Source organism: Pseudomonas sp. K2I15 (assembly GCF_002204795.1).
In the GTDB taxonomy this organism is placed as follows: Bacteria; Pseudomonadota; Gammaproteobacteria; order Pseudomonadales; family Pseudomonadaceae; genus Aquipseudomonas.
In genome coordinates this window covers 57672-109979 of the sequence record NZ_NIXO01000015.1, presented here as the reverse complement: position 1 = coordinate 109979, position 52308 = coordinate 57672, and the positions used below count along the sequence as shown (strand labels likewise).

At 62.0% G+C, this 52308-nt stretch carries 46 protein-coding genes (1 of these 46 cut by a window edge); 22 read left to right on the top strand and 24 right to left on the bottom strand.

Annotated features, from left to right (window positions below; genetic code table 11):
* Positions 1-91 precede the first annotated feature (91 nt).
* From CEC48_RS12060 to pedF, 12 genes are all read right to left on the bottom strand, one after another.
* Positions 92-1237 (bottom strand): HlyD family secretion protein, encoded by a 1146-nt coding sequence (locus tag CEC48_RS12060; protein WP_088423948.1) that lies wholly within the window; start codon positions 1235-1237, stop codon positions 92-94.
* Positions 1234-2892, bottom strand: coding sequence for an MFS transporter (locus CEC48_RS12055; protein WP_088423947.1), 1659 nt, complete (start codon positions 2890-2892; stop codon positions 1234-1236). The genes CEC48_RS12060 and CEC48_RS12055 overlap by 4 nt, the downstream gene beginning before the upstream one ends.
* 1131 nt (positions 2893-4023) lie before the next feature.
* Positions 4024-5502 carry a DASS family sodium-coupled anion symporter gene (locus CEC48_RS12050; protein WP_088423946.1) on the bottom strand — a complete coding sequence of 493 codons (1479 nt, stop codon included), beginning with the start codon at positions 5500-5502 and terminating at the stop codon, positions 4024-4026.
* A 79-nt stretch (positions 5503-5581) separates the two neighbouring features.
* Positions 5582-6952 carry a hybrid sensor histidine kinase/response regulator gene (locus CEC48_RS12045; RefSeq protein ID WP_088423945.1) on the bottom strand — a complete coding sequence of 457 codons (1371 nt, stop codon included), beginning with the start codon at positions 6950-6952 and terminating at the stop codon, positions 5582-5584.
* Positions 6936-8099, bottom strand: a complete 1164-nt coding sequence (gene ercA / locus CEC48_RS12040; RefSeq protein WP_088423944.1) for an alcohol dehydrogenase-like regulatory protein ErcA — start codon at positions 8097-8099, stop codon at positions 6936-6938. Before ercA ends, CEC48_RS12045 begins: the two co-directional genes overlap by 17 nt.
* Before the next feature lie 138 nt (positions 8100-8237).
* Complete coding sequence (gene pqqA / locus CEC48_RS12035) at positions 8238-8309, bottom strand: pyrroloquinoline quinone precursor peptide PqqA (protein WP_010209364.1); 72 nt, start codon at positions 8307-8309, stop codon at positions 8238-8240.
* Between the two features lie 129 nt (positions 8310-8438).
* A complete protein-coding gene (locus tag CEC48_RS12030; protein ID WP_088423943.1) occupies positions 8439-9959 on the bottom strand; it encodes an aldehyde dehydrogenase family protein in 1521 nt (506 codons plus the stop codon).
* A gap of 123 nt (positions 9960-10082) precedes the next feature.
* On the bottom strand, positions 10083-11858 hold the full coding sequence (locus tag CEC48_RS12025) for a PQQ-dependent methanol/ethanol family dehydrogenase (protein WP_088423942.1): 1776 nt from the start codon (positions 11856-11858) through the stop codon (positions 10083-10085).
* A gap of 131 nt (positions 11859-11989) precedes the next feature.
* Positions 11990-12928: a quinoprotein relay system zinc metallohydrolase 1 gene (locus CEC48_RS12020; RefSeq protein WP_088423941.1), complete on the bottom strand. Its 939-nt coding sequence runs from the start codon at positions 12926-12928 to the stop codon at positions 11990-11992.
* Positions 12929-12944: 16 nt separating this feature from the next.
* Positions 12945-13706, bottom strand: a complete 762-nt coding sequence (locus CEC48_RS12015) for a quinoprotein dehydrogenase-associated SoxYZ-like carrier (RefSeq protein ID WP_088423940.1) — start codon at positions 13704-13706, stop codon at positions 12945-12947.
* A 9-nt stretch (positions 13707-13715) separates the two neighbouring features.
* Positions 13716-14591 carry an ABC transporter substrate-binding protein gene (locus tag CEC48_RS12010; RefSeq protein WP_088423939.1) on the bottom strand — a complete coding sequence of 292 codons (876 nt, stop codon included), beginning with the start codon at positions 14589-14591 and terminating at the stop codon, positions 13716-13718.
* Between the two features lie 3 nt (positions 14592-14594).
* On the bottom strand, positions 14595-15056 hold the full coding sequence (pedF, locus tag CEC48_RS12005; RefSeq protein ID WP_088423938.1) for a cytochrome c-550 PedF: 462 nt from the start codon (positions 15054-15056) through the stop codon (positions 14595-14597).
* A gap of 365 nt (positions 15057-15421) precedes the next feature.
* Between pedF and CEC48_RS12000 the strand changes: the two genes are divergently transcribed.
* The 6 genes from CEC48_RS12000 (at position 15422) to CEC48_RS11975 (ending at position 20450) form a co-directional block, all read left to right on the top strand.
* On the top strand, positions 15422-16606 hold the full coding sequence (locus CEC48_RS12000) for an ABC transporter substrate-binding protein (protein WP_088423937.1): 1185 nt from the start codon (positions 15422-15424) through the stop codon (positions 16604-16606).
* 29 nt (positions 16607-16635) lie between these two features.
* Positions 16636-17595: a YVTN family beta-propeller repeat protein gene (locus tag CEC48_RS11995; RefSeq protein ID WP_088423936.1), complete on the top strand. Its 960-nt coding sequence runs from the start codon at positions 16636-16638 to the stop codon at positions 17593-17595.
* The gene (locus CEC48_RS11990) at positions 17592-18323 is read left to right on the top strand and encodes an ABC transporter ATP-binding protein (RefSeq protein WP_088423935.1); all 732 of its coding nucleotides are present in this window, start codon (positions 17592-17594) and stop codon (positions 18321-18323) included. The genes CEC48_RS11995 and CEC48_RS11990 overlap by 4 nt, the downstream gene beginning before the upstream one ends.
* Positions 18320-19111 carry an ABC transporter permease gene (locus tag CEC48_RS11985; protein WP_088423934.1) on the top strand — a complete coding sequence of 264 codons (792 nt, stop codon included), beginning with the start codon at positions 18320-18322 and terminating at the stop codon, positions 19109-19111. Before CEC48_RS11990 ends, CEC48_RS11985 begins: the two co-directional genes overlap by 4 nt.
* 109 nt (positions 19112-19220) lie before the next feature.
* Positions 19221-19760 (top strand): PQQ-dependent catabolism-associated CXXCW motif protein, encoded by a 540-nt coding sequence (locus tag CEC48_RS11980; RefSeq protein ID WP_088423933.1) that lies wholly within the window; start codon positions 19221-19223, stop codon positions 19758-19760.
* Between the two features lie 24 nt (positions 19761-19784).
* Positions 19785-20450: a response regulator transcription factor gene (locus CEC48_RS11975; protein ID WP_088423932.1), complete on the top strand. Its 666-nt coding sequence runs from the start codon at positions 19785-19787 to the stop codon at positions 20448-20450.
* A gap of 68 nt (positions 20451-20518) precedes the next feature.
* Here the strand turns inward: CEC48_RS11975 and CEC48_RS11970 are convergent, their stop codons facing one another.
* The 4 genes from CEC48_RS11970 to CEC48_RS11955 form a co-directional block, all read right to left on the bottom strand.
* Positions 20519-22513: a PAS domain-containing hybrid sensor histidine kinase/response regulator gene (locus CEC48_RS11970; RefSeq protein WP_177408893.1), complete on the bottom strand. Its 1995-nt coding sequence runs from the start codon at positions 22511-22513 to the stop codon at positions 20519-20521.
* Positions 22443-23600: a nitric oxide-sensing protein NosP gene (gene nosP / locus CEC48_RS11965; RefSeq protein ID WP_088423930.1), complete on the bottom strand. Its 1158-nt coding sequence runs from the start codon at positions 23598-23600 to the stop codon at positions 22443-22445. Before nosP ends, CEC48_RS11970 begins: the two co-directional genes overlap by 71 nt.
* Before the next feature lie 100 nt (positions 23601-23700).
* Complete coding sequence (locus tag CEC48_RS11960) at positions 23701-24507, bottom strand: sulfite exporter TauE/SafE family protein (protein ID WP_088423929.1); 807 nt, start codon at positions 24505-24507, stop codon at positions 23701-23703.
* Positions 24508-24516: 9 nt separating this feature from the next.
* Positions 24517-25761, bottom strand: a complete 1245-nt coding sequence (locus CEC48_RS11955; RefSeq protein WP_088423928.1) for an FAD/NAD(P)-binding oxidoreductase — start codon at positions 25759-25761, stop codon at positions 24517-24519.
* 178 nt (positions 25762-25939) lie between these two features.
* Here CEC48_RS11955 and CEC48_RS11950 point away from each other — a divergent pair, with 178 nt between their 5' ends.
* On the top strand, positions 25940-26803 hold the full coding sequence (locus tag CEC48_RS11950) for an MBL fold metallo-hydrolase (protein ID WP_088423927.1): 864 nt from the start codon (positions 25940-25942) through the stop codon (positions 26801-26803).
* A gap of 67 nt (positions 26804-26870) precedes the next feature.
* On the opposite strand, the gene CEC48_RS11945 is transcribed toward CEC48_RS11950, so the two are convergent.
* The 3 genes from CEC48_RS11945 to CEC48_RS11935 all read right to left on the bottom strand — a co-directional run bounded on the left by CEC48_RS11945 (position 26871) and on the right by CEC48_RS11935 (position 29474).
* A complete protein-coding gene (locus CEC48_RS11945; protein WP_088423926.1) occupies positions 26871-28496 on the bottom strand; it encodes a methyl-accepting chemotaxis protein in 1626 nt (541 codons plus the stop codon).
* A gap of 127 nt (positions 28497-28623) precedes the next feature.
* Positions 28624-28851, bottom strand: coding sequence for a hypothetical protein (locus tag CEC48_RS11940; protein ID WP_088423925.1), 228 nt, complete (start codon positions 28849-28851; stop codon positions 28624-28626).
* Positions 28852-28991: 140 nt separating this feature from the next.
* A complete protein-coding gene (locus CEC48_RS11935) occupies positions 28992-29474 on the bottom strand; it encodes an Lrp/AsnC family transcriptional regulator (RefSeq protein ID WP_017476898.1) in 483 nt (160 codons plus the stop codon).
* 195 nt (positions 29475-29669) lie between these two features.
* On the opposite strand from CEC48_RS11935, the gene CEC48_RS11930 reads away from it, so the two are divergent.
* The 5 genes from CEC48_RS11930 (at position 29670) to CEC48_RS11910 (ending at position 35877) form a co-directional block, all read left to right on the top strand.
* A complete protein-coding gene (locus CEC48_RS11930; protein ID WP_088423924.1) occupies positions 29670-30905 on the top strand; it encodes a 3-methyl-2-oxobutanoate dehydrogenase (2-methylpropanoyl-transferring) subunit alpha in 1236 nt (411 codons plus the stop codon).
* A gap of 1 nt (position 30906) precedes the next feature.
* Positions 30907-31959, top strand: coding sequence for an alpha-ketoacid dehydrogenase subunit beta (locus CEC48_RS11925; protein ID WP_088423923.1), 1053 nt, complete (start codon positions 30907-30909; stop codon positions 31957-31959).
* Complete coding sequence (locus CEC48_RS11920) at positions 31960-33240, top strand: dihydrolipoamide acetyltransferase family protein (RefSeq protein ID WP_088423922.1); 1281 nt, start codon at positions 31960-31962, stop codon at positions 33238-33240. It abuts the gene before it with no gap.
* Between the two features lie 3 nt (positions 33241-33243).
* Complete coding sequence (lpdA, locus tag CEC48_RS11915; protein WP_088423921.1) at positions 33244-34623, top strand: dihydrolipoyl dehydrogenase; 1380 nt, start codon at positions 33244-33246, stop codon at positions 34621-34623.
* A 234-nt stretch (positions 34624-34857) separates the two neighbouring features.
* Positions 34858-35877, top strand: coding sequence for a branched-chain amino acid aminotransferase (locus CEC48_RS11910; RefSeq protein WP_088423920.1), 1020 nt, complete (start codon positions 34858-34860; stop codon positions 35875-35877).
* Positions 35878-36029: 152 nt separating this feature from the next.
* Here CEC48_RS11910 and CEC48_RS11905 read toward each other — a convergent pair whose 3' ends face one another.
* Positions 36030-36926 (bottom strand): GNAT family acetyltransferase, encoded by an 897-nt coding sequence (locus tag CEC48_RS11905; protein WP_088423919.1) that lies wholly within the window; start codon positions 36924-36926, stop codon positions 36030-36032.
* A gap of 284 nt (positions 36927-37210) precedes the next feature.
* Between CEC48_RS11905 and ctlX the strand changes: the two genes are divergently transcribed.
* The 7 genes from ctlX (at position 37211) to CEC48_RS11870 (ending at position 43275) form a co-directional block, all read left to right on the top strand.
* Positions 37211-38137, top strand: a complete 927-nt coding sequence (gene ctlX, locus CEC48_RS11900; RefSeq protein WP_088423918.1) for a citrulline utilization hydrolase CtlX — start codon at positions 37211-37213, stop codon at positions 38135-38137.
* 11 nt (positions 38138-38148) lie between these two features.
* A complete protein-coding gene (locus CEC48_RS11895) occupies positions 38149-39195 on the top strand; it encodes an ornithine cyclodeaminase (protein WP_088423917.1) in 1047 nt (348 codons plus the stop codon).
* Positions 39196-39564: 369 nt separating this feature from the next.
* Positions 39565-40344: an ABC transporter substrate-binding protein gene (locus CEC48_RS11890; protein WP_088423916.1), complete on the top strand. Its 780-nt coding sequence runs from the start codon at positions 39565-39567 to the stop codon at positions 40342-40344.
* A gap of 160 nt (positions 40345-40504) precedes the next feature.
* Positions 40505-41206, top strand: coding sequence for an ABC transporter permease (locus CEC48_RS11885; RefSeq protein ID WP_088423915.1), 702 nt, complete (start codon positions 40505-40507; stop codon positions 41204-41206).
* The gene (locus CEC48_RS11880) at positions 41203-41916 is read left to right on the top strand and encodes an ABC transporter permease (protein ID WP_063028534.1); all 714 of its coding nucleotides are present in this window, start codon (positions 41203-41205) and stop codon (positions 41914-41916) included. Before CEC48_RS11885 ends, CEC48_RS11880 begins: the two co-directional genes overlap by 4 nt.
* Before the next feature lie 3 nt (positions 41917-41919).
* Entirely contained in the window at positions 41920-42765 is an 846-nt protein-coding gene (locus CEC48_RS11875; protein WP_256579703.1) for an ABC transporter ATP-binding protein, read from the top strand.
* Positions 42766-42777: 12 nt separating this feature from the next.
* Positions 42778-43275: an Lrp/AsnC family transcriptional regulator gene (locus CEC48_RS11870; RefSeq protein ID WP_088423914.1), complete on the top strand. Its 498-nt coding sequence runs from the start codon at positions 42778-42780 to the stop codon at positions 43273-43275.
* 119 nt (positions 43276-43394) lie between these two features.
* On the opposite strand, the gene CEC48_RS11865 is transcribed toward CEC48_RS11870, so the two are convergent.
* From CEC48_RS11865 to CEC48_RS11845, 4 genes are all read right to left on the bottom strand, one after another.
* Positions 43395-44228 carry a TIGR03915 family putative DNA repair protein gene (locus CEC48_RS11865; protein ID WP_088423913.1) on the bottom strand — a complete coding sequence of 278 codons (834 nt, stop codon included), beginning with the start codon at positions 44226-44228 and terminating at the stop codon, positions 43395-43397.
* A complete protein-coding gene (locus CEC48_RS11860; protein ID WP_088423912.1) occupies positions 44225-45445 on the bottom strand; it encodes a putative DNA modification/repair radical SAM protein in 1221 nt (406 codons plus the stop codon). Before CEC48_RS11860 ends, CEC48_RS11865 begins: the two co-directional genes overlap by 4 nt.
* Positions 45446-45628: 183 nt before the next feature.
* The gene (locus tag CEC48_RS11850) at positions 45629-46966 is read right to left on the bottom strand and encodes a lysine N(6)-hydroxylase/L-ornithine N(5)-oxygenase family protein (protein WP_088423910.1); all 1338 of its coding nucleotides are present in this window, start codon (positions 46964-46966) and stop codon (positions 45629-45631) included.
* Between the two features lie 128 nt (positions 46967-47094).
* On the bottom strand, positions 47095-47661 hold the full coding sequence (locus CEC48_RS11845; protein ID WP_371917763.1) for a sigma-70 family RNA polymerase sigma factor: 567 nt from the start codon (positions 47659-47661) through the stop codon (positions 47095-47097).
* Between the two features lie 186 nt (positions 47662-47847).
* On the opposite strand from CEC48_RS11845, the gene CEC48_RS11840 reads away from it, so the two are divergent.
* The 3 genes in view from CEC48_RS11840 to CEC48_RS11830 are tightly spaced (at most 7 nt apart) and all read left to right on the top strand, a layout consistent with a single transcriptional unit that may run on beyond the window.
* Positions 47848-49020, top strand: a complete 1173-nt coding sequence (locus tag CEC48_RS11840; RefSeq protein ID WP_088423908.1) for an efflux RND transporter periplasmic adaptor subunit — start codon at positions 47848-47850, stop codon at positions 49018-49020.
* Positions 49021-50991 carry a MacB family efflux pump subunit gene (locus tag CEC48_RS11835; RefSeq protein WP_088423907.1) on the top strand — a complete coding sequence of 657 codons (1971 nt, stop codon included), beginning with the start codon at positions 49021-49023 and terminating at the stop codon, positions 50989-50991.
* Between the two features lie 7 nt (positions 50992-50998).
* Positions 50999-52308: the 5' portion of an efflux transporter outer membrane subunit gene (locus tag CEC48_RS11830; protein ID WP_088423906.1), read on the top strand. The gene runs 97 nt beyond the window's last position; the window shows 1310 of its 1407 coding nt (coding positions 1-1310); it begins with the start codon at positions 50999-51001; the stop codon falls past the right edge of the window.

Sequence of the window (52308 nt, the reverse complement as noted above, 5' to 3'; positions counted from 1 at the left end):
GCTCGCGAATGCGGTGTATCAGAAACACATTCAGTGACTGACACCCCGCATTCGCGAGCAAGCCCGCTCCCACATTTTGATCTCCATTGTGTCAAGGAGGGGTGTTTTTCAAGCGCCCCGCCGTGTCGATACTCACCACTACCGACAACCCCGGCCGCAGCCGCTCACTTTGTTCCTGCCCCGGGTCGACGGTAATCCGCACCGGCACCCGCTGGGCGATCTTCACAAAGTTGCCAGTGGCGTTATCCGCCTGCAACAGGCTGAACTCGGACCCGGTAGCCGGCGAAATGCGCTGCACCGTGCCGTGAAACTTGCGGTGGTCCAGGGCATCGACGGTGAAGGTCACCGGCTGGCCGACCTGCACATTATCCATCTGGGTTTCTTTCATGTTGGCGATCACCCACAACTGGTTCGGCACCAACGCCATCAACTGCGCGCCGCTGTTGACGTAGGCCCCAAGGCGCACGCCAATCTGCCCCAGTTGCCCGTCACGCGGGGCGATGATCCGGGTGTTCGACAGGTCGATACGCGCAAGCTCTACCGCCGCATCTGCATTGGCCACCGCCGCCTCCAGCGAACCGCGATTGACGATCACCGTCTGCAGATCCTGCCGGGCGATTTCCAGGCTGGCCTGGGCCTGGGCCACGGCCGCGATGGTCTGCGCATTGGCGGCGCGGGTCACGTCCAGATCGCGCTTGGACACCGAGCCGTCGCGGATCAGCTCTTCGTTGCGGCGCAGGTCGGCCGTGCCTTTAAGGGCCTGGGCCTGGCTGTCGGCCAAGGCGGCCTGGCGCAGCTTGATGGTCGCCTCGGCACTGTTGCGTTGCTGCACCACGTTGGCCAACGACGCCTGCTGCACCGCCAGTTGCGCCTGCGCCTGGTCGAGGCGCTGCTTGTAGATACGGTCATCGAGGCGCACCAGTAAATCCCCAGCCTTGACGTACTGGAAGTCCGTCACCGGCACTTCATACACGTAACCGCTGAGCTGCGGCCCGATGATCGTCACCTGGCCACGCACCAGGGCGTTCTCGGTGCTTTCCACGGCGCTGCTGAAGGGCGGCAACTGCCAGGCGTAGAGCACGATCAGCACGCCGACAATCGCAATCGCGGCAAAGCCCATCGAGGAGATGATGCGCACCCGCAAGGAGCGGGGTTCGGTGGCCGGCATGCTCGGCGGTGCGGTGCCTTCCGGCGTGGAAGCGATGGCGTTGGTGGTGGTCGTCGTCGGTTCGGTCATGAAGAAAGTGCACCGCTGGGTTGAACGGGAGGCGCTGCACTGGCGGCAGCTTTAGTGGTACTCATCAGCCAGAGGCTGCGGATAAAAATCCAGATCATGGTGAGTATGGCGATGATCGCGATCAGCATGAACACATCGTTATAGGCCATCACATTTGCCTCGCGGGTGGCCGCCGTGGCCAGGCTGCGAATGCCCATCAGGTTACGCAACTCGGGGTCGGCAATCACCCCGCCATAAGCCGAGCCGCCGCTGGCCACCCGCGCGGCAACACGCGGGTCGAGCAAGGTCAGGTGTTCGACGATCATGCTGGAATGGAATTTCTCCCGCACGATCTGGAACGTGCCGAGCAAGGCCGCGCCGATGAGGCCGCCGAGGTTCTGGCAGATCCCGAACAGCACCGAGAAACTCACCAGGTTCCTGGGGTTGGTGAGCACGTTTTTCGTGCCCAGGACCATGGTCGGTCCGAGGAAAAAGGTGCCTCCGAAGCCTAGCAGGAACTGGCTGATGTACATGTTTTGCGGGCGCGTGAGGTTGCTGGAGAAACTGTCCATCACCGAGCCTGTGGCCATGAAGGCCAGGGAGATGATCAGCGGCATCAGCAAGTGCGCCGGGTTGATGGTCAGCGCGCTGATGGCCAGGCCGGCAATCGCCCCTGCCAGCATCACCCAATACAGCGTGCGCATCTGCTCGTTGCTCATGTTCAGCATCTGCATGAACCCCACGGCGCCGGTGGACTGCTCCGAGAGCACCATGCGAATCAGGATCACCGCCAGCGCCAGGCGAATCATCGTTCCGCTGCCCAGCCAGCGGGTCATCAGCAGCGGGTTGGCGCGGTTATGTTCGATGGCCAGGCCGGCCATGATCAGCACCAGTGAGCAGGCTGACGCGACGCCGATCCACGGGGCTTCGAGCCACCAGTCGATCCGGCCCAGGGACAGCACGGCGCAGAGCAAGGCGACGCCGGTGGCGAGGATGGCGAAGGTGAGGAAGTCGAGTTTTTCGAAGGTTTTGAAGCGATCGCCCGGTGGCAGCTTGAGCAGGAACACACAGCCCAGGCAGGTCAGCGCCATGCCCAGTTCGAACAGGTACAGGCCGCGCCATTCGGCGATTTGCAGCAGGTCTTCGGAGAAGAGTCGGGCCAGGGGCAACGCGAGCTGTGCGGTGCCCAGGCCGAGTACCAGGGCTTTCATCCGCCATTTTGCGGGGAAGGCCTGGATCATGTAGTACAGGCCCAGGGAGCTGAGGGCGGCGCCGACCATGCCATGGGCGGCGCGTACGGCGATGGCGGAGCTGAGGTCGTTGACGAACAGGTGGCCGAAGGTGACCAGGGCGTAGAGCACCAGGAACACTTCGGTGAACGCGCGCAGGCCGAATTGCTGGCGGAATTTGACCAGCAGCAGGTTCATCGAGACGTTGGTCATGACGTAGGCGGCCGGGAGCCAGGCCATTTCGGCGGTGGTGGCGCCTAATGCGCCTTGCAGGTACACCAGGTTGGCGATCACCAGGGAGTTGCCGAGGCCGCCGGTGATTGCCACGAGTACGCCGACCAGGGCGTAGGCCCAGCGTTTGCGGGTGGAATGCAGTGGCGTCGACGGTGAACCGGGCAGGCTCGGACGTTCGTGGGGCTGCCAGGTGTGGGGGGTGTATTTGTCCATTCGGTGGCCTTGGTGACCGGCGTTTGGGGCCGGTGGAACGGTTACTCAGGGAGTAGTAAACCTGAGTGGAGTTCAACTTGCCATCTTGGGTGGGGGTTTGGGCTGTGGGGTGTATATCCGTTGCTGCGGTAACGGCCGCTATGGGTTCCGCTCTTACAGCGGCTCACTTTTGAAAAGCGCAAAAGTAAGCAAAACGCTCTTGCCCCACCACTCGGCACCTCGCTTAGGCTCGGTGTGCCCTCAGCTCCGGTATTACTACGCGGGCCGCCGCGACGGGGCGTCCCTGCCCCGTCGCGGCTAAACCGGCGTCCTGCCGGTTTACCCGCTCAGTACTACCTGCGTTCGGCCAGCGTGGTTTAACGGGGCGCCTAAGATCAAGATCAACAACAGATCAAGAACACAGCGGCCTACCGGCCGGCTTGAGTGGTGTAGAGCAACGGCAAAAGCAAAAGCGGGCACGGTCCAAATGTGGGAGCGGGCTTGCTCGCGAAGGTCGTTAACGATGACGCGGGCATCCTGAATGAACGCGGCGTTCTCAGGTTTTTCGCGAGCAAGCCCGCTCCCACATAAAAGCAGTTCTGCTTTCGCTCTGGATCTGGCCCTTGCTTCTAACACTCAAGCCGGCTTGAGTGTGGTGAAGCAAAATCAAAAGCTAAAGCGGGCACGGTTCAAATGTGGGAGCGGGCTTGCTCGCGAAGGTCGTTAACGATGACGTTGGCATCCCGATTCAACGCAGCGCCCTCAGGTTTTTCGCGAGCAAGCCCGCTCCCACATAAAAGCAGTTCTGCTTTCGCTCTGGATCTGGCCCTTGCTTCTAACACTCAAGCCGGCCGGTAGGCCGCTGTGCTCTTGCTTTTGATCTTGATCTGACTGCCCCATTCAGCCCGAGGCCGAACGCAGGGATTGAGGAGCGGGTAAACCGGCAGGACGCCGGTTTAGCCGCGACGGGCCAGGGACGGGCCGTCGCGGCGGCCCGCTTCGCGGTACCGGAGTGAGGGCACGCCGAGCCTAAGCGAGGCGCCGACAGGCGGGGCAGAGCGTTTTGGTTACTTTGCCGCTTTTGCAAAGTGACTCGCTGTAAGAGCGAAACCATAAGCAGCCGTTACCCAAACAACGGATATGTACTCAACGTCAAATCCACCCCAGCCAGCTCCAATAGGTCGCAGCAAACACCAACATCAACCCATACCCAATCAACGTCACCAAAATCCCAACCTTGGCAAACTGCCGCGCCGTAAACGTCCCGGTCCCCAAACACACCATATTCTGCGGCGCATTAATCGGCAGGATAAACCCGTAACTCATCACAAACCCCAGCAACATCGTCATCCCCAGCCGACTGAACTCCCCGGGCAACGTCTGCAACACCGCAATCAAAATCGGCAACAACGCCGAGGTCAACGCCGTGGCACTGGCAAACCCCAAATGAATCACAATCAAAAACGCCCCCAGAATCGCAAACACCCCAAGCGGCCCCACCTGATCCAGGCCGGTATGCGCCACCACCTGCGAACCAAGCCACTGCCCGGCCTGGGTGGTCAGCAACGCCGTGCCCAGGCTGATACCCACACCAAACACAATCACCGTGCCCCACGGAATCCGCGACTGCACGTCCTTCCAGGTCATCACCCCAATCCCCGGCATCAGCAAAAACACCAACCCGGCATACGTGGTCGAGGTCGTATCAAAACTGTGCAACCGCCCCTCCGTCGCCCACGCCAGCAACAACAGCACCGACACCGTCAGCAACCGTTTCTGCGGCCCGGTCATCGGCCCGATGTCCGCCAGCGACTGCGCCACCGCCTCCTTGCCCCCGGGAATGCTGTCACTCTCCGGCGGCAGCAGCTTGAACACCAGAAACAACAACACCGCCGACATGATCAACGCCCACGGCGCCCCCGCGATCAACCAGTCGATCCACGACACCCGCTGCCCCAGCATCTTGTCCATAAAGCCAACCGTCAGCAGGTTCTGCGCCGCCGCCGTCTGGATGCCGACGTTCCAGATGCTCGTGCCCTGGGCCACGACGATCATGATCCCGGCCGCGATGTTGGAACGTTTGTCCACACCAAACGCCGCGATCACCCCCATCATGATCGGCACCACACAGGCGCTGCGGGCGGTGGCGCTGGGCACCACCAGGCTCAGCAGGATGGTCACCGCAATCGCCCCGACCAGAATGCCCCGGGTGCTAGTGCCGACCCGCGTCAACGTGACCAACGCGATGCGCCGGTCCAGGCCGGTATGGGTCATGGCCGCCGCGATAAACAGCGCGCCCGCCACCAGCGCCAATGCGGGGTTGGAAAACCCCGTCAACGCCATGCTGATCGCCAGGCTGGAACCGATCAGGTGCGCCGGGTCTTGCACCGATGGCGCAGTGCCGAGCAAAAACGCGATCAACGAGGTGATCATGATCGCGCTGGCCTCATACGAGACCGCTTCGGTGATCCACACCACCACCGCAAACGCGAGGATTGCGAGCATCCGGTGCCCGGCCACCGGCAAATCGGCCGGCAGCGGCAACAGCAGCACGCCGACCATCACCAGCACACCGACGACCAGGCCCAAGGGCAACTTGAATGAAGCAGCAGGTGTTGCGGGGGCGCTCATGGGGTTCTCCGTCGGCCTTGAAATCTGGCCGACAGCATGAGGCAACGCGTCACGGTGGGTGTTGACGGGTATCAAGGCCCTAGGCCAATAACTGGCTCAACACCGCCCGCAACTTGCCGGGCTTGACCGGTTTGTTCAGCAACGGCGCGTCCAGCCGCCGCAACGCACGGCGGCACTGGTCGGTGCGGTCGGCGGTGATGATCACTGCCGGAATCTTGCAGCCAAAATGCTCGCGCAGGTCGCGCACCACCTCACAACCCACCACGCCGTGGTCCAGGTGATAGTCCGCCAGGATCAGCTCCGGCGCCTTGCCCTGCAACGCCGCCAGCGCGCCGGCCTGGTCGGTGGCGGTGACCACCTCGCAGCCCCACTGCTCCAGCAACGCGCTCATGCTTTCGAGGATGCTGACTTCGTTGTCCAGCACCAGCAGCCGCCTGCCCGGCAACGGGTTGGCGCTACTCGGTTGCGCGACCACCACGCTGATGGGCAGCGGTATCTCCTCGCTGATGGGCACTTCGATGCTGAACATCGAACCGCGCCCGGGCCACGAACGCACCGCCACCGGGTACCCGAGGATCTCGGCGATGCGCTCGACAATCGCCAACCCCAGCCCCACGCCCTTGCGGTCGGCAGCGCGGCCCACGTCCAGTTGATTGAATTCCAGGAAGATCGAGTCGAGTCGGTCCGCCGCAATCCCACGGCCGGTGTCCCACACTTCCAGGCGCAACCGGTCGCCCCGGCGCCGGGCGCCCAGCAGGATGCAACCCTCGCTGGTGTAGCGGCAGGCGTTGCTCAGGAAGTTGCGCAGGATGCGTGTCATCAGGCGCAGGTCGGTGTTGATCGCGTAGCGGCCGGTGCGTGCCCGCAGGTTCAGCCCCGCCGCGGCCGCCACCGACTGGAACTCCGAGACCAGCGGCGCGAACAGTTCGTCGAGGCGGTACAGGGCAATGTCCGGTTTGACCGCCGCCTGGTCGAGCCGGGAAATGTCCAGCAGGTCGGTGAGTAAATCCTCGGCGCCTTCCAGGGCCTGGTGGGTGCGCTCCACCAGCACTTGCTCGACGCTGGGCAAGTTGCGCTCGCGCAAGGTGGAGATCAGCAGGCGCGCAGCATTGAGGGGTTGCAGCAGGTCATGGCTGGCGGCGGCGAGGTATTTGTCTTTGCTGCGGTTAGCTGCCTGGGCGGCGTCGCGGGCATCGCGCAGGTCCTGTTCGACCCGCTCGCGCTGGGCGATCTGCTGTTGCAGGTTGAGGTTGGCCTCTAGCAGCTCGTCGGTGCGCGCGGCAACGCGCTGCTCCAGCTCATCGTTGAGGCGGATGTAGCGGTTGCGCTCGGCTTCCAGCTCGTCGAGGCGCGCGGTCAGTTCCGGGTAGTGGCTCTTGCGCGCCGACTGATCACCCAGCCCCAACAGCCCCGCGAGCGCCCGTTGTTGATCGTCAGAGAGCTTCGCCATAGACGACCTCGACGTCACGCTGGCTGGACTCTCGCGGGTTGGTGAGGATGCACGGGTCGTGCATCGCGTGCTGCGACAAAAACGGAATATCCGCCACCCGTACCCCATGCAGGCCGAGGGTTTCATGGAAGCCGATCGCGTGCTTCAAAGCGATCAAGTGCTCCACCAGCCGGCCACGAATCTGCCGGTGATTGAGGCCCCGGCAATCGATGCCGAAGGTCTCGGCAATCACCTTGAAGCGCTCCGGCGCCGAGTTGTAGTTGAACGCCACCACATGCTCCACCAGCACCGCATTGCACAGGCCATGAGGCAGGTCTAGGAAACCGCCGAGGCTGTGGGACATGGCATGCACCGCGCCGAGAATAGCGTTGGAAAACGCCAGCCCGGCCTGCATGCTGCCGAGCATGATTTTTTCCCGCAGGGCGATGTCGGTGGGGTTGGCGATCATCTGCACCAGGTTGCCGTTGATCAGGCGCATGGCTTCCAGGGCGTGGGGGTCGGTCAGCGGGCCGTGGCCGGTGGACACGAAAGCTTCGATGGCGTGCACCAGCGCGTCGATGCCGGTACAGGCCGAGAGGAACGGGTCCATGCTGGCGGTGGTTTCCGGGTCGATCAACGACACGTCGGGCACCACCGCCTTGCTGACGATGGAAAACTTCATGCGCTCCTGCTGGTTGGAAATGATCACGAACTGCGAGACATCCGCCGAGGTGCCAGCGGTGGTCGGGATCAGGATCAACGGCGGGCTGGGCACGCGGATGGTATCGACGCCTTCAAATTCCAGGATGCTGCGCCCATGGGCGACCACGATGCCGATGGCCTTGCCGCAGTCCATTGGGCTACCGCCACCGACGGCGACGATCACGTCGCAATGGTTCTCACGGTAGACCTCGGCGCCGAGCATTACTTCTTCGACGCGAGGGTTGGGCGAGACGGCGCTGTACAGGCAGTAGTCGATGCCTTGGGCCCGCAGGCTGGCCTCGACATCGGCCACCCAGCCGACAGCGATCACGCCGGGGTCGCTGACCACCAGCACCTTGCGCGCGCCAAAGGTCTTGGCGTAGTTGCCGACGTTGTGCCGACAGCCGGCGCCAAAGATGATTTCAGGAGAAACGAATTTACGCAGGAGGCTCAGGTTCGGGCTCATTGGAAAGCCTGTTTTTATTATTTTGGAAGATGCGCCCCACACTAACCCATCCGGCGCCGAATGCAATCAGACCAATGGGTAGCCCTGGCGCCCTTCCGGCACCGACCCGGCCAGCACGGGGGCTGGCCGGGAAACACATCAGCGGCTGGCGAAATACATGGTCACTTCGAAGCCGATACGCAGGTCGGTAAACGCGGGTTTAGTCCACATGGGGTAGTCCTCTTCTTGTGCCGGGAGATTCCGGTAAGGTCATTAATGCATGGGGTGGCGAGGGAGCGAATGCTACTTTCGAAGGAGCCGGCGGGGGCATTGGTAGCCCCCACCCGCCACCTCACGGGGTTAGAAAAAGCCCAATGGATTGATGTCGTAGCTCACCAGCAGGTTTTTGGTCTGCTGATAATGATCCAGCATCATCTTGTGATTCTCCCGCCCGACGCCCGACTTCTTGTACCCGCCAAACGCGGCATGCGCCGGGTACAGGTGATAACAGTTGGTCCATACACGCCCGGCCTTGATCGCGCGGCCCATGCGGTAGGCGCGGTTGATATCGCGGGTCCACAAACCAGCCCCGAGGCCGAACTCGCTGTCATTGGCAATCGCCAGGGCTTCGGCTTCGTCCTTGAAGGTGGTCACACCCACCACCGGCCCGAAGATCTCCTCCTGGAACACGCGCATTTTGTTATGGCCCTTGAGCAGGGTCGGCTGGATGTAATAGCCGGTGGACAGGTCGCCCTCCAGACGCTCGGCCGCGCCGCCGGTGAGCAGTTCGGCGCCCTCTTCCTGGGCGATTTTCAGGTACGAGAGAATCTTGTCGTATTGCTGCTCGGACGCCTGGGCGCCGACCATGGTTTCGGTGTCCAGCGGGTTGCCGCGTTTGATCTTGACGATCTTCTTCATGACTTCGGCCATGAACGGCTCATAGATCGATTCCTGCACCAGCGCCCGCGACGGGCAGGTGCACACTTCGCCTTGGTTGAAGAACGCCAGCACCAGACCTTCGGCGGCCTTCTCGATGAACTGGGGCTCGGCCTGCATGATGTCTTCAAAGAAGATATTCGGCGACTTGCCTCCCAGCTCCACGGTGGACGGAATGATGTTCTCGGCGGCGCAATGCATGATGTGCGCGCCCACTGGCGTGGAGCCGGTGAAGGCGATCTTGGCGATGCGCTTGCTGGTGGCCAGCGCCTCCCCCGCTTCGCGACCAAACCCTTGGACGATGTTGAGTACACCGGCCGGCAGCAGGTCAGCGATCAGCTCGGCAAATATCATGATCGACAGCGGCGTTTGCTCGGCAGGCTTGAGCACCACGCAGTTACCGGCGGCCAGGGCCGGGGCGAGTTTCCAGGCGGCCATCAGCAACGGGAAGTTCCACGGGATGATCTGCCCGACCACGCCCAACGGTTCGTGGAAGTGGTAAGCGGTGGTCAGTTCATTGATCTCGGCCGCGCCGCCTTCCTGGGCGCGGATGCAACCGGCGAAGTAACGGAAATGGTCAGCCGCCAGGGGCACGTCGGCGTTCAGGGTCTCGCGTACGGCCTTGCCGTTGTCCCAGCTTTCGGTGACCGCCAGCACTTCAAGGTGCTGTTCGATACGGTCGGCGATTTTCAGCAGCACCAGGGAACGGTCCTGGGCCGAGGTCTTGCCCCAGGCATCCGCCGCCGCGTGGGCTGCGTCCAGGGCCTTGTCGATATCGGCGGCGCTGGAGCGGGGAAATTCGGCGATCACTTCACCGGTCACCGGCGAGGTATTGGTGAAGTATTCGCCGTTGACCGGCGCGACGAATTCGCCGCCGATGAAATTGCCATAGCGCGGCTTGAAGCTGACGATCGCGCCGGGGGTGCCAGGTTGTGCATAGATCATGGTGAGGCCTCTGTCTGGGTCCAGGCCTGTCGGTCAACAGGCGATACCCGATAGTAAAGAGCCCCCGTTGCCCGGCGAATGCGCCGTTGGCAGGGGGGCGCTGGTCATTTGGTAGTAGTAGGTTTAGTGCTTGGCGACCAATTCCTTGGGCAGCTTGAAGGTCCAGAGCATCCCACCCTGGTTGAAATCCTTGATCCGCTTGGCCACTTCGCCGCCCCACAACGGCACCGCCCCGCCCCAGCCGGAAAGCACCGAGACGTACTGTTCGCCGTCCATTTCCCAGGTGACCGGCGAGCCGAGTACCCCGGAGCCGGTCTGGAACTCCCAGACTTTCTCACCGGTCTTGGCATTGAACGCCTGCAGGAAGCCTTCGGGCGTACCGGTGAACACCAGGTTGCCCTTGGTGGTCAGCACGCCGCCCCACAGGGGCGCGTAGTTCTTGTGGCGCCAGACTTCCTTGCCGGTGATCGGGTCGATGGCCCGCAATACGCCGATGTAGTCTTCATTCAACGGTTTGATGGTGAAGCCTGCGCCGAGGAACGCCGCGCCTTTCTTGTAGGCGATGCCTTCGTTCCAGATGTCCATGCCCCACTCGTTCGACGGCACATAGAACAGCCCGGTGTCGCGGTTATAGGCCATTGGCATCCAGTTTTTTGCGCCAAGGAATGCCGGGGCCACAAATACCGATGTGCCCTTGGTTTCACTGCCCGGAGCGCCGGGGCGGCTGGCTTCGTTGTAGATCGGCCGGCCGTCTTTATCCAGGCCGGTGGCCCAGGTGATCTTGTCAACGAACGGGAAACCCCGGATGAACTTGCCGTTGGTGCGGTCCAGTACGTAGAAGAAACCGTTGCGGTCCGCCGTGGCCGCCGCTTTGATCTCCTTGCCGCCTTCGGTGTAGTTGAACGAGATCAGCTCGTTCACCCCGTCGTAGTCCCAGCCGTCGTGGGGCGTGCTCTGGAAGTGCCACTTGATACTGCCATCGTCCGGGTTCAACGCCAGGCGCGAGGACGAATAGAGGTTGTCGCCAGGGCGCAGGTGGGAGTTCCACGGCGCCGGGTTGCCGGTGCCGAACAGCAGCAGGTTGGTTTCCGGGTCGTAGTAGCCACCGAGCCATGGGGCCGCGCCGCCGGTTTTCCAAAGGTCACCCGGCCAGGTCTTGCCCGCCTCGCCACCGGAGATGCCGTTTTCCACCGCCTTGCCGTCCTTGTAAACGTAGCCCATATGGCCTTCCACGGTCGGCCGGGTCCACAGCAGGTTGCCGTTTTTCGGGTCATAGGCTTCGATCTTGCCCACCACGCCGAACTCGCCGCCAGCCACCCCGGTAATCAGCTTGCCGTTGATCACCAGGGGCGCGGCACTGATGGAGTAACCTTCCTTGTGGTCGGCCACCTGCTTGCTCCACACCACTTTGCCGGTGTCCTTGTTCAGGGCGACCAGCTTGGCGTCGAGGGTGCCGAAGAACACCAGGTCACCGTAAAGCGCCACACCCCGGTTGATCACATCGCAGCACGGGCGGATGTCGTCCGGCAGGCGCGCATCGTATTGCCAAAGCTTCTTGCCAGTGCGTGCATCCACCGCGAACACCCGTGAGTAGGACCCGGTGAGGTACATCACGCCGTCCTTGATCATCGGCTGCGCCTGTTGCCCGCGTTGTTTCTCGCCGCCAAAGGAGAAGGCCCAGACCGGGCGCAGTTCCTTGACGTTATCGACGTTGAGGGTATCGAGCGGGCTGTAGCGCTGACCCTGGACACCCAGGCCGTTGGTGACGATCTGCCCGGGGTTTTGCGGGTCCTGGAGAATGTCCTGGTCGGTGACAGCGGCGAAGGCCTGGCCAGACAGCAGGATGGCACTGAGCAGCACACTCAAGGCGAAGGGTTGGCGACGTGCGGGTTGGGTCATGACGGCTACCTCTGCGGTTTCTTGTTATACCCGGGAAATTTTCCCGGTCTGGTGCAGATTCTTGGACGCCGGGGCCCTCACCACAATTGACCGCAGTATCGAGTTTGCTAGTTCCTTAGTACCGGGTGGGCTCAAGGTTGCGCGGCAGAATCCACACGCTTCATCTGCCCGCGTTCGTACCCCGGGTACAGGTGGCTGACGCTGCGGATCAACTCGTAGCGGCTCAAGCTGATGGCAGCGAACCGCTCGGGAATGGGGCTGCGGATCATCTCGCTCATGTCACTGCCATTGGCTGCGCCGTCACGCAGCAGTTGGTCGAGCCAGGTCAGGTAGTCGCGCATCTGCGCAAAGGGCGCGCCATCGTTGGCCACGGGGCCGTGGCCGGGCACGATCAAGGTCCAGGGCAAGCCTTGCAGGGTATTGATGTCTGCCAGCCACACGGCCAGGCCGGGGCTGTTGGGGGTGGTCAGGGCGCGCTGGTAAAACACCAGGTCGCCGGCAAACAGCACGCCGGTTTTCTGGTCGAGAATCGCAAGGTCGGCGCCGGTATGACCCGCCAGCGCCAGCAGACGCAAGTCGTGGCTGCCTACGGTCAATATGCCGGGTTCCAGCACCTGGGTGGGCAATACCACTTCGGTGCCGCGCATCCAGTCGCCGACCATGCGGTACAGGTTCTCGGCCATGCTGTCGCCTTGCTCATGGAGCAAACGGGTGGTGCCGGCCAGGGCGCCGATGGGCACGTCGCGAAATGCCTGGTTGCCCAGCGCGTGGTCCGGGTGATGGTGGGTCAGCAGCACCTGCACCACCGGTTTGGCAGTGACGCCGGCGATGGCCTGGCGCATGGCCTCGCCATAGCGCTTCGACGGCCCGGTGTCGATCACCACCACCCCGGCTTCGGTGACGATAAACCCGGTGTTGACGATATTGCCGCCGTTGGCCTTGGCGAAGTTGTCGGTGCTGCCCTCCAGCAGCCAGGTGTCTTCGGCGATCAACCGGGGCTTGAGGGCGTAGTCCAGCTCGGCCAGCGCGGGCAGGCTCACACTGAGGCATAACAGCAGTATCCAGCGCATGCCGCGCTCCTTCTGGTCAGGGAATGGCCGCATCAAACTCATTGCCGCTGTTGTCCCGCAGCACCAGCCGGGTTTGCCCTGCGCCTTCGATATCAAATGCCAGGTTGGGGTTTTCGCTGACCGCCGGGAACAGTTCAAGGTCGGCCAGCACCTGCCCGGCCTGATCCTGCAATTGGGCGTGGTTGATAAAGAATTCAGGGATGCCGCTGACCATGCCGTTGTCCATTGGGTGTGCCACCTGCACCCGCAGCCGGCTGAACTCACCACGGGGATAACGCCCGCCCAGCACTTCACCGATGTGCTCCTCCCAGCCCGGCTGCGTGCGCACCACGCTGGGAGCCGTGCAACCGCCGCCCGCCGCATCGATCAGCGTCGAGCCGACGTGCCACAACCCGTCATCCGTCAGCACCGCCGCGCGCAACGGCGTGGCTTGTTCAATGCGAATACGGATCGACAGCCACGGCAGCACCCGGGCCTTGGGTTGAAAATCGACGATTTTCGGCAGCGGATTGAGTTCTGCCCAGGCCACGATTTTCACCACCCGGCCCTTGAACGCCCGGGCGTCGATCTCCAGGGGTACCTGCCGGGCATCTTCGGCAAACGGCGGCGCCAGCAGTTTGACCCGCTGATCGAACACAAACGGCGCATCGCCCAGCATCTGCTTGTGGTAGAAGTCCCACATCACTGACGGCACCGGGTCCTTGCCGGGGTCGACGTCTACCCCGTAGGCCGCCAGCGGCAACCAACAGGCCAATACGCAACACGCTCGCCAGTTCATCGCCTGCTCCTATTGGTACATCTCGGGCACTTCGTAGCGCAGGCCGTAATGGCTGTAGATCGACTGCAGCGTGCCGTCGCGGATCAGGCTTTCCAGCGCCTCCTCCACGGCATAGGCCAGCTGCCGGTTGCTTTCATGCACCGCCATGCCGATCTCCCAGCGTTGCTTGCCCATGTTCGGGTAAGCATTTTCCGCGAGTGCCAGTTGCGGGTCGCCGGCCTCGTGTACCTGCCAGTCGATTTCCCCGCGCATGCCCATCACCGCATCGACTTCCCCGGCCTTCATCGCCGCAAACGCCTGGGGCACGCCCGGGTAGTGGCGGGTGTTGCCGGCGAGCATGCCGTTGAATACCGATGTCAGGTAGAACGAGGGCACGCTGTCGACTTCAACCCCGATGGGGTGCTGCTCGAACACCGCCACACTGCCCACGCTGTCCAGGCGGCGGCGGTCATACGCCACTTGCCATTGTTCGTTCTGGTAGGGCCCGAACATCACCACATGGCCGTTTTCCAACTCGCCCTGGTCGTTACGCTTTTGCGCGTAATCGTGGTCGTAGGGTGCGCGCATCATCAGGTCGGCCAGTTGCTGATTGTGCAACTGGCTGCCGCGCCAGATGTAGTCGCGCAGGTCGTCGTCGAGTTTCTCGCCGGCGGGTGCCCAGATCAGCGTCAGACGTACACCCAGGGCCTTGGCCAGGGCCTGGGCGAGTTCCACATCGACCCCGCGAGGCGTGCCGCCGTCTTCAAAACTGTAGGGCGCAAAGTCCTTGTAGACCGCCACTTTCAGCTCCCCGCCGGCGATCATCTGGTCATAGCTGCGCACCTGTGCCTGAGCGACCTGGCAGCACAGCATCAGCACGCTGAGTACGGCAGCGAACAGGCGCATCACCTACTCCTCGACGTGCACGGTGTCCAGGTAGGTCCGCACTGCCCACAAGGCTTCCTGGCTCAGGTAGTCAGCCATCTTCGGCATATACACTCGGCCGTCCCGCACCGCGCCGTGGCGCACCCGTTCGACGAACCACTCATCACCGGCGTCGCCCACGTCGAGCAAGCGCAAATCGGGGGCGATGCCACCGGACTTGGCTTCCAGCCCATGGCACGCCGCACAGTTCTGGTTGTAGGCCGAGGAGCCGATTTCCAGCGCTTTGTCGTGCTCCGAGGAGGTGCGATAGGGGTTCACGGCGGCCCATCCATCAGCATCCACCGGTACACCGGCGTCCTTGACCGACGTCAGGCCCTTGGTTTCCACCGCCTGCGGCACCACGTTGCCGTGGGCCCACAGGTTACCGGCACTGATCACGCCGGCCAGCAGACCGGCCACGAGCAAGGCATTACGTATTGTTGTCATTATTTTTGCCCTCAGGAATGCACGCAAAACCTCTATGCAGAGGCTATGGCACCCATCTTAGAAACCCCTGGGGGCACGCCGTATGCTGCTTTGGTGGCCGCCCTCTCCTCCCTTGGTAGTAGGGCTTGTGGGGGGCGTGGAGCTTATCGACGCCGATCAGGCTCACAACCAGCAGGAACGGCAAGAGCAGTGCCTTGAGGATTCGCATGATCGTTCAACTGCTGGGTGAGGGCTGTGGCTGTCCGTGCTAAAACCGCACCGCGGCGGGCGAGCTACTACCTTGGTACTGCCTCAGCGGTACTTTCTGCATATTTGCAGGCGGCTTGCGGGTTCCTATGCTGGCGCTACCTGTCATGGAGTGCCTTATGCGCCAGCTCGCCCCGTACGCCTTGCTCTACCTGCTGGCGATCGCTTGCGCCGCCGGGTTGGCGACTGGCAGCCAGGCTGCCGAGGCGCCCTTGCAGGTGCAAATCGGCTACCTGGGCTATCGCCCCGACCCGGGCCCGCTGCTGTCCAACGTCATTCCCGAACCCACCGATGCCGGGATGCGCGGCGCCGAACTGGCGATTACCGACAGCAACAGCACCGGGGCATTTCTCAATCAGCGCTACAGCCTGACCAGCGCCACGGTCGACAGCCCGGATGCGCTGCTCCAGGCCGCCAAAACCCAGCACGACCAGGGCCTGCGACTGTTCGTGGTCAATGCACCGGCGGCCAGCCTGCGCCAACTCAGCGCCGCCCTGCCCGACAGCCTGTTGTTCAACGCCGGCAGCCCCGACGACAGCCTGCGCAGCACCGACTGCCTGGGCAACGTGCTGCACACCTTGCCCAGCCGCGCCATGCTGGCCGATGCCCTGGCGCAATTTCTGGTGGTGCGCAAATGGCAGCGAGCGCTGCTGATCGTTGGCCCCACTGACGACGATCAAGCGTACGCCGCCGCCCTGCGTCGCGCCGCCAAGCGCTTCGGCGTGCAGCTGGTGGCGGAAAAAGCCTGGCGTTTCGACAATGATCAGCGCCGCAGCGCCCAGGCGGACATGCCGCTCTTCACCCAGACCGCCGAGTACGACGTGGTGCTGGTGGCCGACGAACGCGGTGACTTCGGCGAGTACGTGCCCTATCAAACCTGGTACCCGCGCCCCGTGGCCGGCACCCAGGGCCTGACGCCCACCGGCTGGCACAAAACCGTGGAAACCTACGGCGCTGCCCAGTTGCAAAAACGCTTCGAAGCCCTGGCCGGACGCTGGATGAACGACCGCGATTTCGCCGCGTGGATGGCGGTGCGCAGCGTCGCCAGCGCGGTGAGCAAGCTGCGCCAGGCGGATCCCATGACGATCCGCCAACTGGAAATCAGCGACCAACTGCCCCTCGACGGGTTCAAGGGCCGCAAGCTCAGCTATCGCCCCTGGAACGGCCAACTGCGCCAACCGATTCCCATCGTGCAACCCCGCGCGCTGGTCAGCACCTCGCCCCAGGACGGTTTCCTGCACCCCTTCAACGAAATGGACAGCCTGGGCTACGACAAACCTGAAGTGACCTGCCGCTTTCCCTGAACGCACCCCACAATAATAAGGAATCCGCCATGCGCCGCACCCTGCTCTCATGCGCCCTGCTGCTTGCCGCCGGGCATGCCGTGGCCAGCACCGCCTGGGTCTCCAACGAGAAAGACAACAGCCTGAGCCTGATCGACATGCAGACCCTGCAAGTCACCGACACCCTCAAGGTCGGCCAGCGCCCCCGGGGCCTGTTGCTGTCCCATGACAACAAGCTGCTGTACATCTGCGCCAGCGATTCGGACCGGGTCCAGGTGATGGATGTGGCCACTCGCACGATCATCAAGGAACTGCCGTCGGGCAAGGACCCCGAACAATTTGCCCTGCACCCCAATAACCGCTGGCTGTATGTCTCCAACGAAGACGATGCACTGGTGACGGTGATCGACACCGAGACTTCCAAAGTGCTGGCCCAGATCAACGTCGGCGTGGAGCCCGAAGGCATGGCCGTCAGCCCCGACGGCAAATGGGCGGTGAACACCAGCGAAACCACCAACATGCTGCACTGGATCGACACCAGCACCCAGACCCTGGCCGACAGCACCCTGGTGGACCAGCGGCCACGGTTTGTCGAGTTCAACCACGACGGCTCGCAGCTGTGGGCCTCGGCGGAAATCGGCGGCACCGTGACCATTCTCGACGTGGCCAGCCGCGCGATCCTCAAGACCCTGAGCTTCCAGATCAAGGGCGTGCACCCAGACAAAGTGCAGCCGGTGGGGATCAAGCTCAGCGCCGACGGCAAATACGGGTTTGTCGCCCTGGGCCCGGCCAACCATGTGGCGGTGATCGACGCCAAGACCTTTGAAATTCTCGATTACCTGCTGGTGGGCCGTCGCGTCTGGCAGATGGCATTTACCCCGGACCAAAAGCAGTTGCTCGCCACCAACGGCGTGAGCGGTGACGTGTCGGTGATTGATGTGGACAGCCTCAAGGTTCTCAAGTCGATCAAGGTCGGACGCTATCCATGGGGCGTGGTGGTCACCCCATGAATGCCCTGGACGTCAGCGACCTGAGCTTTGCCTACGGGGCGAGGCAGGCCCTGCGCGAGGTGAGTTTCAGCCTCGCACCGGGGCGCTTTGCCGCGCTGCTGGGCCCCAACGGCGCCGGCAAGTCGACCTTGATCGCCCTGCTCACCCGGCTTTATGACCTGCAAACGGGAGACATCCGGGTTGGCGGTCACTCCTTGCGCGATGCACCCCGCCCGGCCCTCAAGCAGCTCGGGGTGGTGTTCCAGCAAAGCACCCTGGACCTGGACCTGAACGTGGAGCAAAACCTGCGCTATCACGCCGCGCTCCATGGTTTGTCCCGTCGCCAGACCGCCTTGCGGGTCGACGCCGAACTGGCCCGCCAGGGGCTGACCGAACGCCGCCGCGAACGAGTGCGCGAACTCAACGGCGGCCACCGCCGCCGCGTGGAAATCGCCCGGGCGCTGCTGCATGAACCGCGCTTGCTGTTGCTTGATGAGGCCAGTGTGGGCCTCGACCCGGCCAGCCGCCTGGCCCTGAACCAGCACCTGCGCAGCCTGTGCCGCGAACAGGGGATCACGGTGCTGTGGACCACCCACCTGCTGGACGAAGTGCAGCCCGATGATGCCCTGATGATCCTGCACCAGGGCCGCCTGGTGGCCTGCGGGCAAACCGACGCCTTGAGCCTGGAACACGGCGGTGACCTGAGCGCCGCCTTCGCCCGCCTGACCCCTTCGGGAGCCGTGCAATGAACGCCTATTGGCAGTGCTTGCGCGGCATCGTGCTGCGCGAATGGTTGCGCTTTGTGTTGCAGCGCACGCGGTTTCTCAGCGCCCTGGTACGCCCGCTGCTGTGGTTGTTGGTGTTTGCCGCAGGCTTCAGGGCCGCCCTGGGTATCTCGGTGATCGAACCGTACGACACCTACATCCCCTACGAGGTGTACATCATCCCGGGGCTGGCCTGCATGATTCTGTTGTTCAACGGCATGCAGGGCTCGCTGTCGATGGTGTACGACCGGGAGATGGGCAGCATGCGTGTGCTGTTGACCAGCCCCCTGCCCCGCACCTTTCTGTTGTGCAGCAAGTTGTTGGCCACCTCGTTGATTTCGCTGCTGCAGGTCTACGGGTTCCTCGGGATTGCCTGGGTATACGGCGTGCAACCGCCGGCCATGGGCTTGTTGATCGCCTTGCCGGCGTTGCTGCTGGTGGCCTTGATGCTCAGTGCCCTGGGCTTGCTGCTGTCCAACGCGATCCGCCAATTGGAGAACTTTGCCGGGGTCATGAACTTCGTGATCTTCCCGCTGTTTTTCCTGTCTTCGGCGCTGTACCCGTTGTGGAAGATGCGCGACTCCAGCGAATGGCTGTACTGGTTGTGCGCCATCAACCCGTTCACCCATGCGGTGGAGCTGGTGCGCTTTGCCCTGTATGAACGTTTCACCGGCCTGGCGCTGGCGGTGTGCCTGGGCCTGACCCTGCTGTTCACACTGCTGGCGGTGCTGACCTTCAACCCACAACACGCCGCGTTGCGTAAAAAAGGCTGAGAACGTCAAAAACCAGTACTTTGGTACTGGTTTACCTGTCTATCGTCGCATTCCCAAGGCATCGAGTTCGGCCTGTAATGGGCGCATAACGATAAGGATTGGATCCGCCATGCTGCCCGCTCGATTTTCTCTGTTCGCGCTGCTGTGCCTGCTATGGGCCAATGCCCATGCCGACACCGCGCTGTTTTCCAATGATGGCTACCGCATCAACCTGTACCGCAGCCCCACGCCCGAGCAACTGCCGGGTGCGACCATCGTCGACACCCCTGCCCTGCAAACACTGCTGCGCCAAACGCCGGCACCGGTATTGGTCGACGTGTACCGCCGCCAATGGCTGCAAGGGCGCTTCATCGAAGACCAGCCCCACGCCAACCTGCCCGGCAGCCATTGGCTGGCCAATACCGGCGACGGCGACCTGACGCCGGAATGGCAGGGCTATTTTGCCCGGCACCTGTATAAGCTGACGGCCGGGAGCCTGGCGCAACCGCTGGTGTTCTATTGCCGCTCCGATTGCTGGCTGAGTTGGAACGCGGTAAAACGGGCGGCCAGCCTGGGCTATACCTCTGTGTACTGGTACCGCGATGGTCTGGATGCATGGGAAGCGGCAAAGCTGCCCGTTGCGCCCGCGCAACCCGAGCCTTTTCAATAATCAACAATAATAAGGTGAACGGCCATGTACAAAATTCTGATTGCCGACGATCACCCGCTGTTTCGCGAAGCGATCCACAACGTCATCAGCGATGGTTTCCCGGGCAGCGAAGTGATGGAAACCGCCGACCTGGAAAGCGCCCTGGCACTGACCCTGGAGCACGATGACCTGGACCTGATCCTGCTGGACCTGAACATGCCCGGCATGCACGGGCTCAATGGCCTGATCAACCTGCGCAACGAGTCGCCGACGATTCCGGTGGTGATCGTGTCTGCCGAACAAGACAAGCAAATCGTGCTGCAAGCCATCACCTATGGCGCAGTGGGGTTTATCACCAAGTCGTCGCCCAGGCTGCAAATGACCGAGGCGATCCAGCAGATACTCAACGGCAATGTGTACTTGCCGCCGGACATTATTCGCAGCCAGAAAACCGGCACCCACCGGCGGATGAACGAGAACCCGGGGTTTGCGCCGGAACTGCTGCAAGCCCTGACGCGCAAGCAGTTACTGGTGCTGGAGCGAATGACCAAGGGCGAGTCGAACAAGCAGATTGCCTATACGCTGGAGATTGCCGAGACCACAGTGAAGGCCCATGTGTCGGCGATTTTGCGCAAGTTGAATGTGCATAACCGGGTGCAGGCGATTTTGAGTGCGGGTGATATCGACTTCGGCTCGTACCTCAGGCGCTGAGAGCTCTTTGTAGGAGCGAGCTTGCTCGCGAAAAACTCAAGGGCCCCCGGGGAACCTGATGCCGCGCGTTATCGTTGGCGATTTTCGCGAGCAAGCTCGCTCCTACAGAGCAGGTGACTCATCGCCGTCTTGAGCTTCATCGGTTTGACCGGCTTGTGCATCAACATATGCCCCAGCTCCCGAATCTGCTGCTTGAGCTCATTGCTGTAGTTGGCCGTAATCATCATCGCCGGGATCGCACTGGCTCGCCGCGCGTTGATGCGGGCCACCGCGTCCACACCGTTCTGCTCATTATCCAGGTGATAGTCGGCAATCAGCAGGTCGGCCTCGGCATGGTAGTTATCCACCTGCCGCGCCAGATCCTGTTCCGACAAGGCCGTTACCACGCGGCATCCCCAGCCTTCCAGCAACGTGCGCATGCCCGCGCAAATTGCCGCGTCGTTATCCAGCACCCACACTCGCGCGCCCTGCAAACGTTCCAGCATCGGCTCGCTCATCAGCGGAGCCGGCAAGGCCTTGGGCGCCGTGGCGCTCAGCGGCACTTCCACACCAAACATCGAGCCCTTGCCCGGCCATGACCGCACGGTGATCCGGTGCCCCAGGATCCCGGCGATCTTCTCGACGATGGCCAGGCCCAATCCCAGCCCGCGATCCTGGTCCGGCCGCTGCACGTCCCCGCGCTTGAACTCCTGGAAAATTTCCTCCAGCCGCTCCTCGGCGATGCCCATGCCGCTGTCCCAGACCTGGATCGACAACCGCTGGTGATGCCGACGGCAACCCAGCACCAGCCGGCCGCTGTAGGTGTAGCGAATGGCGTTGCTCAGCAGGTTGCGCAGGATCCGCGCCAGCAACTGGATGTCACTGCGCACCAGCGCCGAACACCCGATGAAGTGCAACTCCAGCCCTTCGCTGCGGGCCAGTTCGGTGTACTCGGCGGCCAGGTTCTCCAGCAATTCACTCAGGGCGAATGGCGCGATATCGGCTTTGATCACCCCGGCGTCCAGCTTGGAAATATCCACCAGGGTGCTCAGCAGGTTTTCCACATCTTCCAGGGAATTGCTGACATTGCGCACCAGGGTTTCGTTGGCTACCGGGTCGCGTCGCTCCAGTAAGGCGCTGGTGAACAGCCGTGCGGCGTTGAGCGGTTGCAGCAGGTCATGGCTGACGGCGGCGAGGAATTTGGTTTTCGACAGGTTGGCCTGCTCAGCCTCAAGTTTGGCTTCCCGCAGGCGCGACTCCACGCGGCGGCGTTCGTCGATTTCGCGCAGCAGTTGGTCATTGAGGGACGTCAGCTCCACCGTGCGCTCGCGCACCCGAACTTCCAGGTTTTGATAGGCCTGATGCAAGGCTTCGGCGGTGCGGCGGCGTTCGGTGATATCGCGGATCAGCACGAAGATCCCCACTACTTCGCCGCTGGCCAGGCGATTGGGCACGTAGGAGCGCAGCATGTAGCGCTCCTGATTGTTGAGGTTGGTTTCAGAAAACTCGAAGGTCACGCTCTCCCCGGCCAGGGCTCGGGCGACGTAGGCTTCAAGCCGCTGGTAATGCTGCTGGCTGTGCACCTCCAACAGGCTGCGCCCGAGCATCGCGCCCCGCGGCCAGCAGTACCATTCCTCATACACCTTGTTGGTGAACTCGTAGACCAGCTCGGCGTTGAGGTAGGCGATCAGCGCCGGCACATGGTCGGTGATCAGGCGAATCCAGCGCTCGCTTTCCTGCGCCTTTTGCGCCGCCGCCTGTTCCCGGCGCAAGGTTTCGGCGCGCAGTTGGGCGTCGATCAGCAAGTGGTTGCTGGCCCTGAGTTCGGCCATCGCCTGGTTCAGCGCGTCGGTACGCTCGCGCACTTGTTCGGCCAGCACCACCGAATGCTGGAAGGTGGTGTAAGGGTCATTACCCTGGGCCACGCCAGACTCGATGCGCTCGATCAGCGCCGCGTTGATCCGTGCCAGCTTGTGGTTGTCCACACGCAGCTGCGCCACTTCGGCCAACAGTTCATCGCGGTCCAGGGGCGCGACCTCGGGCAATGGCAACCCCGGTGAAGGTTTGGTTGATGTGCATGCCATTGAACTGTTCTCCGTAGGTGTTGAAACCCATCACCCGGTGGTCCTGTAAAAATCCACCGATCTGTTCCAGGGCGCCGCTGTCTTCCAGCTCCAGGCGCCTGAGGAAGCAGTCGCAGCCGAGGGTCAGCAGCAGTTCGCCGAGGCGCGCTTGCAGGCCGTCGAACAGGTTTTGCAGGTTCGGCAAAATCTCACCCGGTGTCATCACCGTCAGCACGATGCCGTTCTCCACGGCGCAGTAGAAACTCAGGCTCAAGTCCTCATGCACCTGCTGGATCGCGCGCACGTAGTACTGGTGATTGATGCGCACCGCCAAGGGATGGGCGGCGAACACCCGGTGATCAAGGTCGGCGACGGCCACGCCGATATGCCGGGCGTACTCTTCGGCAGCCGGCTCGGCGTTGAGCTCGAAGACCCGGCGTGAGGCACTGTCGGCGCCGGTCACCACCAGTTTTTCTTCCCGAGGCAAGATGTGATGGGTGGTGAAGACCTCGAAGTCGAGCCAGGTGTTGACCAGCACCACCACCGCCGCGCCGCTGCGGAATTCGCCGCCGAAGTACACGTGGGTGTGGGTCAGGTGGTTGTCATCGCCTGCCGAGCCGCCGAAGTGCGGGATATCGCCCAGGGCGGCACTCAAGGCTGCGAGGACTATTTCCTCGCGGCTGGCCAGGCCGTCGAGCAAGGTCAGGGCGAAGCTGTTGCCCTTGATCGGCGCCAGGCTGTTGCTGCGACAGCCGCCCACCAGCCGTTCGACCATTTGCTGGGCGTCGATCAGGCTGAAGTGCTCCACCTGGTCGATCAGTTCCGTGGCGATGGAGAAGTGCGAGTAGGCAAAGCCGACGGCGGTGATGCAGTTGCGGCCGTAGCCTTGCGGGGTGATTTCGCCGGCGCTGGTACAACCCACCAGGCGGATGCTGCCGAAGCGCTGTTGCAGGGCCTGGCCGAGGGCCTGCAGGTCGTAGGAGGCAGAGCAAAAGAACAACACAAAACCCAGGTGCGGATGCAGCAGTTGGCGCGCCAGTTCGTCGGCCGCCTGCCAGGCATCGCTGGCCTCGGACATGGCACTGACTACGCCTTCACTCTGATGCATCGCCGACTCCCCGTATGAGGCATGAGTGTACGAAGGCTGGGGAGCGGGACCTATGCTACTTGGGTAGTGGGTGGGGGATTCGATGGGATGAGGTTGGAGCTCAGAATGAAGCTTTGATCAACATACCCACCGCCACCAGCACACACAGCGTCGCAAAACCCACCTGCAACGTGCGCGCCTTGATCACCGAGCACAGGCGCCGGCCCGCCAACATGCCGACAATGCTCGAACCGATAAATACCCAGCCCATCGGCTCGATACTGACCCCGGCATGAAACGCCCCGACCACGCCGACCAACGAGATCAGGCTGATCACCATCAACGAGGTGGCGACGATGCCGCGCATCTGTACATCAGTCAGTTGCTTGAACGCCGGCACGATCAGAAAGCCGCCGCCCACGCCGAGCAAGCCCGACACCGCACCGGTTACCGCACCGAGGGCCGCCAGGGTGGCCGTGCACTTGGCGGTCCAGGAAAAGCGCCCGGTCTGTTGGTCGAGCATGCAGTTCTTCTGGCCCCAGGACGCAGTGCCGTGGTCACTCGGCCCGGCCTCAAGCTTCTCGCGCTGCAGCATGCGCCAAGCCACTAGCACCATCAGCGCACTGAACAGGCCCATCAGGACGTTCTCCGACATCTGATGGGCGAAGAACACCCCCAGCGGCGAAAACAACGCGCCAAGCAGCGCAATCAGCAGCGCGGCGCGGTAGCGCACCAGGCCATGGCGCAAGCCATCGACAGCCCCCACGGCAGCAGCCGCGCCCACCGCGAACAACGACACGGGCGCGGCCTGGGTCATGGTCAACCCCAGCCCCAGCACCAACGCCGGGACGCCAAGAATGCCGCCTCCGGCACCGGTCAAGCCCATGACCAACCCCATCAACACGCCCAGAAAACTTGCCAGCAGCATAGGGTTGCCTCAATCCACCTTGGCCAGACGGGTCAGCCATTCGCGGCCCTTGAGCATGCCGTTCCAGTAGAACCACGGCAGGAAGCTCGCCTTGAGGAACCACGCCGAACGCCGCGCCACCGTCGGGTCGAGGGGGAAAGTCGGCAGCAGCTTGCCGCCATAGCCGAACTCGGCCAGTACCACCTTGCCCTTCTCCACCGTCAGCGGGCACGAACCGTAGCCGTCGTACTTGAGGGGCAGCGGCGCCTGTTTGCGCAGGGCCAGCAGGTTTTGCGCAACCACCACGATTTGCTTGCGCGCGGCGGCTGCAGTTTTGGCGTTGGTGGTGGAGCACACGTCGCCCAGGCCGAAGATGTGCGGGTAGCGCAGGTGTTGCAGGCTTTGGGGATTTACTTCGCACCAGCCGGCGGCATCGGCCAGGGGGCTTTGGCGGATGAAGTCCGGGGAGACTTGCGGCGGGACGACGTGCAGCAGGTCGAAGGTTTTCTCTTCGACGCGCACATTGCCTTCAGCGTCCTTGATTTCGAACCAGGCCCTGCGCGCCGGGCCGTCGACCTTGACCAGGTTGGAGTTGAACGCGAGTTGCGCGGAATACTTTTCAACGTACTTCATCAGCGGCGGAACGAAGGTCGCTACGCCAAACAAGGCAGCGCCGGCCAGGTTGAATTCGACGTTGATGTTTTTCAGGTCACCCTGCTTGAGCCAGTGATCGCACGACAGGTACATGGCCTTTTGCGGGGCGCCGGCGCATTTGATCGGCATGGCCGGCTGGGTGAAGAGCGCTTTGCCATTTTTCAGTTGCTGCACAAGTTGCCAGGTATAGGCGGCGTGTTCGTAGCTGTAGTTGGAGGTCACGCCATTCTGGCCGAGGGTCTCTGGCAGGCCTTCGATCTTTTCCCAGGCGAGGCGCAGGCCCGGGCACACGATGAGGTTTTCCCAGGTGACGCGCTGGCCGCTGTCGAGTACCAGGGTGTGCTCGTCGGGCAGTAATTCACTGACGGCCGCCTGGATCCAGGTGACGCCGTTGGGCAGCACGTCAGCCATGGGGCGCACGGTCTTTTTCACGTCATAGGCGCCGCCGCCCACCAACGTCCACGCAGGCTGGTAGTAGTGGTGGTCGCTCGGTTCGATCAGGATGATATTCAGGTGCGGGTCGCGCTTGAGCAGGCTGGCCAGCAGGCCGATGCCTGCCGAGCCGCCACCGATGACAACGATATCGCCACTGATGGTAGGTCCCCAGTGTTGGTCGTTCATGAGTTATGGCCTTTTTATGGTCAATGCACACAAGGGTCGCTGCCGTACGGCGTCACGCCCAGCTTTTGCCACCACGATGCCATCCTTTGCCTCGGGTCGTTCAATTCACTTAAGCTCGCAAGGTTATGTGGAAACCTCACTGAATGTAAGTCGCCATTAGCCACCTGGGAAACCCGTCATGTCAGCGTTGATTCAATCCTTTCTGGACGAGGCGTCGTCGACCTACACCTACGTCGTCTATGAAACGGACGGTGGCCCCTGCGCCATCGTTGATTCGGTGCTCAATTACGACCCGGCCTCCGGCCGCACCGGCACCGGCCAGGCGGACAAGGTGGTCGCGTTTGTGCGCGAGCATGGCTTGCAGGTGCAGTGGTTGCTGGAAACCCATGCCCATGCGGACCACTTGTCGGCGGCGCCGTATTTGCGTCGGCAGTTGGGCGGCAAGATCGCGATTGGCGAGTCCATCAGCAAGGTGCAGGGTGTATTCAAGAACCTGTTCAACCTGGAGCCGGAGTTTCGGGTGGACGGGTCGCAGTTCGACCATTTGTTTGCGCCGGATGAGGTTTTTCACATCGGTAAGCTGAAGGCCCAGGCGCTGCATGTGCCTGGGCATACGCCGGCAGACATGGCTTACCTGATTGAAGATCAGTTGATTCTGGTGGGCGACACCTTGTTCATGCCGGATGTGGGCACGGCGCGCTGTGACTTCCCCGGTGGTGATGCGCACCAGCTGTATGCGTCGATGCGCAAGTTGTTGGCCTTCGCGCCGCAAACCCGGCTGTACGTGTGCCATGACTACCCGCCCGAAGGCCGCGCCGCCAAGTGCATGACCACGGTGGCTGAACAACGGGCAGGCAATATTCATGTGCATGACGGGGTGGATGAAGCCGAGTTTGTCGAGATGCGCACCACACGGGATGCCGGGTTGGGCATGCCGACGTTGTTGCTGCCGGCGATTCAGGTGAATGTGCGGGCCGGGGTGATGCCGCCGGCGGAGGACAATGGGGTGGTTTACCTGAAGATTCCGCTCAACCAACTTTGAGCGGGCACTTCAGGCATGGCGAAAATGTACTGCCGGCCAGGCGAAGCCCTGCAACATAGGCCCTCGATCAACCCACGGAAAACTTCGACACGATCTGCTTAAGGTCCACCGCCAGCTTGGACAGTTCATGACTGGCGATAGACGTTTGCCCCGCAGCCGACGAACTCTGGATGGACAGGTCGCGGATACTGATCAGGTTCTGGTCAACGGAACGCGCCACGTGTGCCTGCTCCTCCGAAGCCGTGGCAATCAGCAGGTTTTTTTCATTGATGTCGGAAATGGCTTCGGTGATCTGGGTAATCGCCAGACCCGCTTCATGGGCAATTTTCAACGAGTCCACCGCTTCGCTGCGGTTCAGCGCCATGGACGACACCGCCTCGCTGGAACAGGTCTGGATTTTCGCAATCATCTGCTCGATTTCTTGAGTAGAGGTCTGTGTGCGATGGGCCAGCGCCCTTACTTCGTCCGCCACCACCGCAAAGCCACGCCCTTGCTCACCGGCCCTCGCAGCTTCAATGGCGGCGTTCAACGCGAGCAGGTTGGTTTGCTCGGCAATGGAGCGGATGACCTCGACCACCTTTGCAATATCCTGCGCCTGCTTGGCTAACCCTTCGACCTCAAGCCCCGTCTGCTGCACCGTGGCGCTCAGCTTTTCAATCGAGGCGATGGTTTGAGTAACACGTTCCTGGCCGACTTTGGCGGAGCGTTGGGAGTCCTGGGTGGATTGGGAGGCCGAGACGGCATTTCTGGCCACTTCCTCTACAGCGGCTGTCATCTCATTGACGGCCGTGGCCGCCTGATCAGTCTCCATGCTTTGGCGCTCAATACCCGCCGTAGACTCCCGGGTAATCGAGCTCATTTCTTCTGCTGCCGAGGCCAACTGGCCGGAGGCTTCGGATATGTGCTGCAAGGTGCTCTTCAGGTTCATTTGCATGGCAGCGGTCGATTGCTGCAGCGCGGTCAATTCGTCCTTGCCACTGATCGCAATGGCCACTCGCAAATCACCCTCGGCAATCTTGGTGGTCGACACCAACAATTCACGCACCGGGGTAATGATGCTTTGGGTAAACAGGCGAGCAACCACCACGGTCAACAACACGGCACCCACCATCAATCCCCACGTAAACAAGCGAGTCATATGAAACTCATCGGATGCCATTTGCACCGCCCGTTTCGACCCTTCCTCATTAATCGCGATCAAACCGGCGATCGAATCCTGCACCTTGAGTGCGACGGGGCCGTTGACGTCACGCAAATAGGCCGCAAACTCATCGATTGACAGCGTGCCGGCGCGCGCGATCAAGTCATCCATATTTCGGTTGTAATTCTGTATACCGTTTAATACTTCAGTATATTTAGACTGTTCTTCAGGACTTGATACAAAAGGTGCATAGCTCTCAGCAAGCTTGATCGTATCCGAACTAACACTCTTCAACTTCTGGACTGACCCGGACTCCTGACGAGCACTGTCCATGGCAAAACGACGCAACTCCAGACGAAGTTTGTAAAAACTCGAATCTATACTTCCGCCCAAACGAATGCTGGGCAGCCAGTTAGTTTGAATGTCCACGGTAGACGAGTAAACATTGTCAATTTTTACCAGCGTCATTCCTCCCTGAATCAACAACAAAACACAAACCACACCAAAACAAAGCGTGGTGCGAAAGTTTAACTTCAAGGATCTCATGGACATTCGGCTCACCCTTTTATCTTGGCCACATAGCGCAAAATCTCATGGGGTTCACTGTGTTTAACGCAGTGTGAAAAATACGTGACTTAAAAAGTAATTTTTCATTAAAACTCAATGACAAACTTGAAAATCAATCAGACGTTGCCTTCACATTAACCAGTGAATACATCGAATCACAGGAACGGTCGCAATTACGCCCGACAGTCTCCAGATGGCGCTTCAAGGAGTCAACAACTTCTGGCGACAGGTAGGCTACTTTCTCTACCAGCGCGGCCATGTCCTCAAGCGCTGCGACGATGGACAGCTGAGTTAGATTAAAGTCGTAGAGCGCACGGTAAACCAGTTCCTGACTTTGCATGACGTCGCCCCTCAAAATTGGAGCTTAGCACCTGCCTCATCATGCGCTGCAAAAAACACAACTTATCATATGGGTATCTGCACTACTGAGTGACTAACACTGCAAACTTATATCTGAATGGATAGCCGACGGGTCATTGATCAAACCATCAAGCCACCTGGCGGCAGCGGCAACGCAGTTTTGTAGCGCACCTGCTTGAGGGCAAAGCTGGAGCGGATGTTGGCGACGCCCGGGACTTTGGTCAAAAAGTCCATCATGAAGCGCTCCAAAGACTGGATGGTCGGCACCAGCACCCGAATCAAATAGTCGGGGTCGCCGGCCATCAGGTAGCACTCCATCACTTCGGGGCGGTCGGAGATGGCCCCTTCAAATTGCTGCAACGCCAACTCGTTCTGTTTTTCCAGGCTGACGTGGATGAACACATTGACGTGCAGCCCCAGCAGGTCGGCGTCCAGCAGCGTCACCTGATCGCGAATCAGCCCCAGTTCTTCCATGGCCTTGACCCGGTTGAAACACGGTGTGGGCGACAGGTTGACCGAGCGGGCCAGGTCGGCGTTGGTGATGCGGGCGTTCTCCTGAAGGGCGTTCAGAATGCCGATATCGATACGGTCCAATTTGCGCATGAGACAAAACCACCTGTTTATTATGTTTATGCAGTTTTTTTATCCCCAAATGATCTCCAACGCAACGAAACAGAGATAAATATTCTCCTGTGCCGAGCCTATGATTGTTGTAGGACAAGATTTCTTCTACCCGAAGACGGACTGTCAGCTACCGCGCCCACTACAAGAAATTCACAAGATAGAGCGTAGAAAGCCATGACTCAGCAGTATGAACCACTGCGCCTGCACGTCCCTGAACCCTCAGGCCGCCCAGGCTGCAAGACCGACTTTACCTACCTGCGCCTCACTGACGCAGGCACGGTGCGCAAACCCCCAATTGACGTAGAACCCGCCGACACCGCCGACCTGGCCAAAGGCCTGATTCGCGTGCTCGACGATCAGGGCCAGGCCCTCGGCCCGTGGGCCGAAGGCGTGCCGGTAGAGATCCTGCGCAAAGGCATGCGCGCCATGCTCAAGACGCGGATCTTCGACAACCGCATGGTGGTCGCCCAGCGTCAGAAAAAGATGTCGTTCTACATGCAAAGCCTTGGCGAGGAAGCCATCGGCAGCGCCCAGGCCCTGGCCTTGAACATCGACGACATGTGCTTCCCCACCTACCGTCAGCAAAGCATCCTGATGGCTCGCGAAGTGCCGCTGGTAGACCTGATCTGCCAACTGCTGTCCAACGAGCGCGACCCTCTCAAGGGCCGCCAGTTGCCGATCATGTACTCGGTAAAAGACTTCGGTTTCTTCACGATTTCCGGCAACCTCGCCACCCAGTTCGTACAGGGCGTGGGCTGGGGCATGGCCTCGGCGATCAAGGGCGATACCAAGATTGCCTCGGCCTGGATCGGCGACGGCGCCACCGCTGAATCCGACTTCCACACCGCCCTCACCTTCGCCCACGTGTACCGGGCGCCGGTAATCCTTAACGTCGTGAACAACCAGTGGGCGATCTCCACCTTCCAGGCCATCGCCGGCGGTGAAGCCACGACCTTTGCCGGACGCGGCGTGGGTTGCGGCATCGCCTCCCTGCGTGTGGACGGCAACGACTTTGTCGCGGTGTACGCCGCCTCTGCCTGGGCCGCCGAGCGTGCCCGCCGCAACCTGGGGCCCACCCTGATCGAGTGGGTGACCTACCGTGCCGGCCCGCACTCCACCTCCGATGACCCGTCCAAATACCGTCCCGCCGACGACTGGAGCCACTTCCCGCTGGGCGATCCGATTGCCCGCCTCAAGCAGCACCTGATCCGCATCAACCAGTGGTCCGAAGAGGAACATGCGGCGGTCAGCGCCGAGCTGGAAGCAGAAGTAATCAAGGCCCAGAAAGAAGCCGAACAGTACGGCACCCTGGCCGGTGGCCAGATTCCAAGCGCCGCGACCATGTTCGAAGACGTTTATAAAGAGATGCCGGAGCACTTGAAGCGCCAGCGTCAAGAGCTGGGGATCTGACATGAACGATCACAACAACAATATCCAGCCGGAAACCGCCATGACCACCACGACCATGATCCAGGCCTTGCGCTCGGCCATGGATGTGATGCTTGAGCGCGACGACAACGTGGTGGTGTTCGGCCAGGACGTCGGTTACTTCGGCGGCGTGTTCCGTTGCACCGAAGGCCTGCAGAACAAGTACGGCACCTCCCGGGTGTTCGACGCACCGATCTCCGAAAGCGGGATCGTCGGCGTCGCAGTCGGGATGGGCGCCTATGGCCTGCGCCCGGTAGCCGAGATTCAGTTCGCCGACTACGTGTACCCCGCCACCGACCAGATCATTTCCGAAGCCGCCCGCCTGCGTTATCGCTCGGCCGGCCAGTTCACTGCACCGCTGACCATGCGCATGCCATGCGGCGGCGGTATCTACGGCGGCCAGACCCACAGCCAAAGTATTGAAGCGGTGTTCACCCAGGTCTGCGGCCTGCGCACGGTGATGCCGTCCAACCCTTACGACGCCAAGGGCCTGCTGATCGCCTCCATCGAAAACGATGACCCGGTGATCTTCCTCGAACCCAAGCGCCTGTATAACGGCCCGTTCGACGGCCACCACGACCGCCCGGTAACCCCGTGGTCGAAGCACCCGCAAGCGCAAGTGCCGGACGGTTACTACACCGTGCCGCTGGATGTGGCCGCCATTGCCCGCCCAGGCAAGGACGTAACCATCCTCACCTACGGCACCACGGTGTATGTGTCGCAAGTCGCCGCTGAAGAAACCGGCATCGATGCTGAAGTCATCGACCTGCGCAGCCTGTGGCCGCTGGACCTGGAAACCATTGTCAACTCCGTGAAGAAAACCCGCCGCTGCGTGATCGTTCACGAAGCCACCCGTACCTGCGGGTTCGGCGCCGAGCTGGTGGCGCTGGTGCAGGAGCATTGCTTCCATTACCTGGAAGCGCCGATCGAGCGCGTCACCGGTTGGGACACCCCCTACCCGCACGCGCAAGAGTGGGCGTATTTCCCTGGCCCGACCCGAGTGGGCGCGGCTTTGCATCGGGTTATGGAGGTCTGAATGGGCACGCACGTTATCAAGATGCCGGACATTGGCGAAGGCATCGCAGAAGTTGAACTGTCGGTGTGGCACGTCAAGGTCGGCGACCTGGTGGTAGAAGACCAGGTGCTGGCGGATGTGATGACCGACAAGGCCATGGTGGACATTCCTTCGCCGGTGCACGGCAAGGTGATTTCCCTCGGCGGCGAGCCGGGCGAAGTCATGGCGGTGGGCAGTATTTTGATCAGTATCGAAGTGGAAGGCGCCGGCAACACCAAGGAGTCGGCGTTGTCGGCGGTGGTTGAAGACGTCGCGCCTGCACCGGCTCCTGCACCGAAAGCTGAAGCCAGGCCCGCGCCAGTGGCTGAACCCAAACCGGCCGCCAAGCCTGCGGTGGCGGCCCAAGCCCCTGTGGCCCGCGAGGTCGATGACCGCCCGCTGGCCTCCCCGGCCGTGCGCAAACATGCGCTGGATGCTGGCATCCAGCTACGACTGGTACAGGGTTCCGGCCCGGCTGGCCGGATTCTGCATGAAGATTTGGACGCTTACTTGCTCCAGGGTCCGGCGAAAAATTCCGGTGCCTCCAACCCTTACGCAGAGCGCAACGACGAACAGCAAATCCCGGTGATCGGCATGCGCCGCAAGATCGCCCAGCGCATGCAGGACGCCACCCGCCGTGCCGCGCATTTCAGCTACGTGGAAGAGATCGACGTCACCGCCCTCGACGAGTTGCGCGTGCACCTCAACGAGAAACACGGCGCCACGCGCGGCAAGCTGACCCTGTTGCCGTTCCTGGTACGGGCCATGGTCGTGGCGCTGCGGGACTTCCCGCAGATCAACGCGCGTTATGACGACGAAGCCCAGGTCATCACCCGCCTCGGCGCGGTGCATGTCGGCGTCGCCACCCAAAGCGATGTCGGCCTGATGGTGCCGGTGGTGCGCCACGCCGAAGCCCGCAACCTGTGGGGCACGGCGCAAGAAATCAATCGGTTGGCCAACGCTGCGCGCAATGGCAAGGCCAGTCGCGACGAGCTGTCAGGCTCCAGCATTACCCTGACCAGCCTTGGCGCATTGGGCGGGATTGTCAGCACACCGGTGCTGAACCTGCCGGAAGTGGCCATCGTCGGGGTCAACCGCATTGTCGAGCGGCCGATGGTGATCAAGGGCCAGATCGTGATCCGCAAGATGATGAACCTCTCCAGCTCCTTCGATCACCGGGTGGTCGATGGCATGGACGCGGCGCAATTCATCCAGGCCATCCGTGGCCTGCTCGAACAACCCGCCAGCCTGTTCCTGGAGTAACCCATGTCTCAAACATTGCACACCACGCTGCTGATTATCGGCGGCGGGCCTGGCGGTTATGTGGCGGCGATTCGCGCCGGCCAACTGGGCATCCCGACCATCCTCGTAGAAGGCCAGTCGTTGGGCGGCACCTGCCTGAACATCGGCTGCATTCCGTCGAAGGCACTGATCCATGTCGCCGAACAATTCCAGCAAACCGTTCACCACAGCCAGGGTTCGAAACTGGGTATCGAAGTCGATGTGCCGACGCTGGATATCCGCAAAAGCGTCGAATGGAAAGACGGCATCGTTGACCGCCTGACCACCGGCGTTGCGGCGCTGCTAAAGAAACACAAGGTTCAGGTGATTCAAGGCTGGGCCAAGGTCGTGGACGGCAAGACCGTTGACGTCGGCGACCAGCGCATCCAGTGCGAACACCTGCTGCTGGCCACCGGTTCGAAAAGCGTCAACCTGCCGATGCTGCCGATTGGCGGGCCGATCATCTCCTCCACCGAAGCCCTGGCGCCCAAACGCATCCCTAAACGCTTGATCGTGGTGGGCGGTGGCTACATTGGCCTGGAACTGGGGATTGCCTATCGCAAGCTCGGCGCCGAGGTCAGCGTGGTAGAGGCACAGGACCGGATCCTGCCGGCCTACGACGCCGAGCTGACCCAACCGGTGGCCGAATCCCTGAAACAACTGGGGGTGAAGGTGTTCCTGAAGCACAGCGTCACCGGTTTTGAACACAACACCCTGCAAGTGCGTGACCCCGGCGGCGATACGCTGTCGCTGGAAACTGACCAGGTGTTGGTAGCCGTTGGTCGCAAACCCAACACCCAGGGCTGGAACCTCGAAGCCTTGAACCTGGACATGAACGGCTCGGCGATCAAGATCGACAGCCGCTGCCAGACCAGCATGCGCAATGTATGGGCGATCGGCGATCTCAGCGGTGAGCCGATGCTCGCCCACCGCGCCATGGCCCAGGGCGAAATGGTTGCCGAACTGATCAGCGGTAAATCCCGCGAATTCAACCCGGCCGCGATCCCGGCGGTGTGCTTCACCGACCCGGAACTGGTGGTGGTCGGCAAGACCCCGGACGAGGCCAAGGCCGCAGGGCTGGACTGCATCGTGTCGAGCTTCCCGTTCGCCGCCAATGGCCGGGCCATGACCCTGGAGTCGAAAACCGGCTTCGTGCGGGTGGTGGCGCGTCGCGACAATCACCTGATCGTCGGCTGGCAGGCGGTGGGCGTTGGCGTCTCGGAACTGTCCACCGCCTTCGGCCTGAGCCTGGAAATGGGCTCACGCCTGGAAGACGTGGCAGGCACCATCCACGCCCACCCGACCCTCGGCGAAGCGGTACAGGAAGCGGCACTGCGGGCCCTGGGGCATGCGTTGCACCTTTGAGACCGCGGTGGCGCCATCGCAAGCTCCCACAAGGGATCGGCATTCGACAGGGCAACACGGTCGAATGTGGGAGCCGGGCTTGCCCGCGATGACGGTGGATCGGCCAACCAGGATGTCGAATGGTCCACCTACCCCGCTCCCACACAAGCCAAGAATGAAGTATTGTTGCGCCCATCCAGAAATAAACCATAGGCCTGCCTTCGACCAGGCGGTTGACAAAAGATAGAGGGTGTCATGGGTAACGAAAGCATCAATTGGGACAAGCTGGGTTTTGACTACATCAAGACCGACAAGCGTTTCCTCCAGACCTGGAAGGACGGCGCCTGGCAAGAAGGCACCCTGACCGACGACAACGTGCTGCACATCAGCGAGGGCTCCACCGCCCTGCACTACGGCCAGCAATGCTTTGAAGGCCTCAAGGCCTACCGCTGCAAGGACGGTTCGATCAACCTGTTCCGCCCGGACCAGAACGCCGCGCGCATGCAGCGCAGCTGTGGCCGCCTGCTGATGCCGCAAGTGCCGACCGACGCCTTTATCGAAGCCTGTAAGGAAGTGGTCCGCGCCAACGAACGTTTCATCCCGCCGTACGGCACCGGCGGCGCGCTGTACCTGCGCCCGTTCGTGATCGGCACCGGTGACAACATCGGCGTGCGTACTGCGCCGGAGTTCATCTTCTCGATCTTCTGCATCCCGGTAGGCGCCTACTTCAAGGGTGGCCTGACCCCGCACAACTTCCTGATTTCCGGCTACGACCGTGCCGCGCCGAACGGCACCGGTGCGGCCAAGGTCGGTGGCAACTACGCCGCCAGCCTGATGCCCGGCTCCCTGGCGAAAAAAGCCAACTTCGCCGACTGCATCTACCTCGACCCGGCCACCCACTCGAAAATCGAAGAAGTCGGCTCGGCCAACTTCTTCGGCATCACCCACGACAACAAGTTCGTCACCCCGAACTCGCCGTCGGTGTTGCCAGGCATCACCCGCCTGTCGCTGATCGAGCTGGCGAAATCGCGCCTGGGCCTGGAAGTGGTTGAAGGCGACGTGCTGATCGACAAGCTGTCGGACTTCAAGGAAGCCGGCGCCTGCGGTACCGCTGCCGTGATCACCCCGATCGGTGGCATTGAGTACAAAGACAAACTGCACGTGTTCTACAGCGAAAAAGAAGTCGGCCCGGTCACCCAGCAGCTTTATAAAGAGCTGACCGGCGTGCAGTCCGGTGACGTTGAAGCGCCTGAGGGTTGGATCGTCAAGGTCTAATCAACAAGCAGCCAGCAACAGCACAAAACCAAAATGTGGGAGCGGGCTTGCTCGCGAAAGCGGAGTGTCAGTCGACAGATTTATTGACTGACCCACCGCCTTCGCGAGCAAGCCCGCTCCCACATTTGATTTCAGTGCTTGGAAAATCGGGTTCAGACTTTATCCGTCGGGATGTTTTCCAGGATCTTCTTGCCCATGCTGATCCGCGGCTCTGCGCCATAACCCAGCGCCTCGTAAAACCCCATCACCGCGTCATTGCCGCTGGTGATCTGCAGATTGATCTTCATACAGCCCAAGGCGGTCAACGCCTGCTCCGCATGCCGCACCAACGAGGCGCCCAGGCCCTGGCGGCGATAGTCGTTATGCACCGCCACCGAATACAACCAGCCGCGATGCCCGTCGTAGCCGGCGAGGATGGTGCCGATCACCGCCTTCTTGTCAGTGGCCACGAAGAACAAGCCATCGTTGACCGCCAGCTTCTTGTCGATCGCCAGGCCCGGCGTGTTGTGCGCCGCGTCATAACCAAACGCCGCCTGCCACAGCGCCACCACCTGCGCCCGATGAGGGCGGTCGCGATAGGCGCCGATGGGATGGCGAGATGACAACGCCTTCTCCATCACCAGCGTGCGCTCATTGCCATGGTAGACATCGCGCACCGTGTGAAAACCCAACTTGGTGTAGAACGGCTCGGCGGTCAGCGAAGACGGCACATGCAGCGATGTCACCCCGGCTTCCCGGGCGCGCAGTTCGATTTCGATCATCAGCAAGCGCCCGATGCCCTGCCCTTGCAGAGCCGGATTGACGAACACCGAGCGCACCACGTTGGCATCAAGCGCGGCAGTGGCAACAATCACGTCATCCTGGATGGCTACCAGTACCGTTCGACGCGCAAGCAATCCCACGACAGCCTCGGGAGTAAAGTTGCTCGCCACCCGCGCAATCACGTCGGCCGGGTAATCCCGGGCGTTGCTGTCATGCAGGGCCGCCAGGATTACCTGGCTGATGCCCTCCGCATCGGTGGTTTGGGCGAGACGAACTTCAGTGGGCATGGTTTCTCCATCCAGACAAAAATACCTCAAGCCACACAATACCAATGTGGGAGCGGGCTTGCTCGCGAATGCGGTGTGTCAGTCAGCATTGATTTGACTGATGAACCGCCTTCGCGAGCAAGCCCGCTCCCACATTTTGACCTCCATTTCCCTTAACAGCCGATTCGGCTGCCACCCCCCACTTTTCAGCTTTCCCGGCTGAGCCACCCCCTCACTTCAGCCGGGATTCTTCCTTCACACCGCACAAAATAGCTCACTGCCCAACCCCATGGACCCGTGCACCCATGCAAACCACCAACACCGTCCTGATGATCCGCCCGGCGCACTTCGCGTTTAACCCGGACACCGCGATCAACAACCGCTTCCAGCGTGCGCCCCTCGACCCGTTGGCCGCGCAGCAGAAAGCGCTGGAAGAGTTCGACGGCTACGTCGACACCCTGCGCCACCACGGCGTGGAAGTGCTGGTGGTACAAGACACACCGGCCCCCCACACCCCGGATTCGATCTTCCCCAACAACTGGTGGAGCAGCCACGCCGACGGCAGCCTGGTGCTGTACCCGATGGAAGGCCAGAACCGCCGGCTGGAACGCAACAAGGGCGTGCTGCAAGTACTGGAGCAACGCTTTGCGATCCACAACACCATCGACCTATGCCACCTCGAACAACAAAACATCTTCCTCGAAGGCACCGGCAGCATGGTCCTCGACCGCCAGCATCGCATCAGCTACGCCTGCCACTCCGGGCGCACGCATCAGGATGCCCTGCGCCAGTTCGCCGAACGCCTGGGTTATCAGGTCTGCGTGTTCCACGCCGTCGACCGCTACAACGCGCCGATCTACCACAGCAACGTGATGATGAGCGTCGGCCGCGACCTCTCCGTGGTGTGCCTGCAAGCCCTGCCCGACGACCGCGAGCGCCAGGCCCTGGAACACTCCCTGCGCGACACCGGAAAAGACATCGTCGCCCTGGACTTCGACCAACTGGAAGCCTTCGCCGGCAACATGCTCGAAGTCCACGACCGCGACGGCCAGCCGCTGCTGGTGATGTCTGCCAGCGCCTGGGGCTCGCTCAAGCCGGCCCAGCGCCAGCATGTGGAACGCCACACCCGCCCGGTGGTGGTGAACATCGACAACATCGAACGCATCGGCGGCGGCAGTGCCCGCTGCATGTTGGCCGAAGTGCATCTGCCAACCCGCCCCTCATTTCAATAAGGAGTCTTCCCATGACCCGTTATATCGACGTCAACGACTTGAGCTACCTGGTTTCGCAAAAAGGCCTGCAGACCTGCATCACCGAGATGGCCGAATACATCCGCACCGACTACCTGCGCTGGCAAGACTTTGAAAAATGCGCACGCCTGGCCAACCACTCCCCCGAGGGTGTGATCGAGCTGATGCCGGTGTCCGACGCCTCGCTGTACGCCTTCAAGTACGTCAACGGTCACCCGAAAAACACCCAGAGCGGCATGCTCACCGTGATGGCCTTCGGCGCCCTGGGCGATGTCGACACCGGCCGGCCGGTGCTGCTCGCCGAAATGACCCTGACCACCGCGATCCGCACCGCCGCCACCTCGGCCCTGGTGGCGCGCTACCTGGCCCGGGACAACAGCCGCAGCATGGCGCTGATTGGCAACGGCTCCCAGAGCGAGTTCCAGGCCCTGGCCTTCCACGCGATGCTGGGCATCAATGAGATCCGCCTGTTCGACATCGATGCCAAGGCCACCGCCAAACTGGCGGCCAACCTGAAAGCCTTCCCGGCGATCAAGGTGATTCTGGCCGGCAGCGTGGCCGAAGCCGTGAAAGGCGCCGACATCGTCACCACCGTCACTGCCGACAAGGCCTACGCCACCATCCTCACGGACGAGATGATCGAACCAGGCATGCACCTGAATGCCGTCGGCGGCGACTGCCCCGGCAAGACCGAACTGGACCGACGAATCGTCGAACGTGCCCGCGTGATCGTCGAGTACGAACCGCAAAGCCGTATCGAAGGTGAAATCCAGCACATGCCGGAAGATTCGCCAGTTACCGAGCTGTGGCAGGTGATCAACGGCCAGGCGCCGGGCCGCGAAAACGCGCGTCAGGTCACCCTGTTCGACTCGGTGGGTTTTGCCATCGAAGACTACTCCGCCCTGCGTTACGTGCTGGACGTGGCCAAGGCCTTGGACGTAGGCAGCGAACTGGAACTGGTGCCGGATCTTGCCGACCCCAAGGACCTGTTTGCCCGCCTGGCACAGGCGCCGGCCGCACAGCAGAAAAAGCGCGCCTGAGACCGCTCTGGCCTGCCGCTTTGCGTGAGAGGCAGGCGGAAAAAAACCCGACCGACAAGCCGATTTAGCGGGTGTCACAGCCGTTTCCGCTGTGACCCGCGTTTTAACAGCACATTCCGCGCGCCGCGACAGGGGTAAACGACACAAAAAACGCACCCTCTTGAAGCATTCTCTCTGACAAGAAACAACCCAATGTGGCGAGGGAGCTTGCTCCCGCTGGAGTGCGTAGCGCTCCCAGGATTTTGGGGCCGCTGCGCAGCCCAGCGGGAGCAAGCTCCCTCACCACAAAAGACAACTCACCCCAAAAAAATCGCTCAGCTTCAACTTTTCCACTGCCCTGACATCAATTACAAAATATAGGGAATACACATGACTCCGCTTCGATCACTTTTCGCTGCGCTGCTCCTGCCATTGGCCGCCACAGCTGCCCAGGCTCAGGAATGGAAAGAAATCCGCTTTGGGGTCTTCCCCGAATACCCACCGTTTGAATCGGTGGCCGCCGACGGCAGCCTGCAAGGTTTCGACATCGACCTGGGCAACGCCATCTGCGCCAAGCTTGAAGTCAAATGTGTGTGGGTGCACAACGAATTCGACGGCATGATCCCGGCCCTGCGCGCACGCAAGTTCGACGCCATCATGTCCTCCATGGCCGTGACCCCGGCCCGCCAGAAAGTCATCGACTTCAGCGACCGCCTGTTCCTCAGCCCGACCTCGGTGATCACCCGCAAAAGCGCCGACTTCGGCGACACCCCCGAATCCCTGAAAGGCAAGCAAGTCGGCGTGCTGCAAGGCTCGCTGCAAGAAGCCTACGCCCGTGCGCACCTGGCCAAGCTCGGCGCCCAGATCAAGGCGTACCAGTCCCAGGAACAGAACTACGCCGACCTGCAAAACGGGCGCCTGGACGCCACCCTGACCGACAAGCTCGAAGCCCAGCTCAACTTCCTGTCCAAGCCTGAGGGCGCCGACTTCAAGACCGGCCCGGCCTTCAAGGACCCGACCCTGCCGCTCGACATCGCCATGGGCCTGCGCAAGAACGACAAGGACCTGCAAGAGCTGATCAACAAAGGCATCGCCGCCGTCCAGGCCGATGGCACCTACACACAGATCCAGAAGAAGTACTTCGGCGATCAGGATATCTACAACGAGTGACGCCTCCTGTGGGCGCGAGCTTGTGTGGGAGCGGGCTTGCTCGCGAAGACAGAGTGTCAGTCAATACATGTGTGACTGACCCACCGCTTTCGCGAGCAAGCCCACTCCCACACAAACCCGCTCCCACAGTAAATCTCTGCGCTCCATCGAGATACTTCCCATGAATGAATTCCTCAACTTGCAGGGCTTCGGCCCGCTGCTGGCTCAGGGTGCCTGGATGACGGTCAAGCTGGCGTTCCTGGCGCTGGTGCTGAGCCTGTCCCTGGGCCTGATCGCCGCGGGTGCCAAGCTCTCCAGCGTCAAGCTGCTGCGGGTCCCGGCCACGCTCTACACCACACTGATCCGCAGCGTGCCGGACCTGGTGCTGATCCTGCTGATCTTCTACAGCCTGCAACTGTGGCTGAACGACCTGAGCGAAATGCTCGGCTGGGCCTACTTCGAAATCGACCCGTTCACCGCCGGCGTGCTCACCCTCGGCTTTATCTACGGTGCGTACTTCACCGAAAACTTTCGCGGGGCAATTCTCAGCGTGCCGGCCGGCCAACTCGAAGCCGCGACCGCCTACGGCCTGAGCCGCTGGCAGCGGTTTCGCCTGGTGCTGTTCCCGCAACTGATGCGCTTCGCCCTGCCGGGCCTGGGCAATAACTGGTTGGTGCTGCTCAAGTCCACGGCGCTGGTGTCAATCATCGGCCTGTCGGACCTGGTCAAGGCCGCGCAAAACGCCGGCAAGACCACCAACGACCCGCTGTATTTCCTGATCCTTGCGGGCTTGGTGTACCTGGTGATCACCACCCTCTCCAACCGCATCTTCAAGCGCCTGGAACGGCGCTACAACGTGGGCATCAAGGGGATGGCGCGATGATCGAACTGATCCAGCAATACGGCCTGGCCTACCTGTTCACCGACGGCAACGGCTTTTCCGGGGTGGCGATGACCCTGTGGCTGTTCATCATCTCGGTGGTGCTGGGCTTCTTCCTGTCGATCCCGCTGGCGATCGCACGAGTGTCAGAGCACTTCTGGGTTCGCTGGCCGGTGGAGGTCTATACCTACCTGTTTCGCGGCACGCCGCTGTATATCCAGTTGCTGATTTGCTACACCGGCCTCTACGGCCTGGAGGTGGTGCAAGACAACGCCCTGCTCAACCAGTTTTTCCGCAATGCGCTGAACTGCACGCTGCTGGCGTTTGTACTGAACACCTGCGCCTACACCGTGGAAATCTTCGCCGGGGCGATCCGTAACATCCCCCACGGCGAGATCGAAGCGGCCAAGGCCTACGGCCTGCACGGCTGGCGCCTGAACCTGTTTGTGGTGGTGCCCGCTGCACTGCGCCGGGCGCTGCCGGCCTACAGCAACGAAATGATCCTGATGCTGCACGCCACGTCGCTGGCGTTCACCGCCACCATCGCCGACATCCTCAAGGTGGCCCGCGATGCCAACGCCGAGACGTTCCTGACGTTCCAGGCCTTCGGCATCGCGGCCCTGTTGTACATGCTGCTGTCCTTTGCACTGGTGGGCCTGTTTCGACTGGCCGAACGTCGCTGGATGCGTTTTCTTGTTCCTACCCGAGGCTAACCCATGAATCAGTCCGCGCAGGCCCTGGCCACTTACCCCACCGATGCACGCCCTGCCACCAAACCGGTGGTGGTGGCCGAAAACGCCAACGTCAAACTCCAGGTCGAAGGCCTGCACAAACGCTATGGCGAACATGAGGTGCTCAAGGGCGTCTCACTGAACGCGCGTAACGGCGACGTGATCAGCCTGATCGGCGCCAGCGGCTCCGGCAAAAGCACGATGCTGCGCTGCATCAACTTCCTCGAACAGCCCGACGCCGGGGTCATCACCCTGGACGGCATCAGCATCGAAATGCAACAAGGCCGCGCCGGCACCCGCGCGCCGCACCAGGCGCAGTTGCAGAACCTGCGCACCCGCCTGGCCATGGTGTTCCAGCACTTCAACCTGTGGAGCCACATGACCGTGCTGGAAAACATCACCATGGCCCCGCGCCGGGTGCTGGGCGTAAGCGCCGTCGAGGCAGAAAAACGCGCACGCCTGTACCTCGACAAGGTCGGGCTGCCGGGCCGGGTGGCGGACCAATACCCGGCATTCCTCTCTGGCGGCCAGCAACAGCGCGTGGCCATCGCCCGGGCCCTGGCGATGGAACCGGAGATCATTCTGTTCGACGAACCCACCTCGGCGCTCGACCCTGAACTTGTAGGAGAAGTCCTTAAAGTCATACAGACGTTGGCAGAGGAAGGTCGTACCATGCTCATGGTCACCCACGAAATGGGCTTTGCCCGTCAGGTGTCCAGCCAAGTGCTGTTTCTGCACCAGGGCCGTGTCGAGGAACAAGGCCCAGCGGAAATTCTCGACCAGCCAAACAGCGAACGCTTGCAGCAATTTCTTTCCAACCGATTGAAGTGAACACCAGACACCATGGATACCAAGGCCACCGGACCCAACGCTTCCCCTGTGCTGGACCGCATCGATGAAGCCATCATCGACGTGTTACGGCACCAGGGGCGCATCACCTACGAAAAACTCTCGTCGCTGGTGCACCTGACGCCCAGGCCGTGCCTGGAGCGGGTGCGCAAGCTGGAGCGACGCGGGATCATCCGGGGTTATGGGGCGATCATCGATGTGCAGATGGTTTCGCCGGGGCTGTCACTGCTGGTGCTGGTGGCCCTCTCCAACCAGAGCGGGCGCTCGGCGCAGAAGGCATTCGAGGCGTGTGTAAAAGCCTGCCCACAAGTGTTCGAATGCCAACTGATCAGCGGGCCGTTCGACTACAGCCTGCGCATGCGCTGCCGGGACATGGAGCACTACCGCGTGCTGACGGAAACCTGGCTCAACAATGATGAATTGCACATCGATAAATTGGTGGCGCATCCGGAGTTGGCGGTGGTGAAAAATACCGCCACTGAACTGGCCTGAACCCGCCCCTACAGGCAAAAGAGATCAAATGTGGGAGCGGGCTTGCTCGCGAATGCGGTGTGTCAGCAGCACATTTAGCGACTGATACACCGCATTCGGGAGCAAGCCCGCTCCCACATTTAACCGTGCCCGCTTGAGATTCTTTTACCCGGCTTGGCCCCAATCATCTTCGCCTGCCCATCCCGCTGCTTGCCCGTACGTGCCTCGCTGATCAACCCCGGGATCAGCTTGCCTTCCGGCAGATTCTTCCAGAACCGACTCGGCAAATGCCCCTCCATCACCTTGGGATTCAACCGCGCCGGGTTAAAGATATGGCTGTAATACGTCAGCCACATCGCACTGTGGGGATCCTCGACATTCTGCGCCAACTGCTGCCACTCCACCGGGCATTGCCGCCGATGAATCAACTGTTCCCCGTCGTAATAAACCCCATCCAGGGGCGTGGCGATCATCCAGCGATGGCGCCCCATGCGCCCGACAAAATGCTGGCTGGCCACCTTCAAGATATCGTGGGCCGGCTCATGCCACGCCACGTACTCCGGCAACTGCGGCCCCGCCTCTGCCGGCAATGCGATAAACCGCACAAACGCATGCAGATGATGGGCCTCGCGCTGCACCTGCTTGATCCGCCGCTGCAACTCACTGCCCAGCTTGTCCCCCGACATCATCGCCGTACGGTCCCCATGGCTGACGCGCCATAGCACCTCATACAACAGGCTCCAGCGCTGTTCACCGTGATAACACGCGGCAGACTCCAGCAGCTCCAGCAGCGCCTTGGGAATCCGCGCCTGGAACGGCCCGCACTCGGCCGGGTACTGCTCGTCCGTCGCAAACAGGTCCGCTACCTCGGCCACGCCCCAACTCACCAGGCTGGGGTCGATCTGATGGCTGAGCAACCAGCGCGCCTGCTCGCGCCAGGTGCCGAACAGGTTGTCGCATTCCAGGCTGATCATCCCCAAAGCCCCATTTGCTGGGGCTGCGGGCGGTCGCGCAGTTGTTCGCGCAGCAGCACGCTGGTGCTTTCCGCTTGCTGTGGGTGGTAGTCACTGGTGATAAAAAACGGCTTGGCCTTGGCCAGCACGCAACGCATGCGCGCCAGGTCTTCGAAGCGGATCTTGCGCTGGCGACGCAGGTCTACCAGCCGTTGGGTGGTGCGCAGGCCGATCCCGGGAATGCGCGCAATAAGCGTTGGTTCAGCGCGGTTCAAGTCCAGCGGGAACACCTCGCGGTGCTCCAAGGCCCAGGCCAGCTTGGGGTCGATATCCAGGGCCAGGTCACCCGGCCCTTCGAATAGCTCATTGGCGCTGAAACCGTAACTGCGCAACAGGAAATCCGCCTGGTACAAACGGTGCTCACGCATCAACGGTGGCGCCGCCAGGGGCACGCTTTTCGGGCTGTTGGGAATCGGGCTGAACGCCGAGTAATACACCCGGCGCAATTTGAAATTGCCGTACAGCGCCTCGGCGCTGTGGAGGATGGTGCTGTCGTCGGTGTCATCGGCGCCGACGATCATCTGCGTGCTTTGCCCGGCCGGGGCGAAACGCGGCGCGCGCGGTTCGTTAAGCACGGTCTGTTCACCGGTATAGATGGTCTGCATCGCCTGCTTGATCGAGACAATCTGCTTCTCGGGCGCCAGGATTTGCAGGCTCTTGTCGGTCGGCAACTCGATGTTCACGCTGAGCCGATCGGCATAGCGCCCGGCTTCGGCGATCAGTGCCGGGTCGGCTTCGGGAATGGTCTTGAGGTGGATATAGCCGCGAAAGTCATGCTCTTCGCGCAGGAGTTTGGCGACCCGCACCAATTGCTCCATGGTGTAGTCGGCCGAACGGATGATGCCGGAGCTGAGAAACAGCCCGCTGACGCAATTGCGCCGGTAAAAGTCGAGGGTCAGGGTCACCACCTCCTCAGGGCTGAAGCGTGCACGGGGCACGTCGCTGGAGCGGCGGTTGACGCAATATTGGCAGTCGTAGAGGCAGAAATTGGTCAGCAGTACCTTGAGCAAGGACACGCAGCGCCCGTCGGGCGTGTAGCTGTGGCAGATGCCCATGCCATCAGTGGAACCCAGCCCCGCCTTGCCTTCCGAGCTGCGCTTGGGCGCGCCGCTGCTGGCGCAGGAGGCGTCGTACTTGGCGGCGTCGGCGAGGATGCTGAGTTTTTCGATCAACTGCATGAGGCTTCTACCGATACTGGTTTTTTGTACAGTATCAGCAGCTACGCCCCAATTCCAGTGCCGTCTGTAGGAGCGAGCTTGCTCGCGACAAACCTGAGAGCGCTGCGTTGAATCAGGATGCCAACGTCATCGTTGACGACCTTCGCGAGCAAGCGCGCTCCTACAGTGGGCAGTGGGCGGTCCTCAGCTAGCGGTCGCCAGCAAGAGATCCTGCACCGAACGGCTCTTGCCGCGGCTGCGGTCGTGCTCGTACAGCGACGCAGCAATCTCGTCGGCACGAATCGGCAGGATCGACAACAAGGTGTCGCTCAAGCCATGGCTGGCCTGGCTGAAGCCCTGCATGTAGATGCCGGCCTTGCAGCGCTCGTCGGTGACAATGCGGTAGTCGCGGCTGACGTCGAAGTCGCCCATATAGTCCGCCAACGGTGCCAGCAACTGGCGGTGCATCTGGCGCTCGTAACCGGTAGCCAACACCACGGCATCGTAGTGATTCAGGCTGGTTTCGCCGGTGGCGTTGTTGCGCAACGCCAACTCGACACCCAGCGGCCCGGCCGTGGCTTTTTCCACGGTGGTCAGGGTGCGGAACGCGTGACGGGCGATGCCGGAGACTTTCTGACGGTAGAAGATCCCGTAGATGCGCTCGATCAGGTCCAGGTCCACCACTGAGTAGTTGGTGTTGTGGTACTCGTTGACCAGGCGCTCGCGCTCACTGCCGTTCTGCTGGAACACCAGGTCGGTGAATTCCGGCGAGAACACTTCGTTGACGAACGGGCTGTCATCGGCGGGCTTGAGGGCGGAGCCGCGCAGGATCATGTCGACCTGTACCGACGGGAAGCTGTCGTTGAGGTCGATAAAGGCTTCGGCCGCGCTCTGGCCGCCGCCGATGATCGCGATGCGCATCGGCTTGCCGTCGACACACGGCTGCTTGGCCATGCGCTCCAGGTATTGGGAGTGATGGAACACCCGCCCGTCATCCTTGAGCCCCTTGAACGACGCCGGAATACGCGGCGTGCCACCAGCGCTGACCACCACCGAACGGGTGGTGCGCACATGCTGCTCACCCTGGGCATCCCGGGAAATCACCCGCAGCGCCTCGACCTGCTGCTGATGCAGGATCGGCTCGATGGCCAGCACTTCCTCGCCATAACGGCTCTGCGCCTGGAACTGCCCCGAGACCCAGCGCAGGTAGTCGTTGTACTCCATGCGGCACGGATAAAAGGTGCCCAGGTTGATGAAGTCCACCAGTCGGCCGTGGGCTTTCAGGTAATTGACGAACGAATACGGGCTGGTGGGGTTGCGCAGGGTCACCAGGTCCTTGAGGAAGGAAATCTGCAATTCACTCTGGGTCACCAGGGTGTTGCCGTGCCAGCGGTAGTCGGCCTGCTTGTCGAGAAACAGCACGTCCAGTTTGCCCTGGGCTTTCTCACGCTCCTGCAGGGCGATGGCCAGCGCCAGGTTCGAAGGGCCGAAACCAATACCGATCAGGTCGTGAACGGCGGGCGATGCAATTGCCTGTGTCATTCCAGTGTCCTCTGGATAAGCCCCGTGGCGGTGGGGGCGGGAAAGCCTCAGAGACCTGAAGGCACAGCAACAGGTCGTGTGTTGATAGGAGACGAGGACAATGAAAAAAAATTTAGCTGGCGCTGGAATCAGTGCGCGTCCCACTCGCGCATGCGCACCCGGCAATGCTTCATGGCATTGACGATGTGCTTTTCCACCAACGCGCGGGAAATGCTCAGGCGCTCGGCGATTTGCAGGTGGGACAGACCGTCAAGCTTGCGCAGCAGGAAGCTGTCACGGCAAAGCGACGGCAGTTCGGCCAGGGCGCGCTCGAGCATCTCCAGGCGCTGGCCGTGATCCAGGCTGTGGTGAGGCGAAGACAGCGAAAAACGCTCTTCGCTGTCGAGTACTTCCAGGGGTTCGGCCTGGCGCAACGCGTTGCGCCGATGGCCATCTATCACCAGGTTCAGTGCGGTGCGATAGAGAAAGGCGCGAGGCTGTTCGATCGGCGTATCACTGGCGCGCTCCAGTACTCGCACATAAGCGTCATGCACCACATCTTCGGCCACCTGACGGTTGCCCAGCTTGGCGTTAAGGAAACACACCAGCTCGCGATAGTAGTTTTCCAACATGACTCCCGACCGCCTGGAGGCGGAATTAGGTCCTTTGAATACGAAGTTAACAGCCGATTCGGTGACGCAGCTCGATGATGGCAGTTTGAGGCGCGTGTAATTTATAGTAATTCTCATCTACTTTTAAACAAGACTTGCATCGCCAGGCAATTATTTTGCCTCCGCACACCTGTAACCGCATATGTAACGGCCTAAATCCCCGGGCAATTTCCTCGTCTACCTGTCAGCTTCCCGCTCCTGCGGGCCGATCTTTCCTGGCTGGAACTCTGCATGAAACGTCCTCGACCTGCCCGACGCGCGCTGTTTGTCATTACGTGCCTGATTCCCATTATTGCCGTGGCGGCCTGGCAGGTCCTGCCGCCGGGCCGGGACAATCTGGCGACCGTCACCGTGACGCGTGGCGATATCGAAAGCAGCGTCACGGCCTTGGGCACCCTGCAACCCCGGCGCTATGTGGACGTGGGCGCGCAGGCGTCCGGGCAAATCCAGAAGATCCACGTTGAAGCCGGCGATCAGGTCAACGAAGGCCAATTGCTGGTGGAGATCGACCCCTCGACGCAAAAAGCCAAGCTCGATGCCAGCCGCTTTGCCATCGAAAACCTGCAGGCCCAGTTGCAGGAGCAACGGGCCCAGCACGAACTCGCCCGCCAGAAGTACCAGCGCCAGCAACGCCTGGAGGCCGGTAACGCCACTCGTGAAGAAGACGTGCAAACCGCCAAGGCCGAACTGAGTGCCACCCAGGCCCGGGTCGAGATGTTCCAGGCGCAGATCCGCCAGGCCAGGGCCAGCCTGCGCAGCGACGAAGCGGAACTGGGCTACACCCGCATCTATGCGCCGATGAGCGGCACCGTGGTCGCGGTGGACGCCCGGGAAGGCCAGACCCTCAACGCCCAGCAGCAAACCCCGCTGATCCTGCGGATCGCCAAGCTGTCACCAATGACCGTGTGGGCCGAGGTCTCGGAAGCGGATATCGGCCACGTCAAACCCGGCATGACCGCCTACTTCACCACCTTGAGCGGCGGTGCCCGGCGCTGGAGCAGTACCGTACGGCAGATTTTGCCGATCCCGCCCAAGCCGCTCAACGAAACCAGCCAGGGCAGCGGCAGCCCCAGCAGTGCCGGCAAAAGCGGCACCGGCCGAGTGGTGCTGTACACGGTGCTGCTGGATGTTGATAACACCGACAACGCCTTGATGGCCGAAATGACTACCCAAGTGTTCTTCGTCGCAGGCCAGGCGCAGAACACCCTCACCGCCCCTGTTGCCGCCCTGCAAGGCCGTATTGGCGCCGACAAGCAGATCGCCCGCGTGGTGGCGAAAAACGGCAACATTGAACTGCGCGAAATCCGCCTGGGCATCAGCGACCGCCTGCGAGTCCAGGTGCTGGAAGGCCTGAACGAAGGCGATCACCTGCTGATCGGCCCGGCCGATGGCAGCGGGGGTTGAATGTCGACCCCACTGATCGAACTCAAGGGCATCCGCAAATCCTACGGCGGCGGCGACACACCCCAGGTTGACGTGCTGCGCGGCATCGACCTGGCGATCCATGCCGGTGAATTCGTGGCGATTGTCGGCGCCTCCGGCTCCGGCAAATCCACGCTGATGAACATCCTCGGCTGCCTCGACCGCCCCACCGAGGGCGACTACCTGTTCGCCGGGGAGAACGTCGCCCAACTGGACAGTGACGAACTCGCCTGGCTGCGCCGCGAAGCCTTTGGTTTTGTGTTCCAGGGCTACCACCTGATCCCTTCCGGCTCGGCCCAGGAAAACGTCGAAATGCCGGCGATCTATGCCGGTATCAGCGCCGCCGAACGCCACGCCCGCGCCAACGCCCTGCTGACTCGTTTGGGCCTGGCCGAACGCACCGCCAATCGCCCGCACCAGCTTTCCGGCGGCCAACAGCAACGGGTGTCAATTGCCCGCGCATTGATGAACGGCGGGCATATCATCCTCGCCGACGAGCCTACCGGCGCACTCGACAGCCACAGCGGCGCCGAGGTCATGACCCTGCTGGACGAACTGGCCAGCCAGGGCCATGTGGTGATCCTGATCACCCACGACCGCGAAGTGGCGGCGCGGGCCAACCGCATCATCGAGATTCGCGATGGGCTGATCATCAGCGACTCCGCCGACACCAGCAAGACGGCCCCCGTGGCCATCTCGGGCGCCTTGCAAGCCGTGGACCTGCGCCAGCGCCTGGCCGATGGCGCCGAGCACAACGGTGCCTGGAAAGCCGAGTTGCTGGACGCCGTGCAAGCCGCCTGGCGGGTGATGTGGATCAACCGCTTTCGCACCGCGCTGACGTTGCTGGGGATCATCATCGGCGTCGCGTCGGTGGTGGTGATGCTGGCGGTGGGCGAAGGCAGCAAGCGCCAGGTCATGGCGCAGATGGGCGCCTTTGGCTCCAATATCCTCTACGTCAGCGGGTCGGCACCCAACCCGCGCACGCCACCCGGCGTGATCACCCTCAACGACGTGGCCGCCCTGGCGGCCCTGCCTCAGGTCAGGCGCATCATGCCGGTGAATGGCGCAGAGGCCGGGGTTCGCTTTGGCAACGTCGACCACATGGCCTATGTCGGCGGCAATGACACCAACTTCCCGGCAATCTTCAACTGGCCGGTGGTCGAGGGTAGCTACTTCACCGAGGCCGACGAGCGCGCCGGAGCCACGGTGGCCGTGATCGGCAAGCGGGTACGGGACAAGCTGTTCAAGGATCAGGTCGATCCGATCGGACAATACATCCTGATCGAAAACGTTCCGTTCCAGGTGGTCGGTGTGCTCGCCGAAAAAGGCGCCAGCTCCGGCAACAAGGACAGCGATGACCGTATCGCCATCCCCTACTCCGCCGCCAGCGTGCGCCTATTCGGCAGCTACAACCCCGAATACGTAGTGATTGCCGCTGCCGACGCGCGCAACGTGCACGACGCCGAACAGGCCATCAACCAGTTGTTGCTGCGCCTGCACAACGGCAAGCATGACTTTGAACTGACCAACAACGCCGCGATGATCCAGGCCGAGGCACGCACCCAGAACACCCTGTCGCTGATGCTCGGCTCGATTGCCGCGATTTCGCTGTTGGTGGGCGGTATCGGCGTGATGAACATCATGCTGATGACCGTGCGCGAACGCACCCGGGAGATCGGCATTCGCATGGCCACCGGCGCACGGCAGCGGGACATCCTGCGTCAGTTCCTTACCGAAGCGGTGATGCTCTCGGTGGTCGGTGGCGTCACCGGCATCGGCCTTGCTCTGCTGGTGGGTGGCGTGCTGATCCTTAGCAACGTGGCCGTCGCATTCTCGATTCCGGCCGCCCTGGGTGCCTTTTTGTGCGCCCTGGTCACCGGCGTCATTTTCGGTTTCATGCCGGCCCGAAAAGCCGCCCGACTTGATCCGGTCAAGGCCCTTACCAGTGAATGATCGCCCTATGAAAGCGCCCCTGACCCTCCTCGCCGCCAGCCTGCTGCTGGCTGCCTGCAGCACCCCCGCACCGCGCCTCGACGCCGGTATGCAAGCACCGCCCGCCTGGCACAGCGCACGCGGCGTAACGGCGCTGCGGGACAACCAGCAATGGTGGGCGACCTTTGCCAGCCGCCAGCTCAACCAACTGATCGAACAGGCCCGCAGTGGCAGTTACGACCTGGCCAGCGCCATGGCCCGGGTGCGCCAGGCCCAGGCCAGCGCGGTGATAGCCGGGGCGCCGTTGCTGCCTGAACTCACCGGCGCGTTCAATGCAAACCGCCAGCAGTTGCTGCGGGGCAATGGCTACAGCCAGCTGGACGCCACCAGCAGCAACAAGGCCGTGGATTACTTTGATGCGCGCCTGAGCGCCACTTACGAAATTGATTTTTGGGGCGGCAAGCGCGCCGCGCGGGACAGCGCCGTGGAGGAAGTGCGCGCCAGCGAGTTCGACCAGGCCACGGTTGAGCTGACCCTGCTCAGCGGCGTTGCAACCAGTTATACCCAGTGGCTGTCATTGTGTGAGCAACTGCGCATTGCTCAACTGAACCTGGACAACGCCCAAAGCGTGTTGAAACTGGTACAAACCCGCCACGATGCAGGCTCCGCTACCGCCCTGGAACTGGCTCAGCAAAAAAGCCTGGTGGCCGCGCAACAACGCCAACTGCCGCTGGCACAACAACAGGCCGACGAGGCCTTGATCAGCCTCGCGGCGCTGTTGGGCAAACCGGTGCAGGACCTGCACCTCGCACCGCAGCCCTTTGCACAGTTGAACTGGCCGAGCATCAGTGCCGGCGTTCCCAGCCAACTGCTCAGCCGCCGGCCCGATATCGCCAGCGCCGAGGCCCGCCTGGCAGCGGCCCAGGCAGACGTCACCGTCGCCCGGGCAGCCATGTTGCCCACCATCACCCTCAGTGCCGACCTTGGCTCGGGCGCCGATAAACTCAGCGACGTATTGCGCAACCCGTTCTACGACCTCACGTCGGGCCTGGTCGCACCGATCTTCAACAATGGCCGTCTGAGCGCCGAACGGAATAAGGCCCACGCACGCCAGGATGAACTGCTGCAGACATACCGGGGCGCGATCATCAATGGCTTTGCCGATGTGGAAAAGGCCCTGAGCAGCATTCGCGGGCTGGATGCGCAGCGCCAGTGGCAGAGCGAGGAATTGAGTGAGGCACAGACCGCCTTTGAGATTGCCCAAAGCCGGTACGAGGCCGGGGCGGAGGACTTGCTGACAGTGCTGGAGACGCAGCGCACGCTCTATGCGGCGCAGGA

What these genes read in the sequence shown, in the direction of transcription:
- CEC48_RS11970 (WP_177408893.1), bottom strand. Translation starts at nt 22,513, where the DNA reads ATGGCATGCACATCAACCAAACCTTCACCGGGGTTGCCATTGCCCGAG.
- CEC48_RS11960 (WP_088423929.1), bottom strand. Translation starts at nt 24,507, where the DNA reads ATGCTGCTGGCAAGTTTTCTGGGCGTGTTGATGGGGTTGGTCATGGGC.
- ercA (WP_088423944.1), bottom strand. Translation starts at nt 8,099, where the DNA reads ATGAGCCCGAACCTGAGCCTCCTGCGTAAATTCGTTTCTCCTGAAATC.
- CEC48_RS11925 (WP_088423923.1), top strand. Translation starts at nt 30,907, where the DNA reads ATGAACGATCACAACAACAATATCCAGCCGGAAACCGCCATGACCACC.
- CEC48_RS11880 (WP_063028534.1), top strand. Translation starts at nt 41,203, where the DNA reads ATGATCGAACTGATCCAGCAATACGGCCTGGCCTACCTGTTCACCGAC.
- CEC48_RS11985 (WP_088423934.1), top strand. Translation starts at nt 18,320, where the DNA reads ATGAACGCCTATTGGCAGTGCTTGCGCGGCATCGTGCTGCGCGAATGG.
- CEC48_RS11860 (WP_088423912.1), bottom strand. Translation starts at nt 45,445, where the DNA reads ATGCAGTTGATCGAAAAACTCAGCATCCTCGCCGACGCCGCCAAGTAC.
- CEC48_RS12060 (WP_088423948.1), bottom strand. Translation starts at nt 1,237, where the DNA reads ATGACCGAACCGACGACGACCACCACCAACGCCATCGCTTCCACGCCG.
- pedF (WP_088423938.1), bottom strand. Translation starts at nt 15,056, where the DNA reads ATGACAACAATACGTAATGCCTTGCTCGTGGCCGGTCTGCTGGCCGGC.
- CEC48_RS11875 (WP_256579703.1), top strand. Translation starts at nt 41,920, where the DNA reads ATGAATCAGTCCGCGCAGGCCCTGGCCACTTACCCCACCGATGCACGC.
- CEC48_RS11945 (WP_088423926.1), bottom strand. Translation starts at nt 28,496, where the DNA reads ATGTCCATGAGATCCTTGAAGTTAAACTTTCGCACCACGCTTTGTTTT.
- ctlX (WP_088423918.1), top strand. Translation starts at nt 37,211, where the DNA reads ATGCAAACCACCAACACCGTCCTGATGATCCGCCCGGCGCACTTCGCG.
- CEC48_RS11865 (WP_088423913.1), bottom strand. Translation starts at nt 44,228, where the DNA reads ATGATCAGCCTGGAATGCGACAACCTGTTCGGCACCTGGCGCGAGCAG.
- CEC48_RS12050 (WP_088423946.1), bottom strand. Translation starts at nt 5,502, where the DNA reads ATGAGCGCCCCCGCAACACCTGCTGCTTCATTCAAGTTGCCCTTGGGC.
- CEC48_RS12025 (WP_088423942.1), bottom strand. Translation starts at nt 11,858, where the DNA reads ATGACCCAACCCGCACGTCGCCAACCCTTCGCCTTGAGTGTGCTGCTC.
- CEC48_RS12055 (WP_088423947.1), bottom strand. Translation starts at nt 2,892, where the DNA reads ATGGACAAATACACCCCCCACACCTGGCAGCCCCACGAACGTCCGAGC.
- CEC48_RS11870 (WP_088423914.1), top strand. Translation starts at nt 42,778, where the DNA reads ATGGATACCAAGGCCACCGGACCCAACGCTTCCCCTGTGCTGGACCGC.
- CEC48_RS11990 (WP_088423935.1), top strand. Translation starts at nt 17,592, where the DNA reads ATGAATGCCCTGGACGTCAGCGACCTGAGCTTTGCCTACGGGGCGAGG.
- CEC48_RS12010 (WP_088423939.1), bottom strand. Translation starts at nt 14,591, where the DNA reads ATGCGCCTGTTCGCTGCCGTACTCAGCGTGCTGATGCTGTGCTGCCAG.
- CEC48_RS11910 (WP_088423920.1), top strand. Translation starts at nt 34,858, where the DNA reads ATGGGTAACGAAAGCATCAATTGGGACAAGCTGGGTTTTGACTACATC.
- CEC48_RS11955 (WP_088423928.1), bottom strand. Translation starts at nt 25,761, where the DNA reads ATGAACGACCAACACTGGGGACCTACCATCAGTGGCGATATCGTTGTC.
- CEC48_RS11835 (WP_088423907.1), top strand. Translation starts at nt 49,021, where the DNA reads ATGTCGACCCCACTGATCGAACTCAAGGGCATCCGCAAATCCTACGGC.
- CEC48_RS11940 (WP_088423925.1), bottom strand. Translation starts at nt 28,851, where the DNA reads ATGCAAAGTCAGGAACTGGTTTACCGTGCGCTCTACGACTTTAATCTA.
- CEC48_RS11850 (WP_088423910.1), bottom strand. Translation starts at nt 46,966, where the DNA reads ATGACACAGGCAATTGCATCGCCCGCCGTTCACGACCTGATCGGTATT.
- CEC48_RS11975 (WP_088423932.1), top strand. Translation starts at nt 19,785, where the DNA reads ATGTACAAAATTCTGATTGCCGACGATCACCCGCTGTTTCGCGAAGCG.
- CEC48_RS12000 (WP_088423937.1), top strand. Translation starts at nt 15,422, where the DNA reads ATGCGCCAGCTCGCCCCGTACGCCTTGCTCTACCTGCTGGCGATCGCT.
- CEC48_RS11995 (WP_088423936.1), top strand. Translation starts at nt 16,636, where the DNA reads ATGCGCCGCACCCTGCTCTCATGCGCCCTGCTGCTTGCCGCCGGGCAT.
- CEC48_RS11840 (WP_088423908.1), top strand. Translation starts at nt 47,848, where the DNA reads ATGAAACGTCCTCGACCTGCCCGACGCGCGCTGTTTGTCATTACGTGC.
- CEC48_RS11950 (WP_088423927.1), top strand. Translation starts at nt 25,940, where the DNA reads ATGTCAGCGTTGATTCAATCCTTTCTGGACGAGGCGTCGTCGACCTAC.
- CEC48_RS11885 (WP_088423915.1), top strand. Translation starts at nt 40,505, where the DNA reads ATGAATGAATTCCTCAACTTGCAGGGCTTCGGCCCGCTGCTGGCTCAG.
- nosP (WP_088423930.1), bottom strand. Translation starts at nt 23,600, where the DNA reads ATGCATCAGAGTGAAGGCGTAGTCAGTGCCATGTCCGAGGCCAGCGAT.
- CEC48_RS11895 (WP_088423917.1), top strand. Translation starts at nt 38,149, where the DNA reads ATGACCCGTTATATCGACGTCAACGACTTGAGCTACCTGGTTTCGCAA.
- CEC48_RS11935 (WP_017476898.1), bottom strand. Translation starts at nt 29,474, where the DNA reads ATGCGCAAATTGGACCGTATCGATATCGGCATTCTGAACGCCCTTCAG.
- CEC48_RS12020 (WP_088423941.1), bottom strand. Translation starts at nt 12,928, where the DNA reads ATGCGCTGGATACTGCTGTTATGCCTCAGTGTGAGCCTGCCCGCGCTG.
- CEC48_RS11920 (WP_088423922.1), top strand. Translation starts at nt 31,960, where the DNA reads ATGGGCACGCACGTTATCAAGATGCCGGACATTGGCGAAGGCATCGCA.
- CEC48_RS11905 (WP_088423919.1), bottom strand. Translation starts at nt 36,926, where the DNA reads ATGCCCACTGAAGTTCGTCTCGCCCAAACCACCGATGCGGAGGGCATC.
- CEC48_RS12045 (WP_088423945.1), bottom strand. Translation starts at nt 6,952, where the DNA reads ATGGCGAAGCTCTCTGACGATCAACAACGGGCGCTCGCGGGGCTGTTG.
- CEC48_RS12015 (WP_088423940.1), bottom strand. Translation starts at nt 13,706, where the DNA reads ATGAACTGGCGAGCGTGTTGCGTATTGGCCTGTTGGTTGCCGCTGGCG.
- CEC48_RS11930 (WP_088423924.1), top strand. Translation starts at nt 29,670, where the DNA reads ATGACTCAGCAGTATGAACCACTGCGCCTGCACGTCCCTGAACCCTCA.
- CEC48_RS12030 (WP_088423943.1), bottom strand. Translation starts at nt 9,959, where the DNA reads ATGATCTATGCACAACCTGGCACCCCCGGCGCGATCGTCAGCTTCAAG.
- lpdA (WP_088423921.1), top strand. Translation starts at nt 33,244, where the DNA reads ATGTCTCAAACATTGCACACCACGCTGCTGATTATCGGCGGCGGGCCT.
- CEC48_RS11890 (WP_088423916.1), top strand. Translation starts at nt 39,565, where the DNA reads ATGACTCCGCTTCGATCACTTTTCGCTGCGCTGCTCCTGCCATTGGCC.
- CEC48_RS11980 (WP_088423933.1), top strand. Translation starts at nt 19,221, where the DNA reads ATGCTGCCCGCTCGATTTTCTCTGTTCGCGCTGCTGTGCCTGCTATGG.